This window comes from Janthinobacterium sp. GW821-FHT03A03 (genome assembly GCF_059421435.1).
In genome coordinates, this window is sequence record NZ_JBWKUZ010000014.1 from 1 (window position 1) to 56761 (window position 56761).

Below are 56761 nucleotides of genomic sequence, written 5' to 3' on the forward strand. Positions count from 1 at the left end.
ACTGCGTCGAAACCCTTGTTCCATCGGACACTCCTTCTCTGTAACGAAAAAGTGTCAACTTATTCCAGGACGGGTCAGTGCATAAAAAAAGGGCAGAACCAGCGGTTCTGCCCTTTGTATTTAAAAACAAAGTAGCCTGAAAAATGTTCAGGGCTAGGCGCCTTGCTGCAGGCAGTACGAATGTACGGCCAGGCAAGGCAACAACGCCATGGACTTTTTCTCAGGTTCCTTTAGACACTGAGCATCATTAAACTGGCGTTTCCGCCCGCTGCCGTCGTATTTACGCACAGCGCCCGTTCAGCGACCAGGCGCCACAGGGGGATGACATCGTCCTGCGTCGTGGCGATGGTGCTCACCAGGGCCCCTTCCCGGGCCGCCAGCAGCGGTTTGAGCTGGCCATCGAGACTCGGCTCGATCATGGCGATCTGGAAATCCTGCTTGACCGACTCCAGGCTGCTGACGACCTGGATGCGGTCCTTCAGCGCGGCCGGCAAGTCACCCGGGATCAGGTCCGGCGCTTGCGCCAGCACCAGGGCCTGGTTACCGGTGGCCAATACCGCCGCCAGCTGGTTCATCAAGGTGCCGGAGGTGGCTGCCGCGCACAAGATCGTGCCGCGGGCGGCAAAGCTCAGCGTATTGCGCTCGCCCGTCGGGCCTGGCAAGACGGTGGTGCTGCCCAACAAGGTAGTGCGCGCGTATTCCTGCGCCAGTTGCTGCACCTGGTCGTGGCCGTGCATCTTGGCCCATACGGTCAGCGCGTCGAGCGCCGGCGGCGCCTGGCGCTGGTGCTGCGCGCCGGCCGGCGCATTGCGCTGCAGGCGTTTCAGGTACAGGGGGCCGCCCGCCTTCGGACCGGTGCCCGACTTGCCTTCGCCGCCGAACGGCTGCACGCCGACGACGGCGCCGACGATGTTGCGGTTCACATAAATATTGCCCACGTGCGCGCGTTTGGTGATGAAGCCGATGGTTTCATCAATGCGCGTATGGATGCCCAGGGTCAAGCCGTAACCGCTGTCGTTGATCGATTGCACCAGTTGCGGCAGTTCGGACCGCTTGTAGCGGATCACGTGCAGTACGGGGCCGAAGACTTCCTGCGTCAATTGCGCCAGCGACTTGATTTCCAGCACGGTCGGGGCGACGAACGTGCCTTTCACGGTCGGTAAATCGAGCGAATAATGGTCGATGGCCATGGTTTTCATCTTGTTGATGTGCGCCAGCAGATTACTTTGCGCTTCCGCGTCGATGACGGGGCCGATATCGGTGGCCAGGCGGTCAGGATTGCCAACGCGCAATTCCTGCATGGCGCCTTTCAGCATGTGAATGGTCTTGTCGGCGATTTCCGTTTGCAGGAACAGCACGCGCAAGGCCGAGCAGCGCTGGCCGGCGCTGTCGAAGGCGGACGACATCACGTCCTGCACCACCTGTTCCGGCAGGGCCGACGAATCGACGATCAGGGCGTTCTGGCCGCCCGTTTCGGCGATTAGGGGAAGGTCGATGCCTTCGGCCACGGCGCGCGCGGTCAGGTTGCGGTTGATCAATTGCGCCACTTCCGTGGAACCCGTGAAAATCACGCCTTTCACGCGCGCATCATTGCACAGGCCGGCGCCGACGACTTCTCCGCTGCCGGGCAAGAACTGCAGCGCGCCGCGCGGCACGCCCGCCGCATGCAGCAGCTGCACGGCGCGGTGGGCGATCAGCGGCGTTTGCTCGGCCGGCTTGGCCAGCACCACGTTGCCGGCGGCCAGGGCGGCGGCCAGCTGGCCCGTAAAGATGGCCAGCGGGAAATTCCACGGGCTGATGCAGGTGACGGGACCGAGCGCCACGGTATTGGGCGCGTGTTCCACCTGCGCTGCGTAATAGCGCAGGAAGTCGACGGCTTCGCGGATTTCCGCGATCGCGTTCGGCAGCGACTTGCCCGCTTCGCGCACGGCCAGGGCCATCAGCTCGATGTGGTGTTCCTCGAACAGGTCGGCGGCGCGCAGCAAGGCTAGTGCGCGCAGCGACGGCTCCGTTGTCTGCCATTCCATGGCGTAGGCGCTGGCGCTGGCCAGGGCCGTTTCCACGTCGGCCGGCGCCGCTCCCATGACCTTGCCGACGACATCGTCGTGCTGGGCCGGATTGTGGATCACTTGCGTTGGCGTATTCAGGCTGACGGCGCCGTCGATCAGCGGTCCCGCCTGCCATTGCTGCTGCTGCGCCAGGCCGGCGGCCAGGGCGCGCAAGGTGTCTTCATTCGACAGGTCCAGGCCGGCCGAGTTCCTGCGCTCGCTGCCAAACATGTCCAGCGGCAGCGGGATCGACGGGTGCGGCAAGCCGCCCTGCAGGCGCGCCTGTTCCAGCGGATCGCGGATCAGGCTGTCGATGGCCACGCTTTCGTCGACGATCTGGTTGACGAAGGACGAGTTGGCGCCGTTTTCCAGCAGCCGGCGCACCAGGTAGGCCAGCAGGGTTTCATGCGAGCCGACGGGCGCGTAGATGCGGCAAGGCTTGTCCAGGTTGGCCGGGCCGACGACCTGGTCGTACAGGGTTTCGCCCATGCCGTGCAGGCACTGGAATTCGTAGTCGGTAACGCCGTCGCGTTTCGCCCAGGTAAAGATGGTCGACAGGGTTTGCGCATTGTGCGTGGCAAATTGCGGGTAGATCAGGCTGCTGGCGTCCAGCAGTTTTTGCGCGCAGACGAGGTAAGACACGTCCGTGTAGACCTTGCGCGTGTAGACGGGATAGCCTTCCTGGCCGTCGACCTGGGCGCGTTTGATTTCCGCATCCCAATATGCGCCCTTGACCAGGCGCACCATGAACTTGCGGCCGCTGCGGCGCGCCAGGTCGATCAGGAAATCGATGGCGAACGGGCAGCGCTTCTGATACGCCTGCACCACGTAGCCGATGCCGTCGAAGCCGGCCAGGTCCGGATCAAAAGCGAGGGCTTCCATCAGGTCCAGCGACAGTTCCAGGCGGTCCGTTTCTTCCGCATCAATGTTGAAGCCGATGTTGTACTGTTTTGCCAGCAACAGCAGCGCTTTGACTTTCGGCAACAGTTCTTCCATGACGCGGGCGCGCTGGGCGCGGCTGTAGCGCGCGTGCAGGGCCGACAGTTTTACGGAAATGCCGGGGCCGTTCTTGATGCCGCGCCCGTTCGACGCCTTGCCGATGGCGTGGATCGCCGTTTCGTACGAGGCGTAGTAGCTGGCCGCGTCGGCTTGCGTCAGGGCCGCCTCGCCCAGCATGTCGTACGAGTAGCGGTAGCCGCGCGTTTCATTCTCGCGGCTGTTTTTTAACGCTTCCTCGATGGTCTGGCCCGTGACGAACTGGTTGCCCAGCATGCGCATGGCCAGGTCGACGCCCTTGCGTATCAGCGGCTCGCCGCCTTTGGCGATGAGCTTGGTCATGGCCGAGCCGAGGCCCGATTCGCTGCTGGTACTGACCAGTTTGCCCGTGATCAGCAAGCCCCAGGTGGCGGCGTTGACGAACAGCGACGGCGATTCGCCCAGGTGCTTGCGCCAGTCGCCCTTGCTGATTTTGTCGGCGATCAGGCGATCGGCCGTTTGACTGTCGGGTATACGCAACAGCGCTTCGGCCAGGCACATCAGCGCAACACCCTCTTCCGATGATAGCGAGAACTCATGCATCAGCGCATCGACGCCGGAAGCGCGCGTGCGTTTCTGGCGCACGGCCGACACCAGCCGGTGCGCCAGGGCCTGGCCTGCGGCCGTCGTTTCGGTGCTGCTGGCGCGCACTTGTTGCAACAGCCACTGCACGGCGGAAACCTCATCGCGCCTATAGGCGGCGGTGATGGCGGCGCGTTGTGGCGTCGCTTCGGGCAGGATTTCCGCCTGGAGCGCGGCAAAGGGAATCGGGGTAAAAGCCGAGGGGCCTGCAGGGTGCATAAGTGCTCTTTACAAGGAAAAAGGGGACGAAAACGCCCGCCATGCCTGCTCTTTTTTGGTGCAAAAAAATACAGAAAGTCGGACGTTAAGATGATTCGATTGTAAAGGGGATTCTTATGGATTAATTCTGGTAATACAGGGGACTAGCAATAGATAGTTTTTGATGCGACAATTTAACCAAATAATATTAATTTGGGGGTGATGGAAATGCTGGACAAGATCAGTAAGAAAATCTTGATGGAATTGCAGAGCGATGGACGCATCAGCAATGTGGAGCTGGCCGCGCGCGTGAACCTGTCGCCGGCCGCCTGCCTGGAGCGCGTGCGCAAATTGCACGAATCCGGTTACATCATGGGCTATACGGCCCAGTTGAACCCGCAGCTGCTCGACGTGTCGCTGCTGGTGTTCATCGAAGTGGTGCTCGATCGCACGACACCGGAAGTGTTCGACGCCTTCAAGCATAGCGTACAAATCATTCCAGAGGTACTGGAATGTCATATGGTGGCCGGCGGTTTTGATTACCTGGTCAAGGCGCGCGTCAAGGACATGGCCGCTTACCGCGAATTCCTGGGCAAGACGCTGTTGCAAAAAGGTGTGCGGGAAACCCACACTTATGCCGTCATGGAAGAGGTCAAAAACACCACCAAGTTGCCGATTAAGTGACCGCGGTGTAGTGCTCCCGTTTTTCTGATTGAGCTATCGGAACAAATGTTGTAGGGTAGAACTACAATTCTGCCATCCGGTAGCCGCCTGAAACGACGCGCAGACGTCAGGTTCAGGGTGCAAAATGGGCAATCGTGCCCATGCGCATACGGTTATGGCCTCTCCCCTGGCGGGAGGGGCGACGGGTTCTCGCAGCGGGGGACAAATGAAGCAGTTGCAGCATCAGCTGGTGCGTTTCTTTGTATTCACTGTTCTGGCCATGGCCGTGGCTTGTTGCCTGGCCTATCTGCTGCTGGCGCTGGGCGGCGGCGAGCATCCGTATCTGATTGCCTGCGTGGCGGCCGTTACGGGCGCCGCGCTGCTGGCCTTTGCCGGACGCCCGCGCGGCGAAGGGGGGTTGCACGCGTTTTCCGGCACAGTCGGGCACGCCATTGACGCCATCATGATCGGCGCGGCGGAAACGTCGTATTTTGTCGATTCCGTCAAACAGAAGGTGGACCTGGACGTGCGCACGGCCAGCGAGATCGCCGACAGTTCCGGACAGAACGCCATGATGACGGAAAAGATCGCCGCCAATGCGGAACGGGCCGCCAAGGTGGCCGCCGGCGTGCGCGTGGAAAGCGTGGCGGCGCGCGCCGAAGTGGATCAGGGCTTGCGCCGCATCAATAAAGCACGCGAAGAAGCGCAAGGCGCCTCCAGCGCCATGCTGGGCCTGCAGGAAAAATCCAGACGCATCACGGGTTTTACGGAAGCCATTTCCGATATTTCCGCGCGCACCAACTTGCTGGCGCTGAACGCCGCCATCGAAGCGGCGCGCGCCGGCGAGCACGGCCGTGGTTTTGCCGTGGTGGCCGGCGAAGTGCGGCAACTGGCGCAGCGCACCAAGGAAGCGTCCGATGAAATCAGCGTGATGGTGCGCGAAATCAATGAACAGGCGGAAAAAGCCGCGCAAGGCATGACGGCGTTGGCCACCGGCGTGACGGAGGCGGCGCGCAATGTGGAAAGCGTGCATGGCTCGCTCAGCCATATCGAGGAATCCTCGGGCGTGTCCGAGGACGAGATCGGGCAAATCGCCCGCGCCTCGCGCGAACACGTCGACACGACGCAGCTGATCGCCGACGCCATCCTGAAAATCCGCGACAGCATGCTGTCGACGAATGCCGAATTGCCGCGCGCCACGCAGTCGGCCATGGCCCTGGCCGAGCGGGCTGAAGTGATCGCCGGCGCCCTCGGCGAAGCCGGCGTGGCCACGCCGCATGATGAGATCCGCGAGGCCGCCCAGCGCGCCGCGCGCGAGGTGGGCAAATTGTTCGAGCAGGCGATCGCCTCGGGCCGCATCACGCGCGAAGCCCTGTTCGACCGCCATTACCGCCCCATCCCGAACACCAATCCGCCCAAGCACAACACGAAATTCGACGCCTTTACGGACAAGGTGCTGCCGGACCTGCAGGAAGGCGTGCTGGCGGCATTGCCCCACCTGGCGTATGCGGGCGCCGTCGACAACAATGGATACTTTCCGACGCACAACAAGAAGTTTTCGCGGCCGCTGACGGGCGACTACGCCACCGATATCATTAACAACCGTACCAAGCGCATCTTCAGCGACCGCACGGGCAAGCGCTGCGGCAGCAACACGAAGCCGTTCCTGTTGCAAACCTATAAACGCGACACGGGCGAAGTCATGCACGACTTGTCCGTGCCGATCCACGTCGAGGGCAAGCACTGGGGCGGTTTCCGCATCGGCTACCGCTCCAGCAATCACGCATGAAAAAAGCCTGATGCATGTGCATCAGGCTTCCCTTTGACCCATCTCAGCCTTACTCAATATGCGGTTTCGGCGCCACGCCGCCGCCGGCCGCCGTGGCTGAGCGCAGGGTCGGCGTATTCATTTCTTCGAGGTGGTTGCGCAGCCATTTGTGGGCCGGGCTGCGGGCGTCGCGTTCATGCCACAGCATGTCCAGGTGGACGGCCGGCAAGGCAAACGGCAAATCCTTGTACAGCAAGGACTCCGTCATGCCCGTCGAGGCGATCAGGTGGCGCGGCAAAACCGTGATCAGGTCGGAATTGGCGACCACGCGCCCGGCCGTGAAGAACTGGTTCACCGTCAACAGGATGCGCCGTTCGCGGTGGATCTGCGCCAGCGCCTCGTCGACGAGGCCGTGGGCGCGGCCGGAAAAGCTCACCAGCAGGTGATTTGCCGCGCAGTAATTATCCAGATTGAGTTCCACTTTCGCCAGCGGGTGGCCGCGCCGCATCACGCAGACATATTTGCCGGAATATAAACGTTCATGGCGGATCGGCGAGCTGGTGTCGCTCGACAACTGCGCCGCCACGCCGGGAAAGAAGCCCACGGCCAGGTCGATGTCGCCGCGCAGCAGCATGGGACGCGGTTCGCGCGTGGTCAGCGGCATCATGCGCACGTTGACGCCCGGCGCTTCGCGTTCGATCGAGCGCATCAGCGAGGGCAGCCAGAACGCGGCCGTGGCGTCGGCCATGGCCATGCGGAAAGTGGCGTGGGTTTTCGACACGTCGAAGGTTTCCGGCGTGACGGCCGCTTCCAGGCTGGCCAGGGCCGAGCGCACGGACGGCCACAGGGCTTCGGCGCGCGGCGTGGGTTTCACGCCATACGCCGTGCGGATCAGCAATTCGTCACCGAGGCTTTCGCGCAGGCGTTTGATGGCGTTCGATACCGCCGGCTGCGTCATCGCCAGGTGGCCGGCCGCGCGCGTCAGGTTTTGTTCCGTCATGACGGCGTCGAAAACACGCAGCAAGTTCAGATCCAGCGTCAGAAAACTCATGGAAAGCCCAAGATAAAAGTTGAATTCAGATAATTAGTCAGGAGTGTAAACCGCGCCGGGCACGAATATTTTCACTCGTAAAAAAATATTACAGTTTTCCATTCACAATTCATATAATTGGTATCAAGAAATGGAATTAGATTTATATGTTGCACTGCACTATAGTACTGTCAAATTCTATAATGCACTGGAACAGTATGTCTACCTTCGCCTCCGCCCTGTACGCAGTATCCGCACCCGTGCTGGAGATTTCCCTGCTCAACACCCTGCAAATCGCCCTGGTGATCGTGGCCGTGGGCGCTTTCGCCCTGCTGTTCAAGCCTTTGCTGGTGGGCATCGCCCGCGCCATGGTGCTGGTGGTGCGTCCCAAGCTGAGCCGCGAAGAGCGTTTGGCGCGCCAGCAGATGCGCGAAGCGCAGGCGCTCAAGCGCACGCTGGGCAAGATGGATGGCGTCTCGCCGAGCAATGCCGCCGAATTGCGCGCCCTGTCGACGCGCGCATAAGCGTTAAACTGTTGCAGAAAGACAAGCCGGTGCATGCACCGGCTTTTTTTACGCCCGCGTCTTGCTTCAGGCCACCTCGCCCAGCAAATGCGCGCGCAGAGCGGTGTCGGCCGGATGGGCGCCCAGCCAGATTTTCAGCAGCGCATTGTAGAAGGCCAGATCCGGCACCTTGTCGCCCACCTGCTTGCCGTTGAGTTTGCACAACGTGCCCTCGTCCGGCAGCCAGTCCACGGTGAGAATGTCGCCCTTTTTCAGGCCCGGCACCATTTCGAACATGGCGCCGAACTGCATCGTCTGGCTCAGCAAACGCGTGCGGTCGGCCTGGTCGGAACTGCGCTTCAAGCCTTGCATGAAGGCCTGGCCCAGCTCGTCGGACGTGATATTGCGCAACATGACGATTTCGAGACGGCGCGGGCCGGGCAGCGCCAGGATGTCGTCGAGCTGGGTTTTTTTTTCCGGCAGGTACAGCGCGATCGTGTAGACCTTGAAGATGATCTTGTAGCGCACGCCGGCGCCGTTGAGCTTGAGTTCACGGCTGGCCAGTTGCACCGTCTCGTCGAGCTTGACGCCGCCCACGTCGACGGCCAGCGCCGGCTGCGCCAGGCCGGCGCACAGGCAGGCGGCAGCCAGGGAGAGGCCAAAACGGGATGTGCTGATATGCATCTTCTACCTCCGTGAAACCATGGGCTGTGGATAAGTCAGCACATAGTGTAGAACAGTTGGCAGAAGCTGGCGCCACGCAGAAGGGGCGCGGAGGGCAAGCTCAGGGCTTGGCGGCAGGCAGTTCCGCCTGCAGGCGCTCGTACTTGGCCATCAATTGCTCCGGGCTTTCGCGCCAGGCGGGATTGAATGGAATGCAGCTGACGGGGCATACTTGCTGGCATTGCGGCTCGTCAAAGTGGCCCACGCATTCGGTGCACTTGTTGGGATCGATTTCGTAGATTTCCGCACCCATGTAGATCGCATCATTCGGGCACTCGGGCTCGCAAATGTCGCAATTGATGCATTCGTCGGTGATCAGTAATGCCATGATTTCACTCTTACTTATTGCGATGATGCAGCGTTGGCGGCAATCTTGTTTTGCAGCCAGCGGTTCACCGAGGGGAAGACAAACTTGGAGACGTCGCCGCCCAGCGCCGCGATTTCGCGCACGATGGTGCCCGAAATGAACTGGTACTGGTCGGACGGCGTCAGGAACATGGTTTCGACATCGGGCAGCAGGTAGCGGTTCATGCCCGCCATCTGGAATTCGTATTCAAAGTCGGAGACGGCGCGCAAGCCGCGCACGATGACGCGCGCCTCGTGCTTGCGCACGAAATCCTTGAGCAGGCCGGAAAAGCTTTCCACCTGCACGTTCGGATAGTGACCGAGCACTTCATTGGCGATTTCCAGGCGTTCGTCGAGCGAGAAAAACGGTTGCTTGTTCTTGCTGTCGGCCACACCGACGATCAGCTTGTCAAATAGACCCGATGCGCGGCGCACCAAATCTTCATGACCGCGCGTGAGCGGATCGAATGTTCCTGGATAAACGGCTACAACCATTGCGGCTCCCTGATGATGCACCAATATAGACGCGCATTATGCCTGAAATTGGTGACCACCTTGCTGCCGCGCCTCGGGCCAGGGAGCTTTTTTGCCTCATTTATAGGCAGATTCAGGCAGTTGCCGGCACTTTGTTGTAAGTTAGCAAATGATAATAAACGGTGCCCGCCTTGTCGGCGCGGATGACTTCCCATGGCGCCATCCACTCGGGTTTTTCCAGTGCGCTGTGCTCGTCGAAGACCAGCGGCAAGCCCGATTCCGCGTAGACCATGCCGCCTTCCTTGAGCAGATTGGCGCACAGGGGCAAGACCTTGGCCAGGAAATCCTGCTGGTAAGGCGGGTCGAGGAAGATCAGGTCGTAACGCTGGCCGCGCGAGGCCAGGCCTTGCGCCGTCAGCAGGGCGTCGCCGCGCAGCAGGTGCACGTTGTCGGCGCGCAATTTCACCTTGTTCTCTTCCAGCTGGCGGATCACCGGCGTGTGCGTGTCGACCATGGTGACGGACGCGGCGCCGCGGCTGGCCGCTTCAAAACCCAGCGCGCCGCTGCCGGCGAACAGGTCCAGCACCTGGGCGTTGGACCAGTCGCCGTCGCGCAGATGATTGATCCAGTTAAAGACGGTCTCGCGCACGCGGTCCGGCGTCGGGCGCAAGCCCAGCGCCTGCAAGACAGGCAGCACGGAGCGTTTCCATTGGCCGCCGATGATGCGCACCTGGTTCGGTGGCGGTGCGTGGTGGACGGGGACTTTGGCGGGTTTTTTAATTTTCTTTTGCATGGGCATTTCTTCAATTCGGTGGCGGCCACTATAGCATATGGCCCCCTCCCCCCTGCTGGCGCTGCCTGGCTATTTGGCTTGCGTGGCCAGCGAGTTGAAATCGTCGATCCAGCCCTGCATGCGCTTGACGGCGTGGGCTTTTTGCGCCGGCGTGGCGATCTTGATCACCGTCAAAACCATCTGCGCCGTGCTGTCCTGGTAGGCGTCAAAGAAGGCTTTGCGCTCGGAGTGCTCGAGGCGCTCGAAACTGTCCCTGATCAGCGTATTGATCAGGGACACGGTGGCGTCCTTGCCGAGCTTTTCCTGCTGCACTTTCTTGACCAGGTTCAAGACATTCTGCTGGCGCCGCATGCGTTCGTCGAGCCAGATCTCATTGTCCAGCGGACGCGCGTCGGACGCCTTGCGGATGATGGCTTCCTGCTCACTGCTGAAACCGCCGAACCACAGCTCGAATTGCTCCATGGCCTTCTTGTAGCGCAGCTTCTGGCGCTTGTCCTTGTCGCCGCTCAGGTATTTCTTGCGGTAGTCGTCATTGTTCGACTTGAACTTCTTTTCCATCTGCGCAAGTTGCTCGGGCTTGAGCGAGCGGGCCAGGTCGGCCAGGTCCGGCGCCGCCTTCAGCAGCAGCGTCTGCGTGCGGTGCTTGATCTCGCCGTAGTCGGCCATCAGGTCCGCCTGCGTGATGTTGCCCTGCAACTGCTTCTGGCCCGTATGCAGGATGTCGACGTAATCCTTCAATTGCGTCTTGCGGTGCCAGTCGAACAGCTTGCCGATATCGTCGCGCACCCAGCCCTTCTGGTCGCGGTCCAGGTCGACATACGCGTTCAGCCACCAGTACAGCACGGTGTCGCCGTTGTTGTAGGCCAGGCGCAAGCCGCTGCAGCCGGCTATGACGACCAGCAAGACGGCCAGCACGGCAGTGCGAAAGCGACTGGCGAGAGGGGCTTGCGTGTTAAACTTTTTCATATTCTTAACTTAATAAATAAATACGGTCTATGAACGTTGTCATTCTCGCCGCCGGTATGGGGAAACGCATGCAGTCGGCGCTGCCAAAAGTACTGCACCCGCTGGCTGGCAAGCCGCTGCTGTCGCATGTGATCGATACGGCGCGCAGTCTGGCGCCGTCCCGATTATGCGTGATTTACGGGCATGGGGGCGCTGCGGTGCTCAAGTTGCTTGACGGCTACAAGGCGAACCATGGCCTGGCGGTCGACGCCGCCGAGCAAACGCAGCAGCTGGGTACGGGCCATGCGGTGCAGCAAGCCGTGTCCCTGCTCGACGAATCGGTGCCGACCCTGATCCTGTACGGCGACGTGCCGCTGACCAGTGCTGTTTCCCTGCAGAAATTGGTGGACGCCGCCGGCAGCGACAAGCTGGCCATCCTGACCGTGGAACAGGACGATCCTTTCGGCCTGGGCCGCATCGTGCGCGACCAGGGCGCCATCGTGCGCATCGTCGAGGAAAAGGATGCCTCACCAGGCGAGCGCGCGATTCGCGAAATCAACAGCGGCATCATGGTCGCGCCCACCGTGCCCCTGAAGAAATGGCTGTCGTCCTTGTCGAACAACAATGCCCAAGGGGAATATTATCTGACCGATATCGTCGCCCAGGCCGTCGCCGATGGCGTGCCCGTCACCTCGGCCCAGCCGGGCGCCGTGTGGGAAGTGGCGGGCGTCAACAGCAAGGTGCAGCTGGCCCAGCTCGAACGCATCCACCAGAACAATATCGCGCAAGCCTTGCTCGAGCGGGGCGTGACCTTGCTGGACCCGGCCCGCATCGACGTGCGCGGCGAACTCATTTGCGGCCGCGATGTCACCATCGACGTCGGCTGCGTGTTCGAAGGCCGCGTGGAACTCGGTGACGGCGTGCGCGTGGGCGCCAACAACGTGATCATCAACGCCACGGTGGCCGCCGGCGCGCACATCAAGCCGTTCTGCCATCTGGAGGACGCCGTCGTCGGCGCCGCATCCATCATCGGCCCGTATGCGCGCCTGCGCCCCGGCGCCGTGCTGGCGGAAGACGTGCACATCGGTAACTTCGTGGAAGTGAAAAACAGCCAGATCGCCGCGCACAGCAAGGCCAACCACCTGGCCTACATCGGCGACGCCAGCATCGGTTCCAGGGTCAATATCGGCGCCGGCACCATCACCTGCAATTACGATGGCGTCAATAAATTCCGCACGGTGATCGAAGACGACGCGTTTATCGGCAGCGACAGCCAGCTGATCGCCCCCGTCACCGTCGGCAAGGGCGCCACGCTGGGCGCCGGCACGACCTTGTCGAAGGATGCGCCGGCAGGCAAGCTGACTGTCTCGCGCGCGCGCCAGGTGACCATCGACGGCTGGACGCGTCCCGTGAAGATCAAGAAGTAAGCGGCGCAGTCCGTCCTTGCACAGGCAGGCCTTGCGGCCTGCCTTTTTTTTGTGGATAACTATGTGGGTAAGCCCATCAGTAAGTACTGCATAAGCATGTGGACAAGCCCATGCATAAGCTGTGTGTAAAGTTGCCGGCTTCGCCTGCCATGCGCCTGTCGTGGTTCTCCCCTGCACTTTCCGCCATTCTGCAGCCCGGCAAGCCGGTTTACCCATCGAATGTGGATAAGTCTGTGCGTAAGCCTGCGGATAAGCACTGTATAGCCTTTGCATAAGTGGGGATAAGTGTGCTTTCCCGCCTTGTGCTCGAGTGTGCTCTGTGGGTAAGCCTGTGGAAAAGAGGGTTGAAAACATGTGGACAAGTATTGTTCCATATCAAGTCATGCTTTCAGCAAACTCAAGTGCCTGAACGGGGCGTTCTGCGCCATGTCGCTGCGCGCACGGAAGCGGCCGCGGCTTGCCTGGGGGCGCAGGTCCCGGATGGCGCGGGCGGACGATGTGGATAAGTGTGTCGATAAGTGGTGCAACAACCTGTTGGCAAGCTGTGTGAAAGCGGTGCAAAAGTCGCTGTGCCTGTTGGTGAAAATATCGGTGGCAGGGAATCAGGCTACGTTGCCGGGCACGCTGGCGGCAGACCGGGCTTTTCATGGAAGAAAAGCGTTACGCCATCAGCCCTGCGCCGGATTCAGGGCTGTGCATAAGCCTGTGCAAAAGCGCCGGATAAGCGGTGGGCAAGCCGCGTATAAGATGTGTGCAAGCGGTGGATAATTTACAGTCGAAGATCAGACGGCGATACGCGTCTCGAATTTGCTGCGAAACGTGGAAAAATAGCTTTTCACGTTGCGCACGTTGGCGTGCGCGGCAAACAAGCGGTGCGCCAGCGCGTGGTAGGCGGGCATGTCGGCCACCTGCACCATCAGCACGAAGTCGGGGCCGGGCGAGACGCGGTAGCATTGCAGCACGGCCGGCTCGTGCGCCACGAGCTGCTCGAATTCCGCCATGCGCTCAAACGCCTGCACGTCGAGCGTGATTTCCACGATGGCCGTCAGGCGCGCACCCACCCGCTGCGGCGCGACGATGGCCACTTGCCGCTCGATGACGCCGCTTTCCCGCAAATGCTTGACCCGCCGCAAACAGGTGGGCGCCGAGACGTGTACGGCCTGGGCCAGCTCGCTGTTGGTTTGCGATGCGTCAACTTGCAAAGCGTTCAGGATGCGACGATCGATTTCATCGAGGGTAATGTTGTTCTCGTTCATGGTTTTGATGAATTTGGAAATAAATCAAGTATAGATGAAAGAATATTTCATCGTGAAATAGTCGTGAAATATTCAGTCAAAAATACACATATTTAGAAAGCTTATTTCATGCTCTCTGCTTTAGCATGCGTGCATTGATGAATTTTTAGACAGAGGTTTCCATGTGCGGCATCGTCGGCGCGGTAGCGCAGCGTAATATCACTCCCATCCTGCTCGAAGGCTTGAAGCGCCTGGAATACCGCGGCTACGATTCCTGCGGCATCGCCCTGCACGCCGATGGCCGGCTGCAGCGTTCGCGCTCCACCTCGCGCGTGGCCGAGCTGGAAAAGCAGATCGGCGAAGAAGGCCTGGGCGGTTTTACGGGCATCGCCCACACGCGCTGGGCCACGCATGGCGCCCCTGTCTCGTTCAATGCCCACCCGCACTTTTCCCCGACGGAAGAAAACGCCCGCGTGGCGCTGGTGCACAACGGCATCATCGAAAACCACGACGAACTGCGCGCCGAACTGACGGCCTTGGGTTACGTCTTCCAGAGCCAGACGGACACGGAAGTGATCGCCCACCTGGTCGAGCACATGTATAACGGCGACCTGTTCGAGACCGTGCAGCAGGCCGTGAAACGCCTCGACGGCGCGTACGCGATCGCCGTCTTCTGCCGCGACGAACCGCACCGCGTGGTGGCCGCGCGCCAGGGCTCGCCGCTGATCGTCGGCCTGGGCAACGGTGAAAACTTCGTTGCGTCGGACGCCATGGCGCTGGCCGGCACGACGGACCAGATCATCTACCTGGAAGAAGGCGACGTGGTCGACCTGCAGCTGTCGCGCTGCTGGATCGTCGACGTGGACGGCAAGCCGGTCGAGCGCGAAGTCAAAACCGTGCATGCGCACACGGGCGCGGCCGAGCTGGGCCCGTACCGCCACTACATGCAGAAGGAAATTTTTGAACAGCCGCGCGCCATCGGCGACACGCTCGAAGGCGTGACGGCCATCATGCCGGAACTGTTCGGCGACGGCGCCTATAAAATCTTCAAGCAGATCGACCGCGTGCTGATCCTCGCCTGCGGCACCAGCTCGTATGCGGGTATGACGGCCAAATACTGGATCGAAGCGATTGCGAAAGTGCCCGTCAGCGTGGAAGTGGCCAGCGAATACCGCTACCGCGACAGCGTGCCGCACCCGAACACGCTGGTGGTGACGATTTCGCAAAGCGGCGAAACGGCCGACACCCTGGCCGCGCTGAAACATGCGCGCAGCCTGGGCATGCAGCACACTTTGACCATCTGCAACGTGGCCACCAGCGCCATGGTGCGCGAATGCGCGCTGGCCTACATCACGCGCGCCGGCGTGGAAGTGGGCGTGGCGTCGACCAAGGCGTTCACGACGCAGCTGGCGGGCCTGTTCCTGCTGACCCTGTGCCTGGCGCAAGTCAATGGCCACCTGTCCGAAGAGCAGGAAGCGGCGCACCTGAAAGCCATGCGCCACCTGCCCGTCGCCATCGCTTCCGTGCTGGCGCTGGAGCCGCAGATCATCGCCTGGTCCGAGGAGTTCGCGCGCAAGGAAAACGCCCTCTTCCTGGGCCGCGGCATGCACTACCCGATCGCCCTGGAAGGCGCATTAAAACTGAAGGAAATCTCGTACATCCACGCCGAAGCGTATCCGGCCGGCGAACTGAAACACGGCCCGCTGGCCCTGGTGACGAATGAAATGCCGGTCGTTACCATCGCGCCGAACGACGCCCTGATCGAAAAACTCAAATCGAACATGCAGGAAGTGCGCGCCCGCGGCGGCCAATTGTACGTCTTTGCCGACGTCGATTCGCGCATCAGCTCCGGCGAAGGCCTGCACGTCATCCGCCTGCCCGAGCACTACGGCGATCTGTCGCCTATCCTGCACGTGTGCGCCTTGCAACTGCTGGCGTACCACACGGCGCTGGCGCGCGGCACGGACGTGGACAAGCCAAGGAATCTGGCCAAGTCGGTGACGGTGGAATAAGCCGGCCGGGCGCCGCCCAGGCCATCAGGAAGAGAAAGAAAACGCCACCGCCAGGTGGCGTTTTCTTTCTACCTGGAAAATTCATACGCATGACTTTTTTCTGCCGCCGCAGAACCCGTTGTGCGAGAATGCCCCTCCCCCTTCGATGGTGCGCATGATGAACAAACTCGCCGCAATCATGACTGGAATGACACTCGTGCTGGCAGCTTGCAAGCCCGCAGCCACGGCACCTGCGCACGACATTCCTGCGGCCATGCGCCAGACCGCGACCACTTTGCTGCAGTCGCCATTGCTGCACGCGACTTCGATTGCCGTCGTGTATCGCGGCAAGCAATTCATGCTGCATCAAGGCGAGCTGGAGACCGGCAAAGCCAATCCGCCGGACGATACGACGCTGTATGAAATCGGCTCGGTCAGCAAGACTTTTGCCGGCCTGCTGCTGGCGAAGGCCGTGCTCGATGGGAAGGCGGCGCTCGACGATCCCATACAAATGTATCTGCCGGCCGCCTACCCGAACCTGCAGTCGCAGGGGGAGCCCATACGCCTGCGCCACTTGATCACGCACACGAGCAATATGCCGGGCATGCTGCCATTGCAGGTAAACACCGTCTTGAAGGATTTCACGGCACACGCCACGCCGGCAAAGCTCAATGCCGCCTACGCCGGCTACGGGCAACGGCAATTCTGGCAGGACTTGCACACGGTCAGCATCAAAGGCCCGCTCGGCAAGGATTACGCCTATTCCAGCGCCGCGACCGAACTCATTGCGCACACGCTCGAAACAATCTACGGCATGCCTTATGACGTCCTGCTCACGCAATGGCTCGCGCGCGCAGCGGGCATGCACGATACCAGGCTGAGCATCACCGCCCAGGATGCCGGCCGGCTGGCGCCCGGCTACCACAGCGACAATCCCGTCGTCACCACGCCGATGCCGCAGCTGCCCTGGGGGGCGGCCGGTAACCTGAAGTCGACGATGCCGGACATGGCGAAATACCTGCGCCTGCAGTTGAGCGCCCATCCCGCCGTCGTCGAATCGCACCAGCCGCTGGTCCGCTTTCAGGACGACTTCAGCATCGGCTATTTCTGGAACATCGGCAGCAATCGCCAGCTGGGCACGCATTATGTCCACCATGGCGGCGTGCCGCGTGCGCAAAGCTACGCCTACATCGTTCCCAAATATCAGCTTGGCGTCTTCATCATCACCAACCAGAGCGGCGACGCTACGGCCGGCGCCATGGAAAGCGCGCTGGCGCGTCTTTTCGACACCGTGGAAGCCATGGAAGGCGCGCGGTAGCCGGCCCCGGCGAACCGGCGTGCGTGCTTAGTTTCCCTGCGCAACGACAGGCTGGCGCGCCAGTGCGATGAAGGCGCGCACATAGTCGATGGCGGTGTCCGTCTCGCGTGCGCCCAGGAAGATCTGCTTGGCGATGCCGCGCGCGCCCAGCCGCACCGGCACCACGTCCATCTTGGCCGCATATTCCTCGACCAGCCAGCGCGGCAGGGCGGCCACGCCGCGGCCGCTGGCCACCATTTGCAGCATGATATCGGTCGTTTCGATGGCCTTGTGGCGCTTGGGCGTGACGCCGGCCGGCAAGAGGAATTGATTGTAAATATCCAGGCGCTCGATGTCCACAGGGTAGCTGATGAGCACTTCCCGGGTCAGTTGCTGCGGCTGCACATACGCCGCCCCAGCTAGCGCATGGCCCTTGGCCACGACGAGCACCTGCTCGTAGTCGAACACGGGTTCGAAGGTCAGCCCCGGCTTGTACAGCGGGTCGGGCGTGACCAGCAGGTCGATCTCGTAGCCGAACAGCGCGCCGATCCCGCCGAACTGGAACTTCTGCTTGACGTCCACATCCACGTCGGGCCATGCGGCCAGATACGGGGACACGATTTTGAGCAGCCACTGGTAGCAGGGGTGGCATTCCATGCCGATGCGCAGCGCGCCGCGCTCGCCCTGCGCAAACTGGCCCAGGCGCTCTTCGGCCAGGTCCAGCTGCGGCAGCACCCGGTTCGCCACCGCCAGCAAGTACTGGCCAGCCTGCGTCAGGCGCAAATTTCTTCCTTCGCGCAGCCAGACGTCGGTGCCCAGCTGCTGCTCCAGCTTCTTCATGCTGTGGCTCAGGGCCGACTGGGTCAGGTGCAGCACGCCTGCGGCGGCCGTCAACGACCCTTGTTTTTCGACCTGCTGGACGATGCTGAGGTGGATGCGTTCAAGCATTGGAATGAGCCATATTCATGGATGTATGAAATATGACCATTATACTTCATCGATTCCCGCCGCTATCATCCACTTCCCTGTTGCCGGCGTTCTTCGCCCTCGCGCATCCATCCCTATGAAAGCAAACATGACACGTCCACTGCGTCTAGTCGCCGTCTCCGGCGGGCTGCAACGCCCGTCCAAGGCGGCAGCCCTGGCCGAACACCTGATGGACCTGATCGCCGACGAAGTGCTGTGCGAGCAACGCCTGGTCGAACTGGGCCAGTTGGCGCCGCAGCTGGCCGGCGCCGTCTGGCGCTCGCAGCTGCCCGAGACGGTGGAGCGCGAACTTGCTGCCGTCGAGCAAGCTGACATCGTGGTGGTGGCGACACCGGTCTATCGCGGCTCGTACACGGGACTGTTCAAGCACTTCTTCGACTTTATTGATCAGGATGCCTTGATCGACAAGCCCGTCCTGCTGGCCGCCACCGGCGGCAGCGAGCGCCATGCCCTGATGATCGACCACCAGTTGCGCCCGCTGTTCAGCTTCTTCCAGGCACGCACCTTGCCGCTGGGCGTCTACGCGACCGACAAGGATTTCCTCGACTACCGCCTGCAGGACGAGGCGCTGATCCAGCGGGCGACACTGGCGGTGCAACGGGCCTTGCCCTTGATCGCATTGACGCGCCATGCGAGACCGGCCACGACGCAAGAGCTGGCCGCCGCCTGATAAGCCTCACCGCAGGCACCAAGCAAGCAACCCATTCACCTTTTCGCAGAAATCAGGACAGCAGATCACCATGAGCAACGATTTTGTATTCAGCATCAAGAGCATTGTTTTCGATGAAAACTATCATCCATCGGACAACACGCGCCTGACGACCAACTTTGCCAATCTGGCCAGGGGAAAGAGCCGCCAGGAGAATTTGCGCAATACGCTGAAAATGATAGCCAGCCGCTTCAACAGCCTGGCGCATTGGGACAACCCGAACGCAGACCGCTACTCTGTCGAGCTCGAAATCATTTCCGTCGAGTTGAATATCGATGTCAAAGGCGGCAATATCCCGCTGATCGAGATATTGAAGCCGAATATTATCGACAAAAAAACCGGAAAACGCATCGATGGCATCGCCGGAAATAACTTTTCCTCTTACGTGCGCGATTACGACTTCAGCGTGCTGCTGCCAGAGCACAACAACAATCAATCCGCATTCAGCGCACCAGAGGATTTCGGCGATTTTCATGGCAAGTTGTTCAAGCACTTTGTCAGATCCGATGCTTATCAAGAGCGTTTCAGCAAGCCGCCTGTCATCTGCCTCAGCGCTTCGAGCAGCAAGACCTATCGGCGCACGGAAAACCAGCACCCCATCCTGGGCGTCGAGTATCAGCAAAATGAGTTCTCATCGACGGATGCCTATTTCGAGAAAATGGGCATGCAAGTGCGCTATTTCATGCCGCCGAACAGCGCCGCACCGCTGGCGTTTTACTTTATCGGCGACCTGCTGGCGGACTACAGCAATCTTGAGCTGATCGGCACCATCAGCACGATGGAAACATTCCAGAAGATTTATCGGCCCGAGATTTACAACGCCAATGCCGCGGCGGGGAAATGCTATCAGCCCAGCCTGAAGAACCAGGATTATTCATTGACGCAAATTGTCTATGACCGCGAAGAGCGCAGCGAGCTGGCTGTCAAGCAGGGCAAATATACGGAAGAGCACTTCATCAAGCCATACAAGCATCTTCTTGAACAATGGGCTGCCGCCACGCTCGTTGATTAATCACAATACACGAAATCACCATCATGAAAAAATTGTTACCTACTTCCACTGCCGGCAGCCTGCCCAAACCTTCCTGGCTGGCGCAGCCTGAAAAACTCTGGTCGCCGTGGAAATTACAGGACGAGGAATTGATTGAGGGCAAACAGGATGCCTTGCGCTTGTCGCTGCAGGAACAGCAGCAGGCCGGCATCGATATCGTCAGCGATGGCGAGCAGACCCGCCAGCATTTTGTCACCACGTTCATCGAGCATCTGAGCGGCGTCGATTTCGACAAACGCGAGACCGTCCGCATTCGTGACCGCTACGATGCGAGCGTGCCGACCGTGGTGGGCGCCGTGAGCCGCACCAGGCCGGTTTTTGTCGACGACGCCAGATTTTTACGCCAGCAAACCACGCAGCCGATCAAATGGGCGCTGCCAGGTCCGATGACGATGATCGATACGCTGTACGACAGCCACTATAAAAGCCGCGAAAAGCTGGCCTGGGAATTCGCCAGGATCCTCAATCAGGAAGCGCGGGAACTGGAGGCGGCCGGCGTCGATATCATCCAGTTTGACGAACCCGCGTTCAATGTGTTCTTCGATGAAGTGAACGATTGGGGCATCGCCACCCTGGAGCGGGCAATTGAAGGGCTCAAATGCGAAACGGCCGTGCATATTTGCTATGGTTACGGCATCAAGGCCAATACGGACTGGAAAAATACGCTGGGATCCGAATGGCGCCAATATGAGGAATCGTTCCCCAAGCTGCAGCAGTCGAATATCGACATCATCTCGCTGGAATGCCACAACTCGCGCGTGCCCATCGACCTGATCGAACTCATACGCGGCAAAAAAGTGATGGTCGGGGCCATCGACGTGGCAAGCAATGCCATTGAAACGCCGGAGGAAGTGGCCAACACCCTGCGCAAGGCGCTGCGCTTTGTCGATGCCGACAAGCTCTACCCGAGCACCAACTGCGGCATGGCGCCCCTGGCGCGTCGCGTGGCAAGAGGCAAACTCAATGCGCTCAGCGCCGGTGCGGCAATCATCCGCGGAGAACTCGCCTAGCAGGAGGTGACGTACGGTTCCGGTGCGTCGCCCGGGGCGACGCGCCTCCCCAATATGTTCGGGCATCCGATTGACCCGGCACGCGTCTACGCCAGCGTCAAGGTGTGGACCTGGCTGTTTTCGCAGTCGATATCGATCAGCCGGCCCGCGTCGTCGCACAGCAGGATGTGGCCGTCATTGACATGCACGCGTGCCGCATCGCAGTCGTCCAGCCGCAATTGGGCCAGGACGGTTCCCGTTCCGCCATCGGCCACCAGGCATTCCATGGGGCTGTCGTCGTCGAGGTGGCTGCGCACCATCAGCAAGCCTGCCGCCTGGGTCACCTCGGGAACCGAGGCAATCGCCTGCAACGGCAGCGTCAAGGGCGCAGTGGCGCCGCCGTGATGCACTTGCAGGTAGCGAGGCCCGTCATCGCCCATGATGCAGACCAGGGTGGGCGCATCGCGCGCGCTATGCGGCAGCAGCGCCAGCACTGGATCGCGTGGATGCGGGAAGCTGTCGCGCTGCAGCAGGCGGCGCGCGGGCAATTGATAGCGCCATTGCTGGATGCCTTCTGCCGTCGCCAGCAGCAAGGTCTGTACGCCAGGCTCTTCCTGGAAGGCGACCACCCGCCCTGGCAAGTCGGCCACTTGCCAGCTCACCGACAACTGATCCTTGCTGCTGTCGATGGCGACGAGGCGGTTGTCGATCACCGCGTTCCAGATCAGGCCGTCATAGTTGTCGGCCCAGAAGCGCAGTGGCTGGATGATCCAGTCCGACACTTTGCGCGCGATCAAGTCGATGCGGCTGACGCGCCACATGCTGTCGCGCTGCACCAGCGCCAGCGCACGCTGGCCGCCGGCCGCCATCACCAGCCGCGTCGCCGGTACTGGGAACTGCGCCAGTTGCCGGCCATGCCGGTCGATGCGCACCACGCCGCCCTCGCCCAGCGCCAGCAGGTAATGGCCGTCCGGCAGGCGCCGGGCATCATGGATCGTCAACAGGCCGCGTTCGGCCAGATGCACCCGCAGCGGCTTGCGGCGCTTGCGCAGCTCCTGGGGCGGCACCATGGCAGGCAGGGTCAATGCCGACAGATCGGCCCGCAGGACGGCGCCGTCGGACAGTGACAGCAGCTTGGCCATTGCCTTCTTGTCGAATGCGATACGTTCGCCCATGCGGTCAGCCAGCAAGGGGCGCATGAGTTCCGCCGCCACGCGTCGGGTGGCGGGCGAATGCAGCGACAGCGCCAGCAATTCCGTGCCCAGGCGCATGCGCTGCTGCGCGCCTTCGTCGCTGTCGTCGTCGAGCAGCTGCAGCACGGCCGCTTCGCTGTCGGCCAGGCTGGCTGGCAGCAAGGCCAGCTTTTTGAGGAGGGCACGCATGCCCAGCACGCCCCCCGTGCGCTCGCCTTCCAGCAGCCATGCCAGCGCCTTGTCCTGCTGCTCCGGCAATGGCCAGATGGCTTCCGCCGCTTCGCTCAGCTGGCCGCGCATGGCCAGATCCTCGGCCCATAGCAAGCGCATCTCCGGTGCTTGCGGACTCTTGCGCCGTTCCAGCAACTGGACCGCCGCGGCAAACGCCTGGCCGAGCCGGGCCAGCTTCACCGCCCGTTCGACGTCGCCTGCCATGCACCACAGGCGCACGGCGACTTCCGGCGCCAGCTCCATGGTTTCCGCCAGCTGCGCGGCTTGCTTGATGCGGCCCTTTTTCTCCAGATAGTCGACTGCCTCGCTACCGCACTTGAGCAGTTCCGCCAGCACGTAGGTGGCTTCGTCGATCTTGCCTTCACGATCGAGCCGCTCGAAGGTGGCGCGGTAGGTCGCGCGCAAGTATTGCTCCAGCTCGCCGCCGAGGCTGATCGAGCTGCTCGCCTGGCCGGGGCCGGAAATTTCCAGGCTGGTGCGCGGGCGCGGCGTGCCGAAGGCGGGACGGCGCGCTGGCGACAGGGTGTCGAGCGGGATCGCATGGCGCAGGGCTTCTTTCACGTCGCCCTGTTCCAGCAGCAGCATCATCTTGCGCAGATAAGCGGCCTGGCGCCAGCCGATCACCGTGGAGGCGCGCGTCATGATCGCCAGCCGGGTCGCCAGCGCGGCCAGGCGCTGCTGCAGCGCCGATGGCGGTCGCTGTTGCCGGCCGCTGTCCGCCTGCGCGGATGCGGCCTGCTGGCCGCCGCCGAACAGCTTGATCAAGCCCAGCGGTATGGCGCCCAGCAGGACGGCCGCCACGCCCGTCACCGCCAGCGCGATGCCGGCGCCGCGCCGCATGGCCTTGGCGCCGTGCTGCGCCTTGTCCATCTGGCGTAGAAACGCTTCGCGTTTGTCGCTGGGCGGTGCCAGCGCGCCCGCGAAGATGTCGCGCACGGGCAGCGTTTCCAGCAAGGCCGCAGTGGCCGCAGCCGCAGCGGCTAGCGGCGGGCGCAATGGCGCATGCAGGGGAATCGCGCGCAGATCGAGCCAGGCGGCCGGGTCGATACGCGGCGCCGCCGCAAGGCTGATCAGCTGCGCCTGCGCCGCGCGCACCAGCCAGATGCCGGACGGAGGCGTGACCGCCCGTTCGTCCGCCGCCAGTGGCGCGCTGCTGAGGATGCCCGCCTGTTCGCACAGCGGCAAGCCGTCCAGCGCGGCGCACTGGCCGTAGCGCGGCGTCGCCAGCAACAGCAGGAAACCATCGTGCACCCGGTGCAGTCGCGCGCCCGGCGCCCAGTGCCGCAGCACGCGGCGGCGCACCTCGGCCTCGCCCAGCAGGGCCAGGTCGAACCACAGCGCATGCACCAGCTGCATGCCGTCATGCAGGGGGCGGCGTATCTTATGACTCATCAATGTCTCGATCGCAGGAAATTTGCAACAGCGGCTGCTCGTCATCGATATGGCGCACGACGAGGGTGCTGCTCTTGGCCGTGATCCAGGCGATGCGCGCGCTGGCAGGATCCATGCTGGCTTGCTGTATCGCTTCGGGTGACGTGGCCAGCGTGTAGCGCAGATGGCCGACCCGCAATTCGATGCGGTAGCGGCCCGGATGCAGCACCACCAGGCCGGGCTTGGGGTGTTTTTCGCTGATGGCCACGCCCAGCACGGCGGCGTTGTCGTCGATGTCCATCGCTTCGCCCATGGCGTGGCTGCCGACCCACCAGCGGCTCGGGCCGGTTTTGAGCGCCAGCAGGTTGCCGCTGTGCCCGGCGTGCTCGCCTTTCAAGGCGCCATGCAGCAGCCTGCTGCCTTGTTGCGCGATCCGTTGCATCTTGTACGGGGTCGCATTCTGGCGATGCCAGTGATACAGCTGCACGCCGTCGCCATCGGCGCAGCCGATATACAGCGAGTCGCCCAGCTGGTCAGCGCCGATCACATTGTCGAGCACAGCCCGGAAGGAAACCGTGGACGCCACCTTGTGCGATGCCGCCGGAGCCGCCTGCCAGCAAACCAGCCGTCTTTTGGTATCGAGTACAACGACATGTTCGTAGCAATTGACGTTGTGGTTGGCCAGCAGATAGAACGTCTGCAACCATCGTCCCATGCCGGGCGGCGCATGGAATTGTTCCAGCGGCGGCCGGTCGCACATGATCGGTTTGCTGGAAAACAGGGGACCGGGAAAGTTGTGAAAACCCAGCGTGCCGCCGGCCGAGGTAATACAGGACAGCGCCGGCTTGAACACGCCGGCTGCCAGGATGGCGCCATGCTTCGGCGCGGAGATGATGCGCGGCTTGCCGGGTTTGACGGACGCCGACTGGGGCACGTGATAGACGATGGCGCCGCCATTGAGTTGCGGCGCGCACACGAGATTGCCGCCGCTGGCGAAGCGCGGCGCCTGTGCGCGTGACGGCTGGTGGCCGTGGTGATGGATCACGCCCGCTGGCGCGCGCGGCGCAAACGGTTTTCGCAGCAGGCGCACGCCTGTCGGCGCGTCGGGCAATTCCAGTTGCACCGTGCGGTAGTCATGCCGCTGCCGCAGGCTGACACTCAGATGGTTGCCGCAGAGGGCGCGGCGAATCGCCACCCGCTCACGCGCCTGCCTGGGCGCCTCGCCGGCAACGCCGATCAGCCAGCAGTCGGCCAGGTCGCCGCCAAGCCTGGTTTGCCACTGCTCGCGCGCGTTGGCGGGCGCTGCGTGCAGGGTGCGCGACTGGATCAGCTTGCGCAAGCCTTCCTTTTCCGTGTCTTCGGACAGGATACCGGGCAGCTGCCAGATGCCCCAGCTGAACCGGGCGCCAGCCTGCTGCGCGCGGCGCGCCAGCAGGATGAACAGCGCCAAATGTGCGAGACGCGGCTCGCCCAGCTGGGATGGCCCCGCGTCGAACAGCGCCACGCTGTGCAGCGAGCGCTGGTGTACCGCCGGCTCGGGGCCGTTGAACAGCAGCTCGCCACTGGCGGCGCGGCGCAGGAATTCATCCGGCTCGGCATCGGCATACACCCATTGCGTCATCAGCAGGCGCTCGTACTGGCCGCGCCGCACGATGTTGCCGATGCCGGCGGGGTCGGCGCCGCGCTCCAGGGTGGCGGTACTGAGTTTGCCGACCAGCGGATGCAGGCGCAGCAGCAGTGCGCCGACGGCGGGCGCCAGATCGGGCGGAAACAGCGTCAGCCATGGCGCCCACGGCTCGAGTGCGGCCGGCAGCGAGGTCATGCCAACTCCTGGGCCAGCCAGTCCAGCAAGGATGGTGTCAGTGCCTGGGCCGCGGCCAGCGGCAGCAGCAGCTCCGGCGCGGGCCACAGCAGTACCGGGCTGCTGCCGGCCCGTTCGATCAGATTGGTTTGCACCAGGTCTGCCGGCAGCGCCGGCTCCAGATGCGTGGGCGTCCACAGATTCGGGGCTTGCGGATGCGGGGCGCAGTAGCGCGCGCCGTCGACCCATGGCAACGCATCGTTCGCGCCGAGCAGCACCATCAGGTCGCGCGTCGCCACCACCGACAAGGCCAGCAACTGGCTGGCACTGCAGGTGCGCAGGCGCGCCAGCAGCACGGGGGCCAGCGCAGCGGGCGCCACCATGCCGGCCGGCGCCAGCGCGGTGGCGCGCGTTTGCCATGCCATCACCGGCATCAGACTGTGCCCGCCGCGGCGATCAACTGCTGGCGGCGCTGCGCCAGTTGCTCGGGTAGTTGCGCGGCATCAAAGTTGGCGTCGATTTCGCGCAGCAGCGCTTCGATGCGCGGGCGGGTATCACCAGCGCCGCTGTTCGCCAATAGCAGGTCGGCGCTTTCGGCCAGGCGCGCCAGCCGCGCCATCGGCTGCTGGGCGGCCTGCTCGACCACCGCGTGCAGCAGTGGATGGCTGGCTTCCGCCAGCAGTTCGCGCAGGATTTCGCGCGCGCTGAGCTGGCCTGCCGCCGTCGGTATCACGTACAGCAGCGGCCACAGGTCGGCGCGGCTGGCCGCCTTGCGGCCGGCCAGCACGGCCGCCGCCGCGATCAGCTGCTGGGCCTTGACGATGCGGCGGTCCGACAGTTGTACCTGGGCCTGGCGCAGCAGGCGGATCGCCTGTGCCAGCGCCAGCCGCACGCCCTCCATGTCGACCTGCGGCACGGCCTGGTTCAGCAGGTCGAGGCTGGACAGGTCGAGCATGGCCGTCACCTGGTGCTGGCCGGCAGCCCAACCGCCAGCCAGCAGATCCTCCAGACGGTTGTCGGGCACCGGCTCGACAAACACGTGTAGCAGGAAGCGGTCGGCGAACGCTGCCAGGCCCTCATCCTCGGGTAGCGCGTTGGCGGCGCCGACACAGACCCGCAGCGGGCACTCAATGCGCGTATGGCCGCGCCGGAACTGGCGTTCGTTCAGCAGTCCCAGCAAGGTATTGAGGATGGCGGTCGAGCCAAGGAAAACTTCGTCGAGGAAGGCGATTTCCGCTTCAGGCAGCATGCCGGCGATATCGGTTTCCACCTGGCCCACGCGCAGTTTGCTCAGGTTGACGGGGCCGAACAGCTCGGATGGCTCCGTGAAACGGCCCAGCAGATATTCGAAATACTGTCCGCCAAGGCTCTGCGCCACGCGCCGTACCACAGCGCTCTTCGCCGTGCCGGGGGGACCAATCACCAGCAAATGTTCCCTTGCCACGGCCGCCAGGATCATCAGTTCGGCCAGTTGTTCGCGATCGACCAGGCCTGCCGTGGCCTCGCGAATGGCGGCTCGTAAATGCTGCGCGGCTTGATTCACAGGCAATGTCATGGGTGCTCGCGTTGAAATAGAGAATAATTTAATATTTTAACAAGAAGCTGATATGTTGTCTTGTGGAAATTTTTTTGTAAACATCAAGACCATTGCGGTCCCCTGGCCGCCGCCTTTGCGGGCCGCCGGACGGGCATGATACGGGATGGAAATGGCGCCCTGCGGCCGCTGGCTGGCACGGGCTTGCTCTTGCCGCACGAAAATATCCGTCAGCGATCGCAGGAGTGCGCTAGTCTCTCGATGTTTGCCGTACAGTTCAGCAACTCCCGTACTACCCGTCGTTTCCGGCCCCCTGCAGAGGCATTTCACAGCCGCGCACGCCGGTGCGATGCCGTCTTGATACCACTTGTCTCACCTGGCCCATAGGACCGCATGATTTCATTCCGTACCCCCCACTGTTTGTCCGCGCGCCCGCGTCGGCGCGGCTGGCTGCTGCCGCTGCTATTGAGCCTGCTGCTGGCTTGTTCCTTATCAACACCTGCCGCCTGGTCGCAGCCCGTCGACGATGCCGCCACGGCCGACCAGCGTCTTGACGGCTTGCGCAAGCAGATCACGACCATCCAGAAGGCGCTCGATGGCGACGCCGACCTCGATGACGCGACCCTGTCGCAGATGCGCGCCGACGCGCTGGCAGCCAGCGCCGATGCGGACAAGGTGGCCGAGTCGCTGGCGCCGACGCTGTCGAGCGTGCAGGCGCGCCTCGCCGAGCTGGGCAAGCCGGCGGCGGGCACGAAAGAGGCGCCCGACGTGGCGGCGCAGCGCAACCAGCTGGACCGCACCAGCAGCGCCCTCGACGCACAGGTAAAACTGGCGCGCCTGCTGGCCGTGGAAGCGACGCAGGCGTCCGAGCAGGTGTCGATGGCGCGCCGCGCGCAGCTGCAGGCGCGCCTGGGCGAGCGCACGGCATCGATTCTGGCCGGCTCGTTCTGGAAACAGCTGCATGGCGAATTGCCGCAGAATCTGCAGCGTTTGCGGGCGCTGGAGCTGGAATTGGCGAATGCGGCACGCGCCACGCCGTGGTCGGCCTGGGGCGGCTTGCTGGCGGGGATCGTGGCCGTGATCGGCGCCAGCATCTGGGCTTCGCGCTACTTGCTGGTGGTGACGGCCACGCGCGTGCCGCACGGCCGCCTGCGCCGTTCGCTCCATGCGCTGGCCGTGCTGGTGCTGGCCGCCGCCACGCCGGGGCTGGTGGCCGAATTGCTGGCCATGGGCTTGCGCTGGGATGGCAGCCTGTCCGAAAAAACCTCGACTTTCCTCAGCAGCTTGATCGGCATCATCTGTTTTTCCGGTTTCACGGCGGGCCTCGGTCACGCGCTGCTGTCGCCGTGGCGCGTGTCCTGGCGTTTGCTGCCCCTGCCCGACGCGCTGGCGCACCGCATGCGCAACTTCCCGTCGATGTTTTCCTTCATCGTCGTGCTGGTGTGGGCGACGGAGCGGGTCACCATCGTCATCAACGCTGGCCTGTCCACGGCCGTGGCCGTCAATTGCATCGTCGCCCTGGTGATGAGCACGACCATCGCCTATGGCCTGATGCGCGCCGAGCGCTGCTGGCGGCAGCTGCGCGAGGCCGACCCCGCCACGCACGTCACGCCGCTGTGGCTGCGCTGCGTCACGGTGCTGCTGTGGCTGGCGCTGGCGTCCAGCGTCATCAGCCTGCTGATCGGTTACGTGGCGTTCGGCAGCTTTGTCGCCAAGCAAATCGCCTGGGTCATCGTGGTGCTGTGCAGCACCTACCTGCTGACGGTGCTGGTCGACGATATCTGCATGCTGCTGGCGTCCACGCCGCCGCCGCCGGACGCGGCCAACCCCGTGCTGGCCACGCCCAAGGCGCGCGACCAGGCGGCCGTGCTGCTGTCGGGCATAGGCCGCGCCATCGTCGTGCTGCTGGCGCTGATGTTGCTGCTGGCGCCGTTCGGCGAAGGTCCGGGCGAGCTGTTCCAGCGGGTCGGCAAGCTGCAGGATGGCCTGGCCATCGGCGAAGTGGCGATCCGCCCGTCCGCCCTGATCCAGGCCCTGCTGGTGCTGGTGGTGGGCTTCATTGCGCTGGGCCTGTTCAAGCGCTGGCTGCAGAACAGCTATTTGCCGACCACGAATCTCGATTCCGGCATGCAAGTGTCGTTCATCACCCTGTTCGGCTATATCGGCGGCGTGCTGGCCGTGGCGCTGGCCCTGTCGGCGGCCGGCATCGGCCTGGAACGCATCGCGTGGGTGGCGTCGGCCCTGTCGGTGGGGATCGGTTTCGGCTTGCAGGCCGTGGTGCAGAATTTCGTCTCCGGCCTGATCCTGCTGGCCGAGCGCCCCGTGAAAGTGGGCGACTGGGTGTCCCTCGGCGGCGTGGAGGGCGATATCCGCCGCATCAACGTGCGCGCCACGGAAATTCAGCTGGGCGACCGTTCCACGGTGATCGTGCCGAACTCGGAATTCATCACCAAGACGGTGCGCAACGTGACCCTGGCCAATCCCCTGGGCCTGGTGCAGGTCAAGCTGCCGCTGCCGCTGGGCACGGATGCGCAGGCGGCGCGCGCGCTGATCCTGTCCGCGTTTGTCGACAATCCCGACGTGCTCGACACGCCGGCGCCCAGCGTGCAGCTCGACGGCATCGACAACGGCCTGTTGCTGTTCAACGCCACCGGCTATGCATCGTCGCCGCGCCTGACGTCGGGCATCCGCAGCGCCCTGCTGTTCGAGCTGCTCAAGCGCCTGGACGCGGCGCATATCGCGATCGCCAAGCCCAGCACCATGGTGCTGAGCACCGTGCCGGCGCAGCCCGAGGCGCCGCTGGTCCCGGCGGTGGCGGTGCCGACGGCGGCGCCCGCCCCCGTGCCGCCGCTGACGAGCTAGCCGGACAAGTCAGCGCACGGTCGACCACAGCAGCGCCGCCAGGTACAGGCCGACGCCGAACGCCGTGTGCGCCATCAGGCTGCGCAGGCGGGCGGCGTTCGGATGCGGCGTCTTGCTGGCGGCCAGGCCGGCGCCCATGCCCGGTTGCAAGATGCAAAACGGCGCGGCCACGCTCACCAGGCCCGCCAGCAGGGCCGGCGCGAACGTCGGCCCTTGCACCCACTGCTGTCCCACCAGCGCCAGCAGCACGGCCGCAAACAGCACGCCGATCACGTAGTGGGCCGTCCAGCCCAGGATGGCTTCATCGCGCACGGGCGCCGCCTGGGCGATGTTGACGTGGCTCAAGGTGCCACGCGGCAGATGGCCGAGCCAGCGCCCCACCATGGCAAAGTTCAGCGAGGGTATGCACCAGAAGCGCTTTAATGCCATGGCCCATACGTCCATCACCGCCGTCGCGCCTACGCCGATCGCCAGCGCATCGAGCCAGATTGTTTGCATCGTCTCTCCCTTATAACATTCAATTGATTGCTTGAATGTTATAAGGGTGCTAGCATCGTGTCAATGAAAAATGCCGATATCGAATTGCTCACCGGTTCCGCCGGGTTTGCCCATGTTTTAGGCAGCGCGCCGCGTTTGCGCCTGCTCGAGCAGATCGCGCACGGCGAGTATGCGGTGGAGCAGCTGGTGGAGTTGACGGGCCTGTCCGTGGCGAACACCTCGCAGCATCTGCAGCAGTTGCGGCGCGCCGGTTTCGTGCAGGCGCGGCGCGACGGCAAGCGCGTGCTGTATCGCCTGGGCAGCGGCCCTGTGATGCAGTTGCTCGATGCGCTGGGCCTGTATGCGCAGCACCAGCGCAGCGAATTGCAGGCGCTGGGCCGCGGCGACCACGTGGAAGCCATCACGGGCGACGAGTTGCTGGAACGCATGCAGGAAGCCAGCATCACCGTGCTCGACGTGCGTCCCGCGCAGGAATTTGCCGCCGGCCACTTGCCCGGAGCGATCAATATTCCGTTTGACGACTTGCAGCGCCGCCTGGGCGAACTGCCCGCGAACGCAGAGATTGCCGCCTACTGCCGCGGCCCGTACTGCGTGTTGTCCGTGCAGGCCGTGGCGGCCCTGCGCCAGCATGGCTTGCATGCGCGCCGCCTCGGCAGCGGCTACGACGACTGGCAGGCGGCCGGCTTGCCGGTGATCCGGGCAGCGTGATGGCGATCCCCAACAGCAAGCAGGAACTGGTCGAGGCGATTACCACCACCTACGCCAGGCTGATGCAGGAACTGGCGCGCGTGCCGCCGGCGCTGGCGCGCGATCCCGTGCTGGAGGGGCAAGTGAAAGGCACGCGCATGAGCGTGTGCGATTTGCTGGCCTACCTGGTGGGCTGGAACGAGCTGGTCTTGCACTGGCATGCGCAGCTGCGCGACGGCAAACGCATCGAGGACATCGCCTTTCCCGCCGAAGGTTTCACGTGGAACGCTCTGGGAGAACTGGCGCAGCGCTTCTATGCCGACTATGCTGAACTGGGCATGGAGGACTTGCTGCCGCGCCTGGAACAGGCAAAAGACCAGCTGCTGGCGCTGATCGACGCGCATGACGATGTGCAACTGTATGGCCAGCCCTGGTACACGCATTACACGATGGGGCGCATGATCCAGTTCAATACGGCGTCGCCGTATGCGAATGCGCGCACGCGCTTGCGGGCCTGGCTCAAGACCTTGTAGGCGCTGGATCGGCAGGCTTGCACGATTGCATCAGTACGCTCAGAAAATTTTTCAGGCAGGATAGTGGTTTCAAGCGTAACCAATGAAGGATCACCATGCTGACCATCGCCCTCGCCCAGATGAATCCCACCGTGGGCGATTTCGACGCCAATGTCGCCGCCATCACCGCGCGCATGGCCTGCGCGAGCAGCGATGGCGCCGACCTGCTGGTATGCCCGGAACTGTCGCTGTGCGCGTATTACCCGGGCGACCTGTTCGAGGATGCCGCCTTCCTGCGCGGCCTGCGGCAGGCGCTCGATGAGCTGCTGCAGGCGTCCACGCGCTGGCCGGCGCTGGTCACCGTCATCGGCACGGCGCGCCCGAATCCCGGCGTCGGCAAGCCCTTATATAACGCCCTGCTGGCGATCCGCGACGGGCATATCGTCGCCGAATACTACAAGCAGCTGCTGCCGACCTACGGCATCTTCGACGAGGGCCGGCATTTTGAGCCGGGGCCGCCCGGCGCCTGCACCCTCGCCATCGCCGGCTGCAAGGTCGGTTTCATGATCTGCGAGGACGGCTGGAATGACGACGGCCGCGCCTACGCCGTCAATCCGTTTGAGGCCCTGCACGCGGCGCGGCCGGACCTCATCGTCAGCATCAACGCCAGCCCGTCCGACATCGGCAAGCGCGCGCAGCGCCATGCCGTGTTTGGCGCCGCCTGCCAGCGCGTGCACCTGCCCCTGCTGTTCGTCAACCAGGTGGGCGGCCAGGACCAGCTCGTGTTCGACGGCGCCTCGTTCGCCTTCTCGCCCGGCGACGGCCTGCAGTTCGAGGCGGCCCGCTTCGCCGAAGATTTTCCATTGCTGCGCTTTGCCGATGGGCGTTTTACGCGCACCGATGGCGCGGCGTTTCCCGTGCCGGATCCGGCAGGCATCCCCGCCGTCGAGTTTGCGCGGCGTCAAATCGTGCTCGGCTTGCGCGACTACGCGCGCCGCTGCGGCTTTACGCAAGTCGTCGTCGGCTGCTCGGGCGGCATCGATTCGGCGCTGACGCTGGCCCTGGCCGTCGAGGCGCTGGGGGCCGACAACGTGGCGGCCATTACCATGCCGTCCGTCTTTTCCAGCGCCGGCTCCGTCACCGATTCCGTGGCCCTGTGCGCCAACCTCGGCATCGCCCTGACCACGCATCCGATACGCGACATCGTGGCGCAGTACGAAGCCGGCTATGCCCAGGCCTTCGACGGCAGGCTGCAGGGGCTGCCGCTGGAAAACCTGCAGGCGCGCGTGCGCGGCACCATCTTGATGGAATACTCGAACGCCTTCGGCGCCCTGCTGCTCACCACCGGCAACAAGAGCGAAATCTCGGTTGGCTATTGCACCCTGTACGGCGACACGAACGGGGGCCTGGGGCTGATCGGCGACCTGTATAAAACGGAGGTCTTTGCCCTGTCGCGCCACATCAACGCCAGCGCCGGGCGCGAACTGATTCCTGTGGCCGTGCTCGATAAACCCCCGTCGGCGGAACTGGCGCCGGGCCAGCGCGACACGGACAGCCTGCCGCCGTACCCGGTGCTCGATGAAATCCTCAAATGGCATATCGAGGGACGGCGTTTGCCGGCGGCCGAAAGCGCGCAGGCGCTGACCCTGGTCGACCAGCTGCGCGAGACGCACGAGGGGCGGACCCTCGTGACGCGCATCCTCGGCATGGTCGCCCGCAACGAGTACAAACGGCGGCAGGCTGCGCCCATCATCCGCGTGCGTTCGCGCGCCTTTGGCAGCGGCCGCCAATTGCCGATCGCCGCCCGCTACCCCACCGGAGACGACGCATGACCCTCGCCTATCCAGCCGACGCGGCCATCCTGATCGGCCGCTTCCAGCCTTTTCATAACGGCCATGCGGGCCTGCTGCAGAAGGCGCTGGCGACGGCGTCGCAGGTGGTGGTGGTGCTCGGTTCCGCCTTCCATGCGCGCAGTCCCAAAAACCCGTTTACGTGGCAGGAGCGGGCCGCCATGATCGCCGCCACCCTGCCCGAGGCGCAGCGCGACCGCGTGCATTACGTGGCCGTGCGCGACTACTATGACGACGGCCTGTGGGCCGACGCCGTGCGCCACGCCGTGGCCGGCGCCGTGCCACGCGCGCAGCGCGTGACCCTGGTGGCCTGCTTCAAGGACGCCACCAGCTATTATCTGCACCATTTTCCGCACTGGCAGCTGCTGAACCTGGAGATCGACCCCGGCGCGCCCATCGGCGCGACGGCCATCCGCAACGTGCTGTTCGAAGCCGAGGACGTGGACGTGTCGCTGAGCGCCGTGGCGCAGCTGCTGCCGGCGGCGATCGGCCAGTACCTGAAGGCGTGGACCTTGCTGCCGTGGTACGCGCCGCTGGTGCAGGAATACCGCGCCATCGAAGCCTATAAAGCGCGCTGGAAGGTGGCGCCGTATCCGCCCATCTTCACCACCGTCGACGCACTGGTGCAGACGGGCGGCCACGTCCTGCTCGTGCGCCGCGGCGGCTACCCGGGCAAGGGCCTGTGGGCCTTGCCGGGCGGCTTCCTGGAGCCGCGCGAGCGCCTGTTGCAGGGCGCCCTGCGCGAACTGGCGGAAGAGACGCAGCTGGGCGTGCTGGCGCCCACCCTCGTCGAGGCGCTGGTCGGCGTGGCCGTGTTCGACCATCCGGACCGCAGCCAGCGCGGGCGCACCATCACGCATGCGCATTATTTTGACCTGAAGACGCGCCAGCTGCCAGCCGTGACGGCGGCCGACGACGCGGCGCTGGCGCAATGGGTGCCGGTGACGGTGCTGCCGGCCATGGAAGAGGAATTCTTCGAAGACCACTTCCATATCCTGAACCACTTCCTGCACCTCACGCACGAGGGGCGCTAGGGGCAGCCCGCAGCGCCCCTGGCGCGTCAGGACGTCACGCGCTCCCAGCCATGCCTGACGGCCGCCTTGAAGTCGTCCCAGGCCGACTGCGGATACGTGTGCTCCCAGTTGCTGCGCAGCTCGGGCTCGACCTGCTCCCAGTGCTGGCCGCGGTAGCTGTCGCTGCCCGCCATCGAGTGGCCATAGCGGTAGGCGGGATCGTAGTCCTCGAAGCGCGCGCCGCTGGCCGCATACACGCTGCTCCAGTGCGCCTGGTAGTACTGCTCGTCGTCGTCGCTGGTGCGCGGCAGGTTGTCGGCGCCCGGATAGTGGCGCACGGTGGCGCCGCCGCGCGTTCCCTCCTGCGGCATGCTGCCGGCAAATTGCTGCGACGACGAGGCATCCTGCCGGTTCACGTTGCCGGCCGGCATGCCCTGCTGGGACGGCGCGCCCGACTGCATGCTGGCGCCCTGGCGCATCGCGCTGTCGTTTTGCGGCATACCCTGCCAGCCGCTGGCGCGCCAGCTGTCCGCGTGCGCATCGATGTCGATGGGCGCATAGCGCTCGACGAGGTCGGTGGCGCGCTGGATGTCGGCGTCGCTGGCCCCTTCCAGGGTCAGCACGATGTGGCCGCGCCGCACGGCTTCCGCATAGATGTGGCGGTCGGCGTGGCTGCCGAACAGGTCTGTAAAGAAATGCTTGACGCTGTCGAGCAGCGTTTCGCCATCGTCGCGGCGGGCGTCTGCCGGGGCGGACGCCGCGTCGCTGCCCGCCTCGTGCAGGCGGATGTTGGCGCTGGGAAAGCCAGCGGTGATGAGGTCTTGCCGCGCATGTTCGGCCATGTCGCGCTGCGCGAAAACTGCTGCCAATGTATGTGCCATGATGGTCTCCAATCGGTGAACAACGTCCCTTCAGTGTAGGCCGTGAAAAACGAAATGGGCGCTCGTTTGCCTCTTGGAAATCGTTGTATGCAACAAGTATTGACGACGTGACACTGACGCCGTGGCGCCACGTGAAACTTATGCGGGCGTGCCCACGAACGCGTGCAAGAAGTCGATAAAGGCGCGCACCTTTTCCGCAATATGCTGGGTGTTCGGATACACGGCATACACGCCCTGCTCCGGGAAGGCGACGTCGGGCAGCAGGCGGCGCAGGCGTCCCGCGCGCACCTCTCCTTCCACCTGCCACTGCGGCAGCAGGGCCACGCCGCAGCCGCCCAGGGCAAAGCCCAGCAGGGCCGAGGCGGAGTCGGACTGGATGACGGCGGCGTCCTGCACGGCAAACGCAGCCGGGCCATCGGGCGTCTGCACCTCCCAGCGCAGCGGCGAGGCCAGGCGGCTGTGCGCCAGCCAGCGCGCGCGCTGCAAGTCGGGCAAGGTGGCGATGCCCTGGCCCGGCAGGCTGGCCAGGTAGGCGGGCGAGGCGACGGGCCAGATCGCATACGGCTCGATCAGCGCGGCGCGGTAGCTCGAATCGTTGAGCGAACCCATGCGGATGGCCACGTCGTAGCGGCCCGAGATCAGGTCTTCATGCGAGGATGACGAGGAATGCTGGATCTGCAGCTGCGGATGGGCGGCGGCAAAGGCGATCAGCGCGGGGACCACCGTGCGGCTGCCGTATTCGACGGTGGTGGTCAGGCGCAGGGTGCCGCGCAAGCCCAGGTGGCCCTGGCGCGCCGTCTCGATGGCGCCGTGCGCTTCGCTCAGCACGCGCTGGCAATCCTCGTAAAAGCGCCGTCCCACGTCGGTCAGCGCCAGGCTGCGCGTGCTGCGCGTGAGCAGCGACACGCCCAGCTCCGCCTCCAGCTGTTTCAAATTAAAACTGACGACGGCCTTGCTCTGGCCCAGCACGGCGGCGGCGGCCGTCAGCGAACCGGCGTCGACGATGGCGATGAAAATACCCAAACGGTCAAGACTGATCATAGATGGAAGGAGATGGAAGCTTGCAGGGATTTGTCAAAACAGATTTGACAGTGTAATCGGGGCTGGCCCGTTACGCAAATGGCGATGGGCGCTTAAGCTGGCCGTTTGCCATTCGGAGCACCATGGACTATCGCAAAAAAGTGGCGGCCATCTATCTGCTGGGATTTTTCGTCGACCTGATCAACATGTTCATCACCAGCGTCGCCTACCCCGACATCGGCCATGCCCTGCACGCCTCGGTGGCGCAGCTGGCCTGGATCAGCACCGCCTACATCCTCGGCTTGACCATCGTCATCCCCGCCAGCGCCTGGCTGGCTGCCAATTATGGCAGCAAAACCGTGTTCATGGCATCGTTGCTCACCTTTCTATGCGCCAGCGTGGGCGCGGGCCTGGCGCCATCGATCGAGGCGCTGATCGCCTGGCGCTGCGTGCAGGGCCTGGGCGGCGGCCTGCTCATTCCGCTGGGGCAAAGCATGACCTACCAGCTGTATCAACCTGCCGAGCGCCCCGGCCTGTCCGCCGTCATCATGCTGGTGGGCTTGCTGGCGCCGGCCCTGTCGCCCGCCTTGGGCGGCGTGATCGTCGACAGCCTGTCGTGGCGCTGGATTTTTTATTTGAACGTGCCGTTCGCGGCGCTGGCGCTGCTGCTGGCCGCCTGCTGGCTGCGCCCCGATCCGCCGCGCGTGGCCGGCTCGGTGCCCCGTCTCGACGCGGGCGGCCTGCTGGCCGGCAGCACGGCGATCCTGTTGCTGCTGCTGGGCCTGACCATGCTGGGTACGCCCGGCGATGGCCTGGCCGGTGCCGGCGTGCTGGCGCTGGGCGCCGCCTGCGCGTGGGGTTATGTGCGCGGCGCGCTGCGCAAGTCGACGCCGCTGCTCAACCTGCGCCTGGCCGCCGAGCCGCTGCTGCGCATGGCCATGCTGATGTACCTGCTGGTGCCGGGCGTGTTCATGGGCGTGAGCCTGCTGGCCATGCTGTATCTGCAGGGCGTGCTGGGCATGCCGGCATCGACGGCGGGCGCCCTGATGCTGCCGTGGGCGCTGGCCTCGTTTGGCGCCATTGCGCTGACGGGAAAAAGCTACCGCCGCGTGGGGCCGCAACCGCTGTTCATCGCCGGCGCCCTGCTGCAGGCGGCCGGCATGCTGATGCTGCTGCGGGTGGATTCGGCGGACCAGTTATTCTGGCTGGCCGGCGCGTATGCCGTGATGGGTTTTGGCGGCGGCTTGTGCAGCAGCACGGCGCAAAGCACGGCCTTCTTGCGTACGCCCGACGGGCAACTGAGCCAGGCCAGCGCCTTGTGGAATATCAACCGCCAGCTGGGATTTTGCCTGGGCGTGGCGCTGCTCAGCGTACTGCTCAATGGCTTGCTGGCGGCGCAAGGCATCGCCACCCTGGACGACCCCGCCCTGCATGCGCGCGCGGCGCAGGTGTTTCACTGGTGTTTTGCCCTGGCCGCCAGCGCGTGCGTGCTGCCGCTGGCGCTGTGCCTGCGCATCGACAACCGCGCCGTTCTCGACCTTTTACATCACCATGGAGCAAGCAAAAAATGAATGCTACAAATCTTTATTTTGACGACGTTTTAACCACGCATGTGCTGATCCGCGACTGGCTCTCCGGCGACGTCACGGCGCCCGAACATTGCACTGACTTGCTCGCGCGTTTCTCGCCCGCCTTCACGATGGTGGCGCCCGTTGGCAAGCAGCTCGATGGCGCCGGCCTGGCGGCGTTTTTCCGCGCCGCCGGCGGCAGCCGTCCGGGCTTGCAGATGCACATTTCGGATCTCGTTCTGATCCAGGAAAGCGCGGCCGGCGCCACCGTGTCTTATCGCGAGTTCCAAGCCATGCCCGGCGCAGAAAACACGGAGCGCCTGTCGACCGTCGTGTATGACAAAACCCCGTCTGGAGCCTTGTTGTGGCGCCATTTGCACGAGACGTGGGTGGCTTGATCTAGCTTAAATCATGCAAGTCTTTTTGCTGCGCCGGAGCGATGGAAAACTGCGAAAACACCACCTCCAGCCCACCGCGTTCCGGCGTGCAGCACATGGGCCCGACGCGGTAGCTGCCGGCCTCGGGAAACGGCGCCAGGCGCAGCAGCGGCCAGCGCCGGCCATCGGTCGAATACTGCACCCGGATCACGCCTTTTTCCACCGTGACGCGCAGCCAGAAACCATCGGGCATCGCGGGCGCGAGGCTGACGGCCCAGTCGGATTTGTCCTGCGTCAATACGGAGCTCAACAGCAGCTGGCCGTCGGAAAATTCGACGCCGCATTTGATCCAGTGTTGCTCGTCGATGCGCACCATCATGCCGGCCTGGTCGTACAGCGCAGAGTACTGCGCCGCCACGTGCAGCTGCGCCGTAAAATCGCCGCTGATGTCAGTGCCGAAAAAATGGCCGCTGTCGCGGATAAAGCCATACGAGGTCTTGCGCCAGAAATCCGTCTGCGCATCCGTCGTCACGCGCAGCTGCGCGCCGTCGGCGGACCAGTTTTCCGGTGGATTGAGCCAGCTGCCTTGCGTGAACATTGCGCCCCTTTCCGAGCTAAAAAGATCACATAGTGTGCCCCCAACCCAGCGCCTTGTACAGCGCGATCGCGTCGATATAGGACGCCGTTTCCGCCTGCAGCGCTTCGCGCCGGATATCGAACAAGGCACGCTGGTTTTCCAGCACGGCCTGGTAGCTGCCGGAGCCGCCCTGGTAGCGCGTGCTGGCGATGCCGAGGGCCGCGTTGCCGTGGCGCGCCGATTCCAGCAGTGACGCGAGACGCGTCTGGTTTTCCGCCAGCTGCGTGACGGCGTTTTCCACGTCTTCCTGCGCCAATAACATCGTTTGTGCATAGCGCGCCAGGGCGCCCTGCGCCTCGGCCCGCGCGCCGCGCAGGCGCGCCTTGACGCTGCCCAGGCGGAAGGCCGGATAGCTGACGGAGGGCGCCACCTCGAAGGCGCGCGCGCCGCCGTCAAACACGCCGCTGCCGCGCAGGGCGAAGAAGCCCAGGAAACCGCCGAGACTGAGGCGCGGATACAGGTCGGCCGTGGCCGCCCCAACGTTTTCGCTGGAGGCGGCCAGCAGGCGCTCGGCGCGCACCACGTCGGGCCGCTGCTTGATCAGCCGGTTCACGTCGCCGAGCGGCAGCCGGCCCGCCAGCGGCGCCTGCTGTTGGGGCGTGGTGGCCAGCGCGATGGCGCCCGCAGTGTCTGTGCCAGGTCGTTGACCGCTCAGCACGTCGAGCCGGTACTGCGCCTGGCGCAAGAGCGCCTGCAACGGCGGCAGGGCCGCCTCGCTGCGCGCCAGGTTGGCCAGCGCGTTATGGCGCTCTTCCGGCAAGCCGCTGCCGGCGCGGATGCGCGCATCGGTCAATGCCACCGTGTCGCGCCAGCTTTGTGCCTGCGCCTGCGTCAGCGCCAGGTTTTGCTGGTAGCCCAGCGCCTCGTAATAATTGCGCGCCACCTCGGCGGCGATCGTCAGCTGCACTTGCCGCACGTCCGCCTGCGCCGCGTTCGCGCTTGCCTGCGCCGAGCGGCGCATGTGCGCCAGGCGGCCGAACAGGTCGATTTCCCATTGCGCGTCGAATCCCACGCGCGTATTCACCGTGGCGGCGCGCCTGTCTGGCGTATTTTGCTGCACCGTGCGCTGCCATCCTGCCTGGCCCGTGACAGCGGGCAGTTCATCGAGCCTGCGCTCGTCGAAGACGGCGCGCGCTGCCAGCAGGTTCGCTTGCGCTTGCGCGATATCAAGGTTATGTTCGAGCGCGCTGGCGATCAGCTGCGACAGCCGTGCATCGTCAAAAAACGTCCACCAGGCGGCGCTGCTGGCAGCCGTTTGAGCTGGCGCAAACTGCGCCTGCTGCGGGCTGGCCAGGGCGATGTCTGGCGTGCCCGGCGTCACATAGGCGGGACTGACGACGCAGCCGGCCAGCAAGGGGAAAAGGGCGGCAAAAAGGGAAGCTAGATAGCGGTCATTTTTCATGGGGATTCCTTCAGCGCCTGCGACAAATCGCGGGCACGCGGCGTGGCATGGTCGGCCGTGTGGCGGCGGGCCAGAAAGGTGTACACGGTGGGCAGCACGAACAGGGTAAAGAAGGTGCCGATCAACATGCCCGAGACGATCACCACGCCCAGGCCGAAGCGGCTGTTGGCGCCCGCGCCGGACGCGAACAGCAGCGGCACCAGGCCCACCACCATGGCGGCCGTCGTCATCAAGATCGGGCGCAGGCGGATCTGCGCCGCCTTGCGGATGGCCGTGATGCGGTCGAGCTGTTCATGCACCTGCAATTCGTTGGCAAATTCCACCATCAGGATGCCGTGCTTGCTGATCAAGCCGATCAGGGTCACCAGGCCGATCTGCGTGTAGATGTTCACGGTGGCGTAGCCGAGGGCCAGCGGAATCAGCGCGCCGCAGATCGACAGCGGCACGGTGATCAGGATGATCAACGGGTCCGTCAGGCTTTCATATTGCGCCGCCAGCACCAGGTAGATGACGACGACGGCCGCCAGGAAGGCCAGCAGCAGGGCATTGCCTTCCGTGGCGAACTGGCGCGCGTCCGATTGCCAGTCGTAGCTGAAGCCCGGCGGCAGGGTTTTCGCCACGCCGTCGAGGAAGGCGACGGCGTCGCCCAGGGTCACGCCCGGCGCCGGCACGCCCTGGAAGGTGGCCGCATTTTGCTGGTTGAACTGCGTCAGCATGTTCGGCTCGATCTGTTCCGTTACCGAGACGACGGCGGACAGGGGCAGCAGGCTGCCGTCGTCGGCGCGCACGTACTGCTGCGTCAGGGCTTGCGCCGTCAAGCGCTGCTCGCGCGGGCTTTGCGCGATGACGTCGTAGGCGCGGCCATCCATGCCGAAGCGGTTCAGGTAATTCTCGCCCACCAGCACGGCCAGCGATTCGCCGATGTCCTGCATGCGGATGCCCAGGCTGTTCGCTTTCGAGCGGTCCACGCGCACCTTGACGACGGGATTGTTGTAATCGAGGTCGCTGTCGACGACGGCAAACAGGCCGCTGTCGCGCGCGCGCTGCTTGACGTCTTCCATGGTGCGGAACAGGGTGGCGTAATCCTGCGCGCTGCGCAAGACCATCTGCACGGGCAGGCCGCCGCTCGACCCGGGCAGAGGCGCCAGCTGGAAGGCGAAGATGCTCGTGCCCTCCACGTCGCCCGCGGCGTGCTGGAGTTCGGCCTGGATGACGGCCGCATTGCGCGCGCGTTCGGCCCATGGCGTGAGGTTGATGCCGCCGATGCTCGACGCCGGGCCTTCGCCGCCGTTGATGATCCAGCGCGAGTGCGTTTCGGGGATGTTTTTGTAGATATCATCGAGCTTGTACGAAAAGCGCTCGACGTAATCGAGGTTGGCGTGCTGCGGCGCCTTGATCGCCGTCAAGACGCTGGCCTGGTCTTCCGCGGGCGCCAGTTCGCGCTGCGGCAGCAGGTACAAAAACGGCAGACTCACCATCACCAGCGCGGCGAAACCGGCGCTGAGCCAGCGGTGGTGCAGCGAGCGGTCCAGCAGGCGCGCATAACGGCTGGTCAAGCCTTCGAAGAAATGCTCGGCGGCGCGCGCCATGCGCCCTTCCGATTGTTTCGGCTGCAGCAGCAAAGAGCTCATCACGGGAGACAAGGTCAATGCCACCACGCCCGACACCACCACGGCGCCGGCCAAAGTGAGTGCGAATTCCTTGAACAGCGCGCCAGTCAATCCCCCCATCATGCCGATCGGCGCATACACGGCCGCCAGCGTGATCGTCATGGCGATCACGGGGCCGGCCACTTCGCGCGCGCCCACCAGCGCGGCGGCCACGGGCGTCTTGCCTTCCTCGATATGCCGGTGCACGTTTTCCACCACGACGATGGCGTCGTCGACCACCAGGCCCACGGCCAGCACCATCGCCAGCAGGGTGAGCAGATTGATGCTGAAGCCGAAGGCCAGCATCAGCGCCGCCGCGCCCAGCATCGACAGCGGTATCGTCACGACGGGTATCAGCACGGAGCGCAGGGAACCCATGCACAAATAGATGACGATGACGACGATCAAGAGCGCTTCGAGCAGGGTGTGCGCCACCTCGTCGATGGACGACTGGATGAAGCGCGCCGTCTCGAACGCCAGCTCGACTTTCACGCCGGGCGGCAGGGTTTTCTGGATCTCGGGCAGCAGCTTCTTGATGCCGTCGACGATCACCAGCGGGTTGCCGCCGGGCGTGGGCGACAGGCCCAGGTACACGGCCGGCACGCCGTCCATGATGCCGCTCGTCTCCGTGGCGGCCGCGCCCAGTTCCACCGTGCCCACGTCCTTCAGACGCACGAGCGATGCGCTGTCTTTTTCATCGCCGCCCTTGGTGATGACCATGTCGCGGAATTGTTCCACGCTGGTGAGATCCGTGTTGACGCTGATGTTAGCGACGACGAACTGCCCCTTCACCTTGCCGGGCGCCGCCTGGTAGTTATTGCGCCGCACGGCATCGGCCACGTCGGCCGCCGTCAGGCCGCGCGCCGCCAGTTTTTCCGGGTCGATCCACAGGCGCATGGCCAGCTGCTGGCCGCCATACACGTCGACCTTGGCCACGCCGTCGATGGTGGCGAACATCGGCTGCACCACGCGCGCCAGATAATCGGTCAGCGCGGGCGCGGACACGCTCTCGCTGGCAAAGCCGACGTAGGCGACGGCCGAGGAATCGCCGGCCGAACGCTCGATGACGGGGTCAAAAGCACCTTCAGGCAATTTATAGCGCACCTGATTGACCTTGGCCATGACCTCCGTCAATGCCTGCGTGGAATCGCGGTTCAGTTCCATGCGCACGGTGACCGTGCTGCTGCCCTGCACCGACGACGAGGTCAGGTAATCGATGCCTTCCACCGACGACACGGCTTGCGCGATCGGCTGCGTGACAAAACCCTGCATCAGTTCCGCCGAGGCGCCCGGATACGTGGTTTTCACGGTGATGGTGGACGATTCGAGCATCGGGTACTGGCGGATCGGCAGCTGCAGGATGGCGATCACGCCCAGCATCAGGATCAAGGTGCTGATCACCAGCGCCAGCACGGGGCGGCGTACGAATAGATCGGTAAATTTCATGGCGGCCTTCCCTCAAGAACCGGCCCTGGGCGCGGCGCGCTTGGCCTCGTCCAGGGTGTTGGCGACTGCCTGCACGGCCATGCCGTCGGCCAGTTTCAGCTGGCCCGAGGCGACCACGCGCTGCCCCTCGCGCAAGCCGTCGAGGATGGCCACGCGGCCCCCTGCCCGCTCGCCCAGTTTCACGCCCACGCGCTTGACGGTGAGCGGCTGCTTGCCCTCCTGCTGCGCCACAAACACCGTGTCGCCATAGGCGCTGTAGGTCACGGCCGTTTCCGGCACCGTCAGCTGCTGGCCGGCTTCGCGCGCCACGCGCACGTTCGCGTACATGCCCGCTTTCAGGGCGCCACGGGGATTTGTCAGCGTCGCCTGCACCTGCACCATGCGCGAGCGGGCGACCAGCGGGTCGATGGCGTTGATCCTGGCCGTAAAAACGTCGCCCGGATACGCGTCCACCAGCACTTGCACGGCCTGGCCCGGCGCCAGCTTGGCGCTGCTCTGTTCATCGAGGGCGAAGTTCACCAGCAGCGACTTGGTGTCGATCAGGCTGGCCACCGTGTCGGCCGCGTTCAGGTACTGGCCCGCGTGCACCTTGCGGATGCCCAGCTGGCCGGCGAACGGCGCGCGGATGGTCTTTTGCGCGATCAGCGCCTCCGTCTGCCGCACGTCGCCCAGGGCCGCGTCGCGCGCGGCCAGGGCGCTGTCGAGCTGCTCCTGCGTGGCCGCCTTGTCCCTGACCATCTGCGCCGTGCGCGCATGGCTGCTTTCCGCGTTTTTCAGCTGCGCGCGCTGGCGCAGCAGCATTGCCTGTTCTTGGGCGTCATTGAGCTGTACCAGCACGGCGCCGGCGGCCACCTGCTGCCCCGATTCGAAGCGGATCTGCGTGATCCGGCCGCCCGTTTCGGCCGCCACCTGCACCTGGCGCGCCGCTTCCAGCTCGCCCACGCCGGCAAAAAAGCGCTCCTGCGTGCCCAGCACGACAGGGACCAGCGCCACCTTGGTGGCTGGGTAAGCGGCGGCATCGGCCGCATGGGAGTCTGCGCGCGGATACAGCGCGCCGCCCGCGACGGCCAGGGCGATGGCCAGCGCGGAGGCGCCGACGATTTTCGTATTCATGATGAAGTCCTTTACAGCAGTAAAAGGGAAAAAGCAGAGGCGCAGCGGAGGCTGATCAGGTCTGCTGCGCGTTGAAGAGTAAAAACAGGCCGATGGTCCACAGCAGCAGCACCAGGTGCGTCGTCTGCAAGCCTTCCTGCGCGATCCAGTAGCCGAACCACAGGCCGCCCAGGTGCATCAGCAGCAAGAAGGCGGCCATGGCGCACAGGGCCAGGTTCAGCCAGGGCAAGCCGGCCGCCAGGCCGCCGCCGAGCAACAGCGCCACGCCCGTCCAGGCGGCGATGGCGGCCAGCAGTTGCAGCGCCAGCACCACGCCCAGCGACAAGCGGTGCAAGGTCAATGAGGTGAGCGCGCGGCGCAGCAGCGGCGTCTGGATGGTGGGGTCCTGGCGCAGCGGGTCCATGCGCATGGTGTTGCCGATGGCCCAGACGGAGCCGTGGAAGGCGTGCAGGTTGTTGATGGCGGCCAGGGTGAGCCAGGAGGCCAGGCCGGCGGCGAGGATGGCGTGAAACAGCCAGATGGAGTGAGACAGTTGCATGGGAAAATCCTGTCAAAAGAGTACCTTGCCGGCATGCAGGCGTGGAAATTCCTCGACAGCGGGGAGCTACCGGCCTATTATGCAAGCAATTAGTTGGTTAACTGGCCCCATGATAGTTGAGCGAAATGAATTACACAAGTAAACGTTTGGATAATAGCGAGGCGCCGCAAACGACGGAGCGCATCCTGTATTTCATCAAGACCAAGGGACCCGTCTCTACGGCGACCCTGGCCAGGACCCTGGACATGACGGGCGAGGCGGCGCGCCAGCAGGTGCAAAAGCTGGTGGCGGCGGGCCTGATCGAGGGGCGCCAGGAAGCGCAGGCGGGTGCGGGACGGCCGCGCCAGAACTGGGTCTTGACGGAGGCGGGCAATGCGCGCTTTCCCGACACGCATGCGCAGCTGACGATCAAGCTGATCGGCTCGGTGCGCCAGCTGTTCGGCGAGGCGGGGCTGGACAAATTGATCACGCAGCGCGAAGAGGAAAGCCGCAGCGCGTATGCGCTCGCGTGCTCGGCGCCGGACTTGCCCACGCGGCTGCGGCAGCTGGCCGCCGTGCGCGATGAAGAGGGGTATATGGCGCGCGTGGAAGCGGACGGCGGCGACTGGCTGCTGATCGAGGACCACTGCCCCATCTGCGCAGCCGCCCGCACCTGCCAGGGCTTTTGCCGCTCGGAACTGCAGCTGTTCCAGGAAGTGGTGGGGCCAAGCGCCAGCATCGTGCGCGAGCAGCACGTGCTGGCCAATGCGATGCGCTGCGTCTATCGCATTTCGCCGCTGCCTTAAGGCTTGGGAAACAGGGGCCGGGCGGCCAGCGCCACCAGCCCCGCCGTCCACCATACGACGGCCCAGCTGCTGGCCGCCAGCAGGTGCGGCAGCGTGACGGGCGTGAGGAACAGCCCCACGTAGACGGCCGTGTTCGCCATGCCCAGGGCCGTGCCCGCGCTGGCGCCGCCCGCTTCCGTGGCCAGCTCCGTGTAGGCCACGCCATGCCAGGCGGACACGGCGATGCCGGCGAGCACCACGGCGGCCATCAGCAGCCAGCCCGGCGCCTCCAGCCAGGCGATGCATCCCAGCAAGATGAACGCGGCCAGCGCCACCAGGGCCGAGCCGCGCAGATAAGCGGGCCGGTTGGCGCGGCGGTCCGTATGGCGCCCGCTCCAGATGCGCATCACCATGGCGCCCATTTGCAGGGCCACCATCACGGCCGTGATGGCCGCCAGGCCCAGGCGGCCATGGTCGTGCAGGAAGACGGTGGCATAGCTGAGTACGGCAAACTGCGGCACGCACAGCAAGCCGATGGCGGCCACCATGCGCCAGACCTGTCGATTGCGCAGCGGCGGCGGCTTGACACCAGACAGGCCTTGCGACGCGTTGTGCGGCCCCGTGGCGGCCTCGGCAGCGGAATCGGGCTCATGCATCCAGCGCCACGTCAAAAACGCCGACAGCGCGCATACGAGGGCCAGGGCGCCGAAGACGGGCATGAAGCCATGGCGCGACGCCAGGCTGGGCAGGATGAGCGCGCCGAGGCCGCCGCCGAGCGGCACGGCCGTCTGGCGGATGCTCATGGCGAAACCCCGTTCGCCGGCGCCGAACCAGCGCATCACGGCGCGGCCGCTGGCGCCGTTCACGCTGCCGCCCAGCACGCCGACTGCCGCCAGCCCGGCCGCCAGCGCCCACAACGGCGGCACGGACCCGTCAGCGGGCGTGATCCACAACAGCAGGGCCAGCAAGGCCAGCATGGTGCCCAGCAAGCCCGTCAGCAGCACGGGGCGGTCGCCCCAGCGGTCGGTCGCCATGCCCCATGGCAATTCAGTCAGCGCCACGCCCAGGCCCATGGCGCCCAGCGCCACCCCCAGTTCCGTATTGCTCAGGTGATAGCCGCTGCGCAGCCAGACGGCCGTCGTGGGCATGCCGTTGGCGGCGGCGGAAAAGCTGGCGTTGGCCGCCACGCCGACGGCCAGTACTTTCCAGCGGTGCGAGGCGCTCAACGAGGGCGCGGTGATGGGGACAGGGACGGCAGGGCAGCTGGTGCGCATGGCAGGGACAGGAAAGTGGTTGACCCAGGCAGTGTGGCGCGCTACGATCATTCTGAATATCAGATAATTTACGCTATACCATCCCATAAAACAGGACGATTGCCATCACGCCATGCATCAGCTCAATTTCGACATCGCCTTCCTGCGCAGCTATGTGGCCGGCATCGAGCTGGGCAGCTTTGCCCGCGCGGCCGACAAGGTGGGCCGCTCCACCTCGGCCGTCAGCGCGCAGCTGAAAAAACTCGAGGAGCAGGCGGGCCTGCCCCTGTTCCGCAAGGATGGCCGGGGCCTGGCGCTGACGCCGGCCGGCGAGGTCTTGCTCGGCTATGCGCGCCGCCTGCTGGAACTGAACGACGAGGCGGCCGTCGCCTTGCGCGGCGTGGAACTGGACGGCTGGATCAAGCTCGGCCTGCAGGAGGATTTCGGCGAAGCCTTGCTGCCCGAGGTGCTGGGGCGCTTTGCGCGCGCGCATCCGAAAGTGCGCATCGAGGCGCATGTGGCGCGCAACACGGAACTGATGGACCGGCTCACCATGGGCCAGCTGGACCTGGCCCTGCTGTGGGGCGGCGCGTGCATCGCCGACGTGGCGGCCTATCCGCCGCAGCAGCGTCAGCGCATCGCCGAACCGGCCATGCGCTGGATCGCCTCGTCCAGCCTGGCGTGGCAGCCCGAGTCGGGCGAAGCCTTGCCCCTGATCATGTTCGACCGCGAATGCCTGTTCCAGCGCTGCGCCACGCAGGCGCTGGACCAGGCCGGCATCGCCTGGCGCATCGCGTTTACCAGTCCCAGCCTGGCGGGACTGTGGGCCGCGGCCGCCGCAGGGCTCGGGGTGACGGTGCGCACCAGCCTGGGCTTGCCGCCGTCCGTGCGCGTGCTCGACCACGTGGCGGCGGGCTTGCCCGCCCTGCCCGCGCTGTCGCTGGAATTGCTGCAGGCCTCCAGCGTGCCCGGGCCGCCAGTCGAGCGCCTGGCGGCCCTGCTCATCGCGGCACTGCAGGCTGGGCCTTAAAACGCCTGCGCCGTGGGGCGCAGCACGATTTCATTGATATCCACGTCGGCCGGCTGCTCGATCGCATACGCGATGGCGCGCGCCACCGAGCCGGCGGAAATGGCGATCTGGTAGAACTCCTTGACGGCCTTGGCGCTCTCGGCGTGGCTGCTGCCCTGGCTCAATTCCGTGTCCACGGCGCCCGGCGCAATGACGGTGGTGCGGATGGTGCCGCCGCTGGCCGCCAGCTCGTGGCGCAAGCCTTCCGAAATGGCGCTGACGGCAAACTTGGTGCCGCTGTAGACGGTGCCGCCGGGGCTGAAGACTTTGAGCCCCGCCACCGACGAAATATTGATGAAGTGGCCGCTGTTTTGCGCCTGGAAATGCGGCAGGACGGCGGCGATGCCGTTCAGCACGCCTTTGATGTTGATATCGATCATGTTGTTCCACTCGTCGACTTGCAAGGCGCTCATCGGTGCGATGGCCATCAGCCCCGCATTGTTGATCATCACGTCGACCTTGCCGAACACGGCCAGGGCCGTATCGATCAGATTCTTGACGTCGGCAGGCACCGTGACGTCGGTCAGGGCAACGGCGGCCAGGCCGCCGGCGGCCGTGATTTCTTCAGCGATGGCGGTGAGCAAGTCCATGCGGCGCGCGCCGAGCACGACGGAAGCGCCCAGTGAGGCCAGGTGGCGCGCGGTGGCTTCGCCCAGGCCGCTGCTGGCACCGGTGATGACGACGACTTTCCCTGCGATATTTTGACTCATGATGAATTCCTCGTGGAGGCAGCGGCTGCTGCGGTTGACATCAGTATCGGGCCCGCCATGCTCCCATGGAAATGATGTTGTTTACCATTCCCAAAATGGGCAGCATTGCGAGGCCGCCATATGGTGAATCGACTGGACATGCTGGTATTTTTTGCTGCGCTGCCGAACTGGGTTGTTTCACTGCAATACGCGGCAGCTACAGCTTAGCGCATTTGCTGCATAATTGACAATTATTAGGTGGCAAGCCGTGCAACAGCTCGCGCCGCTGTCGAGCATGAGGCGCGCGACGGCGGCGCCTCGCCGCTTGCTTGTCGATAGTGACCTGGCTGGCGGCCGTTGCCCTGGATAAAGCTCAAGCGTCCCGCCGGGCGACCAGCACTTGCACGGGCGCCATGGGGAAGTCGCTGGCGCCATATTGTTCCACCTGCCGCCATCCGGCCGCGCGCAGCAGCAGCGCCAGTTCTCCCTGGCGCGTGACGGCGCGGCCCAGCATGCGCATCGGCAAGTAATACGGCAGCACGCGCGCCGCCTCGCCCGCTGTCGCGGCGATTTCCGCCTGCACGCAGACGAACACGCCGCCGGGCTTCAAGGCCGCATGGATCTTGCGCAAGGCGCCCGCCATGTCGGGCACGAAATGCAGCACGGACGAGCACCAGACGAGGTCGTAATCGCCGCCGATATCGTCGCTGTCCAGGTCGCCGCCCAACGTTTCCAGGCGCTCGGATAATTGCGCATGGGCAATGTTCGCGGCCGCCACGGCCACCGTTTCCGGCCAGTCGAAAACGCAGCCGTGCAAGCCCGCGTGGGCTTGCGCCAGCGCAATGGCAACCCAGCCGGGGCCGCCGCCGAGGTCCAGCAAGTTCAAGGGCGTAGCGCGTGCCGCGAACGGCGCGACGCGCTCCATCACGGACAGCGCGGCGCGCATGGTGACGGCGCGCTGCTCCTGGCCGATCTGCTGCTGCGCGGCGGCGGCCCAGTTGACGCCATTGGCCGTGCTGTACGGCGCCGCTTTGCCGCCGTCGCGCACGAGCGAGTTCAATTGCGTGGCGAAATGGCGCAGCGCGTGCAGCCGGTACAGCCAGGCGTCGCCGCAAAAGGCCACGGAGTCGCGGCAGAAATACTGCACGGTGGCGGCCGTGCAGCGGTAGCGCTGTGCATCCGCATCGGCCGCATCGCGTTCCAGCACCTGCATGCTCCAAAGCAATTCGAGCAGCAGGGCCGTGTGCGGCGCATGCAGCGACAGGGCCTCGGCCAGTTGCGCCGGCGTGTGCGGCACGGTCAGTACATCGAGTATGCCCAGTTCCAGGGCGGCGGCCAGCCCGTCCGCCTGCACGGGGGCGACGGCCAGGTCCCAGTACGGCTGCAGGGCGTGTTGCGGATTGCATGACATGATCTTCCTTTCGGCGAGGTGAGCATCAGCGTCATTTTATGCAACAATGAGAATAATTATCATTTGCATTTGTATGCGCGGCGGCGTTTTTCGTATGCGGGACGGCGCGCGGGAAAACGGGAGGAGCGATGATGGAACAGGACAGGGCAGCGGCAGGCTGGGTGCGGCGCCAGCTGGACCCGGGGTTGAAAGAGTGCCGCGCCGACCAGCGCCAGGTCGACCAGGGCGTGCTGCTCGTGCATTCCGATTACCGCCCGCGCCTGGCGCTCGTCGAGCCATCGCAGCATGACGACGGGGGCGGCATGGTGATCACCATCGGCCTGGAAGGCGCATCCGCCTACGCCACGCGCGATGGCGAACAACTGCGTTTCCAGGGCGGCCACACGACCATGACGGTGTTCCAGCACGTCAGCGGCGAGCGCCGCTTCGAGGCGAACCAGCGGGCGGCGCAATTGCGCGTGCTGGTCGACGAGCACGCGCTGGCGCGCTACTGGCCGCAGGGCCTGGCATCGCTGCTGCCCCATGGCGGCGCGCGCCAGCTGGCGCATGCGGCCACCACGGCAGCTGTCGCCCAGCACGCGCGCGCCCTGCTGCGCGCGGCGGACCCGCTGGCCGTGCATATCGGCGTGCTCAGTATCCTGGCGGAACAGCTGCGGGGCTTGCAGCCGCCGCCGCTTGCCGTGCCGCGCTGGTCCGAGGCCGACATCGTCAAATTGGAACGTGTCCACGCGCTGATGCAGGAGCAGATGGCGCAGGCACTCACGCTCGATTACCTGTGCGCGCAAGCGGGGCTGAGCTTGTTCAAGCTCAAGCAGGGGTGGCGCTACCGCTATGGGGACAGCCCCCAGCGCACCCTGCTGGCGTTGCGCATGCGGCGGGCAAAGTTACTGCTGGAAAATGGTTGCCAGGTGGCGCAGGCAGCTTGGCAGACCGGTTATCGGCATCCGGCCAATTTCAGCGCCGCCTTCAGCCGCTATTTCGGCTATGCGCCGAAGACCGTGGGGCGCGCGGGCGGGTAAAAAGCCGGTGTAGAATCGGCGGGCAGCAAATACTCATACGACCCACAAGGAGACATGATGGCCCGCAAAATCTTTGTCAATCTGCCCGTCCAGTCGCTCGAGCGTTCCGTCGCGTTCTTCACGGCGCTGGGCTTCAGTTTCAATGCCCATTTCACCGATGAAACAGCGACCTGCATGATCGTCACCGACGATATCTTCGTCATGTTATTGACGCACGACAAATTCAAGCAGTTCACTCCCAAGCAGCTGTGCGACACCAAGGTGGCGACGGAAGTGCTCGTGTGCTTGTCGGCCGAGAGCCGCGGCGAGGTCGATGAGCTGGTGGCCAAAGCCGTCCAGGCGGGCGGCAGCATCTACAAGGAGCCCATCGATTTCGGCTTCATGTATGGCCACAGTTTCCAGGACCCCGATGGACATCAATGGGAATTGATGTACATGGAGCCGGGCGCCGTACCTGGCTGATCGGTGGTGGTGGCGGATTAGCGCGGCAAAGCCGCGCGTAATCCGGCGTCTCCGGCCAGCTTAGGACGCCAGCGCCAGCAGATCGACCACCTCCAGCCCGGCCAGGTCCTGCGTCGTGTTGCCCGCAAACGCGGCGCGGCTTTGCTGGCCGTTTTTCAGCCAGGTGCGCGTCACGTCCTTGATCTGCGCCAGGGTGCAATTGAGCACGCCGGTACGGAACTGCTGGCGCACGGCTTCCGTCGTGCCCCGCTGCTGCATGTTCCACGCCGTCAGCGCTTCCGCGTACGGCGAATGCGGCTTGTCGAGGCCCTTGATGACGCAGATGATGGCTTCTTCCACCTGCTCTTGCGAGAAATCGCCGGCGAGGATCTGGTCCAGCGTCGTGCCGAAGTCGGCGAACGTGCCGGCCAGGCGCGGATCGCGGTAGGAACTGAGCGTGAACGTGCCGGCGCCGGCCGCGTAGCTGGCGCTGCCGCCATACGCGCCGCCTTTTTCGCGCAGGGCCGTATGCAGCACCTGGTTGGTCATCAGTTCGGCGGCCACGGCCAGGGCGGAGGCGTCCGGATTGTGCACGCCTGGCACGGCCCAGGAAACGAAGCAATGGTTGATCTGGCTCGTTGCATGCAGGGCTGAATTGGCCAGCGGCAATGCTGCCGGCGTTGCCACTTCAACAGGCGCGGCCGCGCCAGCGGTGGCGGCAGGCAAGTCCAGCAGACGGGCCAGGGTGATGCCATCCTGCTCCAGGCCCGCGCACAGCACGGTCGGCGGCTGGGCGATGATGTGCGCGTGCAGGGTGTCGAGCTCGCGCGCGATTTCCTGCAAGCCTGCCGAGGTCTTGCTCAGCTGCTGCAAGCGGCGGTAGAACGGCAAGGCGGCCGGGCCGCCGACGATGTCGTCGAAGCGGCGCGTCGGCGACAGCGGCGCTGCCGACGCCAGCATGGCGTAGCGGTTGCCCGATTCGGCCAGGCTGCTTAATTTGTCCTGCACCAGGCTTTCGATCAGGAAGGCCAGGCGCTCTTCTTCATCGAAGCGGGGCTTGGCGATCCAGGCCGACAGCACGGCGGCAATGGCCGCATGTTCTTCGCGCAAGCCGCTGGCCGAGAACGACAGTTCCACGCGCATTGCCTGTTGCGGGCGGGGAATGGCTTCCAGGCCGATGTGGAACGAAGGCACCATGCTCTGGCGCCAGGCGCTGGCGTCGTCGAACGACATGTCGCCCACACCCAGTTCCGGCGCCAGGTCCGTGTACAGGCGCAGCCAGGGCCACGACGCTTCCGGCAAGGCCGACACGTCGTACAGCACGTTGGCGTAGCTGATGCCGTTCGAGGCGATGGAAAACGCCACGGCACCGTCGACGGCGGGCGGAATCGGCAGCGCCGGACGCGGCGAGGCGCTGACGTCGCCCGGGCGGATGCGCGGCAGCACTTCCGAATTCGACGGCAATTGCTGGTGCGCTTCCAGCGCGGCGGACTCGGCGACGATGTGCTCGCGCTCGGCATCCGTCAGCTGCGCCTGCAGGGCGGCCAGTTTGGCGTCTTCCTGCGCGGCGCGGTCCGTGAAGAAGGCGGCATCGGGCACCACGCGCGTGGTCAAACGGGTCGGGTTGGCGATCAGATCGCGCACCAGCTGCTTGAAGAATGCCGGGTCCTCGATCTGTTGTTCCAGCGTTTCCAAAATCGCCGCATTGTCGAAGGCATCCATGACGTTGCCGTCGTACATGGCCAGCGGCAAGGCGTGCAGCAAACGGCCCAGGCCGTAAGGCATGCGGCCGCTGCTGATTTCGCGCTGGCTGTATTTGATATCGCGCAAGGCCGCGTGCAGCACGGCGGCCGGGATGCCCTCTTGCGCCGTTTCTTCCAGCGCCGTCCAGATGCGCTGGTGCGCGTCGGCGATCTGTTCTTTGGTTAAACCTTCCATGCCGATGTGGAACACCATCTGGCGGATGCCCGCGTCGCGGCCATTCATGTCCGATGGACGGCCATAGCCGGCCGATTCCATGGCGCGCATGACGGGCGCCGACGATTCGCCGAGCAAGCCGTGCGACAGCAGATGCGCGTGATAGTAGGCGACGGGATCGCTCGACTCGCCCATCAGCCAGGCGAATTGCAGGCCGAATTCATCGTCGCGCGCTTCCTGCGACGGAATTTTCACCACATTTTCCTGCGGCGCCGTCCACGCGGGCGCCAGCTGCGGCAGGCGGCGCGGACTGAAACCGCTGAGCTTGGACAGCACGCGCTCGGCGACCTGTTCCTGCACGGCCGACGCCTCGATATTGCCGGAAGTCATGATCACGGCTTGCGAAGGGTGGTAGTGGCTGGCGTGGAATTCTTTCAGCATGGCATGCGTCAGCGCGGGGATGTCGAGCGGGTCGCCGCCCGATTCCACTTCATACGTCGTGCCCTTGAGCAAGGCGCTGGCGATGCCGCTGTCCAATGCGCGCATGGGGCTGTTGAAGGCGCCCTTCATTTCATTGAAGACGATGCCCTGGTACACGAGCTTGTCGCCTTCGAAGGCGTGGCGCCAGCCTTCCTGGCGGAAATTCAGGTAATCGAGATTCGGGAAGAAGGCGGCGTCCAGGTACACGTCGAGCAGGTTGAAGAAATCCTTGCGGTCCGTGCTGGCGAACGGGTACACGGTGCGGTCCGGATAGGTCATTGCATTCATGAAGGTGGCCGTCGAGCGGCGCAGCATCGAGAAGAACGGGTCGCGCACCGGGTAGCGGGCCGAGCCGCACAAGGCCAGGTGCTCGAGGATGTGGGCGCGTCCGTCGCTCACTTCGGGCACAGTGGGAAACGCCACCAGGAACACCATTTCAGCCTGCTCGGTATGCATGTGGATATGGCGCATGCCCGTTGCTGGCTCGACATATTGCTCGATGGTCGCCTGCAAGACTGGAATGAAGTTGCTGCTGACTTTTTCAAATGTGCTCATGCGGTATGGGATCTCTGCGGTAGGTGATTCGGATGGTCGGTGGGGCTGCATCACATGTGGGGGCAAAGTGGCGCAATGCGAGGGCCGTGGGCCACTTTGATGCCTGCGTGAAGTTTTTCCCTATTGTACTAGGAGTACTCGCGCGCCGCCGCCGGGCCTTGCTTGTTCGCCGTAAAAGCAACAATATTGCAAAATAGACTATTTTCTGACAGGCGGCGCCCCAGGATGGAGGCTTAGCGTACCATGCGCCTTTTGCACTCCAGACTGAACCGAAGGCGCCTACCTTGTCCCGACTTTCTTTTCGCCAATTATTGTTCGCCGCCTTCATTTTGACGGCGGGTATTTTGACGGCCACATCCGTGCAAGCGCTGCTGACCCTGGAACACCTGGCGCGGCTGGGGCGCGAGACGGCGGCGCAGGCGATTACCCTGACGGAACAGTCGCAGCGCCTGTCCGAGCGCACCCTGGCCATGGAGCGCAGCGCGCGCCAGTTCCTCGTGCTGGACGATCCCGTCTTCCGCGAGCGTTTTGCGGCCGCCCGCGACGAAGCGACGGCGGCGCTGCAAGTGCTGAACCGCGCCACGCCCCATTTCGCGCCGCAGCTGGCCGACGAGTGGACGGCGCAGGCGCAATCGGCATGGGAAGTATTGCAGGCCGGAAAGCGCCGCAAGCGCGACGGCCACGCCCTTGTCTACCGCGCGTTTGCCCGCATGACGCAGATCAATGACAGCCTGGCGCGCGAGAGCAAGACGGCCATCGGCAGCCGCAACGATGCGTTGCTGGCCGAGCTGGAACGCCAGCGCCGCCTGCTCGGCGCGCTGGTCATCGGCGCCGTGCTGCTGGCGGCCGTGCTGGCCACCTGCTTCGGTTTTTTATTGTCGCGTCCCTTGCGCCGCATCAAGACGGCCATCGAGCGCCTCGGCGAGAAGCGCTATGACCAGCCCATCGTCGTCGGCGGCCCGGCCGACACGCGCCGCCTGGGCCAGCAGCTGGACTGGCTGCGCCAGCGCCTGGCGGACCTCGACGCCGACAAGGAACGCTTTTTGCGCCATATCTCGCATGAGCTGAAAACCCCGCTGGCGGCCCTGCGCGAAGGCGTGGCCCTGCTGGAAGACGAGGTGGCCGGCAAGCTCAGCGAGGGCCAGCGCGAAATCGCCGGCATCCTGCGGCAAAACACGGCATCGCTGCAAACCCAGATCGAGGACTTGCTGCGCTACAATACCGCCGCCTTCGACGCCCAGCATCTGGCGCACAGCAAGGTGGACTTGCTGGTTCTGCTGCACGATGTGGTGGCGGGCCAGCGCCTGCAATGGCAGGCGCGCCGTTTGACGGTCGAGCTGCATGGCGCGTCCCTGATCGTGCAGGCCGACCGCGACAAGCTGGCCACCGCCCTGGCGAACCTGCTGTCGAATGCCGTGCGCTTCAGCCCGGAAGGCGGCAGCGTGCGCTTCAGCCTGTCCGCCGAGGGCGGCCGCGCGCGCATCGACTGCATCGACGAAGGCAGCGGCGTGGCGCCCGAGGACGCCGCGCGTATTTTTGAACCGTTTTACCAGGGCGTGCGCCAGGCGGCCGGCGCGCGCAACGGCAATGGCATCGGCCTGTCCATCGTGCGCGAATATGTCGCCGCCCACGATGGCAGCGTCACTCTTTTACCGCGCCAGGCCGGCGCGCATTTTCGGATAGAACTGCCCTTATGATGACGAGAACTTCCGTGGCCACCGTGGCCGCCTGTGCGCTGCTGTTGGGCGCTTGCGCTGCCAAGCCCGCCAAACAGACGCCCGTGCTGGTGCAGACGCCGCCCCGCGTGGTGGTCGTGGCCGATCCCAAGCTGACTGAACTGCTGGCATACCAGAACGCCTTGCGCCTGATGACGCCGTCGGAACTGGCAAAAGCCCAGCTCGACCTGGCCAAGGCCGATACGGCGCCGCAGAACGTCATCCGCCGCGCCATGCTGCACTCGACCTTGCGCGGCGCCGGCGATCTGGCCCGCGCGCAGGCCCTGCTCGAACCGCTGGCCACGGCCACGGGCAAGGATGAGCAGCTGCTGGCGCCGCTGGCGCAATTGCTGGGCAGCCAGTACGCGGAACTGCGCCGCCAGGAAGAGAGCATCGACAAGCTCAATGCCCAGCTGCGCGACGCCCAGCGCCGCAACGACTTGCTCAATGAAAAACTGGAAGCGCTGAAAAA

Annotated in this window: 47 protein-coding genes (1 of these 47 cut by a window edge); 22 read left to right on the forward strand and 25 right to left on the reverse strand. The window is 64.6% G+C overall.

Translation table 11 applies throughout. The features are described 5' to 3' along the window. Positions 1–230 precede the first annotated feature (230 nt). The gene (gene putA / locus AC07VI_RS21080; protein ID WP_492992016.1) at positions 231–3884 is read right to left on the reverse strand and encodes a trifunctional transcriptional regulator/proline dehydrogenase/L-glutamate gamma-semialdehyde dehydrogenase; all 3654 of its coding nucleotides are present in this window, start codon (positions 3882–3884) and stop codon (positions 231–233) included. A 207-nt stretch (positions 3885–4091) separates the two neighbouring features. Between putA and AC07VI_RS21085 the strand changes: the two genes are divergently transcribed. Together AC07VI_RS21085 and AC07VI_RS21090 are read left to right on the forward strand one after the other, a co-directional pair. Next, the gene (locus AC07VI_RS21085) at positions 4092–4547 is read left to right on the forward strand and encodes an Lrp/AsnC ligand binding domain-containing protein (RefSeq protein ID WP_010393827.1); all 456 of its coding nucleotides are present in this window, start codon (positions 4092–4094) and stop codon (positions 4545–4547) included. Positions 4548–4752: 205 nt separating this feature from the next. Then, a complete protein-coding gene (locus tag AC07VI_RS21090; RefSeq protein ID WP_492992014.1) occupies positions 4753–6315 on the forward strand; it encodes a methyl-accepting chemotaxis protein in 1563 nt (520 codons plus the stop codon). 49 nt (positions 6316–6364) lie between these two features. Here the strand turns inward: AC07VI_RS21090 and AC07VI_RS21095 are convergent, their stop codons facing one another. Then, positions 6365–7345, reverse strand: coding sequence for a LysR family transcriptional regulator (locus tag AC07VI_RS21095; protein ID WP_086144301.1), 981 nt, complete (start codon positions 7343–7345; stop codon positions 6365–6367). Between the two features lie 197 nt (positions 7346–7542). Between AC07VI_RS21095 and AC07VI_RS21100 the strand changes: the two genes are divergently transcribed. After that, the gene (locus AC07VI_RS21100; RefSeq protein ID WP_076564739.1) at positions 7543–7848 is read left to right on the forward strand and encodes a hypothetical protein; all 306 of its coding nucleotides are present in this window, start codon (positions 7543–7545) and stop codon (positions 7846–7848) included. A gap of 66 nt (positions 7849–7914) precedes the next feature. Here AC07VI_RS21100 and AC07VI_RS21105 read toward each other — a convergent pair whose 3' ends face one another. From AC07VI_RS21105 to AC07VI_RS21125, 5 genes are all read right to left on the reverse strand, one after another. Continuing rightward, a complete protein-coding gene (locus AC07VI_RS21105) occupies positions 7915–8511 on the reverse strand; it encodes a chalcone isomerase family protein (RefSeq protein ID WP_086144300.1) in 597 nt (198 codons plus the stop codon). A 100-nt stretch (positions 8512–8611) separates the two neighbouring features. Beyond that, entirely contained in the window at positions 8612–8878 is a 267-nt protein-coding gene (locus tag AC07VI_RS21110) for a YfhL family 4Fe-4S dicluster ferredoxin (protein WP_070218911.1), read from the reverse strand. A 14-nt stretch (positions 8879–8892) separates the two neighbouring features. Beyond that, complete coding sequence (coaD, locus tag AC07VI_RS21115) at positions 8893–9390, reverse strand: pantetheine-phosphate adenylyltransferase (RefSeq protein ID WP_034752633.1); 498 nt, start codon at positions 9388–9390, stop codon at positions 8893–8895. Between the two features lie 112 nt (positions 9391–9502). Beyond that, a complete protein-coding gene (gene rsmD / locus AC07VI_RS21120; RefSeq protein WP_172404667.1) occupies positions 9503–10162 on the reverse strand; it encodes a 16S rRNA (guanine(966)-N(2))-methyltransferase RsmD in 660 nt (219 codons plus the stop codon). A gap of 69 nt (positions 10163–10231) precedes the next feature. Next, positions 10232–11128: a DUF6279 family lipoprotein gene (locus AC07VI_RS21125; protein WP_086144298.1), complete on the reverse strand. Its 897-nt coding sequence runs from the start codon at positions 11126–11128 to the stop codon at positions 10232–10234. A 29-nt stretch (positions 11129–11157) separates the two neighbouring features. On the opposite strand from AC07VI_RS21125, the gene glmU reads away from it, so the two are divergent. After that, positions 11158–12534, forward strand: coding sequence for a bifunctional UDP-N-acetylglucosamine diphosphorylase/glucosamine-1-phosphate N-acetyltransferase GlmU (gene glmU / locus AC07VI_RS21130; RefSeq protein ID WP_086144297.1), 1377 nt, complete (start codon positions 11158–11160; stop codon positions 12532–12534). Positions 12535–13316: 782 nt separating this feature from the next. Here glmU and AC07VI_RS21135 read toward each other — a convergent pair. Next, positions 13317–13790, reverse strand: a complete 474-nt coding sequence (locus tag AC07VI_RS21135; protein WP_086144296.1) for an Lrp/AsnC family transcriptional regulator — start codon at positions 13788–13790, stop codon at positions 13317–13319. A 161-nt stretch (positions 13791–13951) separates the two neighbouring features. Here AC07VI_RS21135 and glmS point away from each other — a divergent pair, with 161 nt between their 5' ends. Together glmS and AC07VI_RS21145 are read left to right on the forward strand one after the other, a co-directional pair. Next, positions 13952–15781 carry a glutamine--fructose-6-phosphate transaminase (isomerizing) gene (glmS, locus tag AC07VI_RS21140; RefSeq protein ID WP_086144295.1) on the forward strand — a complete coding sequence of 610 codons (1830 nt, stop codon included), beginning with the start codon at positions 13952–13954 and terminating at the stop codon, positions 15779–15781. 178 nt (positions 15782–15959) lie between these two features. After that, positions 15960–17078, forward strand: coding sequence for a serine hydrolase domain-containing protein (locus AC07VI_RS21145; protein WP_216356309.1), 1119 nt, complete (start codon positions 15960–15962; stop codon positions 17076–17078). Between the two features lie 27 nt (positions 17079–17105). Here AC07VI_RS21145 and AC07VI_RS21150 read toward each other — a convergent pair whose 3' ends face one another. Continuing rightward, complete coding sequence (locus AC07VI_RS21150) at positions 17106–18005, reverse strand: LysR family transcriptional regulator (RefSeq protein WP_086144294.1); 900 nt, start codon at positions 18003–18005, stop codon at positions 17106–17108. Between the two features lie 127 nt (positions 18006–18132). Between AC07VI_RS21150 and msuE the strand changes: the two genes are divergently transcribed. The 3 genes from msuE to AC07VI_RS21165 all read left to right on the forward strand — a co-directional run bounded on the left by msuE (position 18133) and on the right by AC07VI_RS21165 (position 20814). Next, positions 18133–18714: an FMN reductase gene (msuE, locus tag AC07VI_RS21155; RefSeq protein ID WP_086144293.1), complete on the forward strand. Its 582-nt coding sequence runs from the start codon at positions 18133–18135 to the stop codon at positions 18712–18714. Between the two features lie 70 nt (positions 18715–18784). Then, positions 18785–19765, forward strand: coding sequence for a DUF1852 domain-containing protein (locus AC07VI_RS21160; protein ID WP_086144292.1), 981 nt, complete (start codon positions 18785–18787; stop codon positions 19763–19765). Positions 19766–19788: 23 nt separating this feature from the next. Then, positions 19789–20814, forward strand: a complete 1026-nt coding sequence (locus tag AC07VI_RS21165) for a methionine synthase (protein ID WP_086144291.1) — start codon at positions 19789–19791, stop codon at positions 20812–20814. An 86-nt stretch (positions 20815–20900) separates the two neighbouring features. Here the strand turns inward: AC07VI_RS21165 and AC07VI_RS21170 are convergent, their stop codons facing one another. From AC07VI_RS21170 to AC07VI_RS21185, 4 genes are read right to left on the reverse strand one after another with little or no spacing between them, the layout of a single operon-like run. After that, positions 20901–23609 (reverse strand): bpX6 domain-containing protein, encoded by a 2709-nt coding sequence (locus AC07VI_RS21170; protein ID WP_492992005.1) that lies wholly within the window; start codon positions 23607–23609, stop codon positions 20901–20903. Beyond that, positions 23599–25410, reverse strand: a complete 1812-nt coding sequence (locus tag AC07VI_RS21175) for a hypothetical protein (RefSeq protein WP_099419514.1) — start codon at positions 25408–25410, stop codon at positions 23599–23601. The genes AC07VI_RS21170 and AC07VI_RS21175 overlap by 11 nt, the downstream gene beginning before the upstream one ends. Further along, a complete protein-coding gene (locus AC07VI_RS21180) occupies positions 25407–25814 on the reverse strand; it encodes a bpX5 domain-containing protein (RefSeq protein WP_139842391.1) in 408 nt (135 codons plus the stop codon). The genes AC07VI_RS21175 and AC07VI_RS21180 overlap by 4 nt, the downstream gene beginning before the upstream one ends. An 8-nt stretch (positions 25815–25822) precedes the next feature. Continuing rightward, a complete protein-coding gene (locus AC07VI_RS21185) occupies positions 25823–26944 on the reverse strand; it encodes an AAA family ATPase (RefSeq protein ID WP_492992002.1) in 1122 nt (373 codons plus the stop codon). A 372-nt stretch (positions 26945–27316) separates the two neighbouring features. Here AC07VI_RS21185 and AC07VI_RS21190 point away from each other — a divergent pair, with 372 nt between their 5' ends. Beyond that, positions 27317–29785 (forward strand): DUF3772 domain-containing protein, encoded by a 2469-nt coding sequence (locus AC07VI_RS21190; protein WP_492992001.1) that lies wholly within the window; start codon positions 27317–27319, stop codon positions 29783–29785. 9 nt (positions 29786–29794) lie between these two features. On the opposite strand, the gene AC07VI_RS21195 is transcribed toward AC07VI_RS21190, so the two are convergent. Further along, the gene (locus AC07VI_RS21195; protein WP_086144286.1) at positions 29795–30283 is read right to left on the reverse strand and encodes a DUF2938 domain-containing protein; all 489 of its coding nucleotides are present in this window, start codon (positions 30281–30283) and stop codon (positions 29795–29797) included. Between the two features lie 63 nt (positions 30284–30346). On the opposite strand from AC07VI_RS21195, the gene AC07VI_RS21200 reads away from it, so the two are divergent. The 4 genes from AC07VI_RS21200 to AC07VI_RS21215 all read left to right on the forward strand — a co-directional run bounded on the left by AC07VI_RS21200 (position 30347) and on the right by AC07VI_RS21215 (position 34366). Next, on the forward strand, positions 30347–30991 hold the full coding sequence (locus AC07VI_RS21200) for an ArsR/SmtB family transcription factor (protein ID WP_086144285.1): 645 nt from the start codon (positions 30347–30349) through the stop codon (positions 30989–30991). Continuing rightward, positions 30991–31503 carry a ClbS/DfsB family four-helix bundle protein gene (locus AC07VI_RS21205; protein WP_086144284.1) on the forward strand — a complete coding sequence of 171 codons (513 nt, stop codon included), beginning with the start codon at positions 30991–30993 and terminating at the stop codon, positions 31501–31503. Before AC07VI_RS21200 ends, AC07VI_RS21205 begins: the two co-directional genes overlap by 1 nt. Positions 31504–31598: 95 nt before the next feature. After that, positions 31599–33314, forward strand: coding sequence for an NAD+ synthase (locus AC07VI_RS21210; RefSeq protein WP_492991996.1), 1716 nt, complete (start codon positions 31599–31601; stop codon positions 33312–33314). Beyond that, a complete protein-coding gene (locus AC07VI_RS21215) occupies positions 33311–34366 on the forward strand; it encodes a bifunctional nicotinamide-nucleotide adenylyltransferase/Nudix hydroxylase (protein WP_086144282.1) in 1056 nt (351 codons plus the stop codon). The genes AC07VI_RS21210 and AC07VI_RS21215 overlap by 4 nt, the downstream gene beginning before the upstream one ends. 26 nt (positions 34367–34392) lie before the next feature. Here AC07VI_RS21215 and AC07VI_RS21220 read toward each other — a convergent pair whose 3' ends face one another. Both AC07VI_RS21220 and AC07VI_RS21225 read right to left on the reverse strand, forming a co-directional pair. Beyond that, the gene (locus AC07VI_RS21220) at positions 34393–35226 is read right to left on the reverse strand and encodes a hypothetical protein (RefSeq protein ID WP_099419518.1); all 834 of its coding nucleotides are present in this window, start codon (positions 35224–35226) and stop codon (positions 34393–34395) included. A gap of 138 nt (positions 35227–35364) precedes the next feature. Continuing rightward, positions 35365–36267 (reverse strand): LysR family transcriptional regulator, encoded by a 903-nt coding sequence (locus AC07VI_RS21225; RefSeq protein ID WP_099419519.1) that lies wholly within the window; start codon positions 36265–36267, stop codon positions 35365–35367. Between the two features lie 122 nt (positions 36268–36389). Between AC07VI_RS21225 and AC07VI_RS21230 the strand changes: the two genes are divergently transcribed. Beyond that, positions 36390–37817, forward strand: coding sequence for an MFS transporter (locus tag AC07VI_RS21230; protein WP_099374812.1), 1428 nt, complete (start codon positions 36390–36392; stop codon positions 37815–37817). Beyond that, positions 37814–38212 carry a hypothetical protein gene (locus AC07VI_RS21235; protein ID WP_086144278.1) on the forward strand — a complete coding sequence of 133 codons (399 nt, stop codon included), beginning with the start codon at positions 37814–37816 and terminating at the stop codon, positions 38210–38212. The genes AC07VI_RS21230 and AC07VI_RS21235 overlap by 4 nt, the downstream gene beginning before the upstream one ends. 1 nt (position 38213) lies before the next feature. On the opposite strand, the gene AC07VI_RS21240 is transcribed toward AC07VI_RS21235, so the two are convergent. Genes AC07VI_RS21240 through AC07VI_RS21260 form a run of 5 tightly spaced genes read right to left on the reverse strand, consistent with a single transcriptional unit; the run spans position 38214 to position 44976 of the window. Further along, the gene (locus AC07VI_RS21240; protein ID WP_086144277.1) at positions 38214–38789 is read right to left on the reverse strand and encodes a DUF1349 domain-containing protein; all 576 of its coding nucleotides are present in this window, start codon (positions 38787–38789) and stop codon (positions 38214–38216) included. A 25-nt stretch (positions 38790–38814) separates the two neighbouring features. Further along, a complete protein-coding gene (locus tag AC07VI_RS21245; protein WP_492991987.1) occupies positions 38815–40230 on the reverse strand; it encodes an efflux transporter outer membrane subunit in 1416 nt (471 codons plus the stop codon). Further along, positions 40227–43325, reverse strand: coding sequence for a MexW/MexI family multidrug efflux RND transporter permease subunit (locus AC07VI_RS21250; protein WP_492991983.1), 3099 nt, complete (start codon positions 43323–43325; stop codon positions 40227–40229). The genes AC07VI_RS21245 and AC07VI_RS21250 overlap by 4 nt, the downstream gene beginning before the upstream one ends. A 12-nt stretch (positions 43326–43337) precedes the next feature. Then, positions 43338–44438 carry an efflux RND transporter periplasmic adaptor subunit gene (locus tag AC07VI_RS21255; RefSeq protein WP_492991980.1) on the reverse strand — a complete coding sequence of 367 codons (1101 nt, stop codon included), beginning with the start codon at positions 44436–44438 and terminating at the stop codon, positions 43338–43340. Positions 44439–44493: 55 nt separating this feature from the next. Beyond that, positions 44494–44976 (reverse strand): DUF2165 family protein, encoded by a 483-nt coding sequence (locus AC07VI_RS21260; RefSeq protein WP_492991978.1) that lies wholly within the window; start codon positions 44974–44976, stop codon positions 44494–44496. Between the two features lie 125 nt (positions 44977–45101). On the opposite strand from AC07VI_RS21260, the gene AC07VI_RS21265 reads away from it, so the two are divergent. Further along, on the forward strand, positions 45102–45761 hold the full coding sequence (locus AC07VI_RS21265) for a helix-turn-helix transcriptional regulator (RefSeq protein ID WP_086144433.1): 660 nt from the start codon (positions 45102–45104) through the stop codon (positions 45759–45761). Here the strand turns inward: AC07VI_RS21265 and AC07VI_RS21270 are convergent. After that, positions 45758–47014: an MFS transporter gene (locus AC07VI_RS21270; RefSeq protein WP_086144432.1), complete on the reverse strand. Its 1257-nt coding sequence runs from the start codon at positions 47012–47014 to the stop codon at positions 45758–45760. The genes AC07VI_RS21265 and AC07VI_RS21270 overlap by 4 nt on opposite strands. A 112-nt stretch (positions 47015–47126) precedes the next feature. Between AC07VI_RS21270 and AC07VI_RS21275 the strand changes: the two genes are divergently transcribed. Beyond that, positions 47127–48023, forward strand: a complete 897-nt coding sequence (locus AC07VI_RS21275) for a LysR substrate-binding domain-containing protein (RefSeq protein WP_086144272.1) — start codon at positions 47127–47129, stop codon at positions 48021–48023. Here the strand turns inward: AC07VI_RS21275 and AC07VI_RS21280 are convergent. Beyond that, positions 48020–48772 (reverse strand): SDR family oxidoreductase, encoded by a 753-nt coding sequence (locus tag AC07VI_RS21280; RefSeq protein WP_086144271.1) that lies wholly within the window; start codon positions 48770–48772, stop codon positions 48020–48022. The two genes, AC07VI_RS21275 and AC07VI_RS21280, sit on opposite strands and share 4 nt — an antisense overlap. 352 nt (positions 48773–49124) lie before the next feature. Further along, complete coding sequence (locus tag AC07VI_RS21285) at positions 49125–50162, reverse strand: class I SAM-dependent methyltransferase (RefSeq protein WP_086144270.1); 1038 nt, start codon at positions 50160–50162, stop codon at positions 49125–49127. Positions 50163–50290: 128 nt separating this feature from the next. Between AC07VI_RS21285 and AC07VI_RS21290 the strand changes: the two genes are divergently transcribed. Both AC07VI_RS21290 and AC07VI_RS21295 read left to right on the forward strand, forming a co-directional pair. Further along, a complete protein-coding gene (locus tag AC07VI_RS21290; RefSeq protein ID WP_492991975.1) occupies positions 50291–51181 on the forward strand; it encodes a helix-turn-helix domain-containing protein in 891 nt (296 codons plus the stop codon). A 57-nt stretch (positions 51182–51238) separates the two neighbouring features. Beyond that, positions 51239–51643 carry a VOC family protein gene (locus AC07VI_RS21295; RefSeq protein WP_086144269.1) on the forward strand — a complete coding sequence of 135 codons (405 nt, stop codon included), beginning with the start codon at positions 51239–51241 and terminating at the stop codon, positions 51641–51643. Between the two features lie 60 nt (positions 51644–51703). On the opposite strand, the gene AC07VI_RS21300 is transcribed toward AC07VI_RS21295, so the two are convergent. After that, the gene (locus tag AC07VI_RS21300; RefSeq protein WP_492991973.1) at positions 51704–54574 is read right to left on the reverse strand and encodes an insulinase family protein; all 2871 of its coding nucleotides are present in this window, start codon (positions 54572–54574) and stop codon (positions 51704–51706) included. 284 nt (positions 54575–54858) lie between these two features. On the opposite strand from AC07VI_RS21300, the gene AC07VI_RS21305 reads away from it, so the two are divergent. Next, positions 54859–56271: a HAMP domain-containing sensor histidine kinase gene (locus AC07VI_RS21305; protein WP_099374808.1), complete on the forward strand. Its 1413-nt coding sequence runs from the start codon at positions 54859–54861 to the stop codon at positions 56269–56271. Continuing rightward, on the forward strand, positions 56268–56761 hold the 5' portion of the coding sequence (locus AC07VI_RS21310) for a hypothetical protein (RefSeq protein ID WP_226936154.1). Its footprint extends 49 nt past the window's final position; 494 of the gene's 543 nt are visible here — the first part of the coding sequence; it begins with the start codon at positions 56268–56270; the stop codon falls past the right edge of the window. Before AC07VI_RS21305 ends, AC07VI_RS21310 begins: the two co-directional genes overlap by 4 nt.

What these genes read in the sequence shown, in the direction of transcription:
- AC07VI_RS21260 (WP_492991978.1), bottom strand. Translation starts at nt 44,976, where the DNA reads ATGCAACTGTCTCACTCCATCTGGCTGTTTCACGCCATCCTCGCCGCC.
- AC07VI_RS21185 (WP_492992002.1), bottom strand. Translation starts at nt 26,944, where the DNA reads ATGACATTGCCTGTGAATCAAGCCGCGCAGCATTTACGAGCCGCCATT.
- AC07VI_RS21200 (WP_086144285.1), top strand. Translation starts at nt 30,347, where the DNA reads ATGAAAAATGCCGATATCGAATTGCTCACCGGTTCCGCCGGGTTTGCC.
- AC07VI_RS21180 (WP_139842391.1), bottom strand. Translation starts at nt 25,814, where the DNA reads ATGGCATGGCAAACGCGCGCCACCGCGCTGGCGCCGGCCGGCATGGTG.
- AC07VI_RS21300 (WP_492991973.1), bottom strand. Translation starts at nt 54,574, where the DNA reads ATGAGCACATTTGAAAAAGTCAGCAGCAACTTCATTCCAGTCTTGCAG.
- AC07VI_RS21225 (WP_099419519.1), bottom strand. Translation starts at nt 36,267, where the DNA reads ATGATCAGTCTTGACCGTTTGGGTATTTTCATCGCCATCGTCGACGCC.
- AC07VI_RS21125 (WP_086144298.1), bottom strand. Translation starts at nt 11,128, where the DNA reads ATGAAAAAGTTTAACACGCAAGCCCCTCTCGCCAGTCGCTTTCGCACT.
- AC07VI_RS21250 (WP_492991983.1), bottom strand. Translation starts at nt 43,325, where the DNA reads ATGAAATTTACCGATCTATTCGTACGCCGCCCCGTGCTGGCGCTGGTG.
- AC07VI_RS21230 (WP_099374812.1), top strand. Translation starts at nt 36,390, where the DNA reads ATGGACTATCGCAAAAAAGTGGCGGCCATCTATCTGCTGGGATTTTTC.
- AC07VI_RS21265 (WP_086144433.1), top strand. Translation starts at nt 45,102, where the DNA reads ATGAATTACACAAGTAAACGTTTGGATAATAGCGAGGCGCCGCAAACG.
- AC07VI_RS21190 (WP_492992001.1), top strand. Translation starts at nt 27,317, where the DNA reads ATGATTTCATTCCGTACCCCCCACTGTTTGTCCGCGCGCCCGCGTCGG.
- AC07VI_RS21135 (WP_086144296.1), bottom strand. Translation starts at nt 13,790, where the DNA reads ATGAACGAGAACAACATTACCCTCGATGAAATCGATCGTCGCATCCTG.
- AC07VI_RS21255 (WP_492991980.1), bottom strand. Translation starts at nt 44,438, where the DNA reads ATGAATACGAAAATCGTCGGCGCCTCCGCGCTGGCCATCGCCCTGGCC.
- AC07VI_RS21240 (WP_086144277.1), bottom strand. Translation starts at nt 38,789, where the DNA reads ATGTTCACGCAAGGCAGCTGGCTCAATCCACCGGAAAACTGGTCCGCC.
- glmS (WP_086144295.1), top strand. Translation starts at nt 13,952, where the DNA reads ATGTGCGGCATCGTCGGCGCGGTAGCGCAGCGTAATATCACTCCCATC.
- AC07VI_RS21165 (WP_086144291.1), top strand. Translation starts at nt 19,789, where the DNA reads ATGAAAAAATTGTTACCTACTTCCACTGCCGGCAGCCTGCCCAAACCT.
- AC07VI_RS21280 (WP_086144271.1), bottom strand. Translation starts at nt 48,772, where the DNA reads ATGAGTCAAAATATCGCAGGGAAAGTCGTCGTCATCACCGGTGCCAGC.
- AC07VI_RS21215 (WP_086144282.1), top strand. Translation starts at nt 33,311, where the DNA reads ATGACCCTCGCCTATCCAGCCGACGCGGCCATCCTGATCGGCCGCTTC.
- AC07VI_RS21195 (WP_086144286.1), bottom strand. Translation starts at nt 30,283, where the DNA reads ATGCAAACAATCTGGCTCGATGCGCTGGCGATCGGCGTAGGCGCGACG.
- AC07VI_RS21270 (WP_086144432.1), bottom strand. Translation starts at nt 47,014, where the DNA reads ATGCGCACCAGCTGCCCTGCCGTCCCTGTCCCCATCACCGCGCCCTCG.
- AC07VI_RS21150 (WP_086144294.1), bottom strand. Translation starts at nt 18,005, where the DNA reads ATGCTTGAACGCATCCACCTCAGCATCGTCCAGCAGGTCGAAAAACAA.
- putA (WP_492992016.1), bottom strand. Translation starts at nt 3,884, where the DNA reads ATGCACCCTGCAGGCCCCTCGGCTTTTACCCCGATTCCCTTTGCCGCG.
- msuE (WP_086144293.1), top strand. Translation starts at nt 18,133, where the DNA reads ATGACACGTCCACTGCGTCTAGTCGCCGTCTCCGGCGGGCTGCAACGC.
- AC07VI_RS21245 (WP_492991987.1), bottom strand. Translation starts at nt 40,230, where the DNA reads ATGAAAAATGACCGCTATCTAGCTTCCCTTTTTGCCGCCCTTTTCCCC.
- AC07VI_RS21095 (WP_086144301.1), bottom strand. Translation starts at nt 7,345, where the DNA reads ATGAGTTTTCTGACGCTGGATCTGAACTTGCTGCGTGTTTTCGACGCC.
- AC07VI_RS21110 (WP_070218911.1), bottom strand. Translation starts at nt 8,878, where the DNA reads ATGGCATTACTGATCACCGACGAATGCATCAATTGCGACATTTGCGAG.
- coaD (WP_034752633.1), bottom strand. Translation starts at nt 9,390, where the DNA reads ATGGTTGTAGCCGTTTATCCAGGAACATTCGATCCGCTCACGCGCGGT.
- AC07VI_RS21220 (WP_099419518.1), bottom strand. Translation starts at nt 35,226, where the DNA reads ATGGCACATACATTGGCAGCAGTTTTCGCGCAGCGCGACATGGCCGAA.
- AC07VI_RS21285 (WP_086144270.1), bottom strand. Translation starts at nt 50,162, where the DNA reads ATGTCATGCAATCCGCAACACGCCCTGCAGCCGTACTGGGACCTGGCC.
- AC07VI_RS21170 (WP_492992005.1), bottom strand. Translation starts at nt 23,609, where the DNA reads ATGAGTCATAAGATACGCCGCCCCCTGCATGACGGCATGCAGCTGGTG.
- AC07VI_RS21145 (WP_216356309.1), top strand. Translation starts at nt 15,960, where the DNA reads ATGACTGGAATGACACTCGTGCTGGCAGCTTGCAAGCCCGCAGCCACG.
- AC07VI_RS21090 (WP_492992014.1), top strand. Translation starts at nt 4,753, where the DNA reads ATGAAGCAGTTGCAGCATCAGCTGGTGCGTTTCTTTGTATTCACTGTT.
- AC07VI_RS21100 (WP_076564739.1), top strand. Translation starts at nt 7,543, where the DNA reads ATGTCTACCTTCGCCTCCGCCCTGTACGCAGTATCCGCACCCGTGCTG.
- AC07VI_RS21235 (WP_086144278.1), top strand. Translation starts at nt 37,814, where the DNA reads ATGAATGCTACAAATCTTTATTTTGACGACGTTTTAACCACGCATGTG.
- AC07VI_RS21105 (WP_086144300.1), bottom strand. Translation starts at nt 8,511, where the DNA reads ATGCATATCAGCACATCCCGTTTTGGCCTCTCCCTGGCTGCCGCCTGC.
- AC07VI_RS21160 (WP_086144292.1), top strand. Translation starts at nt 18,785, where the DNA reads ATGAGCAACGATTTTGTATTCAGCATCAAGAGCATTGTTTTCGATGAA.
- AC07VI_RS21295 (WP_086144269.1), top strand. Translation starts at nt 51,239, where the DNA reads ATGGCCCGCAAAATCTTTGTCAATCTGCCCGTCCAGTCGCTCGAGCGT.
- AC07VI_RS21210 (WP_492991996.1), top strand. Translation starts at nt 31,599, where the DNA reads ATGCTGACCATCGCCCTCGCCCAGATGAATCCCACCGTGGGCGATTTC.
- AC07VI_RS21275 (WP_086144272.1), top strand. Translation starts at nt 47,127, where the DNA reads ATGCATCAGCTCAATTTCGACATCGCCTTCCTGCGCAGCTATGTGGCC.
- AC07VI_RS21290 (WP_492991975.1), top strand. Translation starts at nt 50,291, where the DNA reads ATGATGGAACAGGACAGGGCAGCGGCAGGCTGGGTGCGGCGCCAGCTG.
- rsmD (WP_172404667.1), bottom strand. Translation starts at nt 10,162, where the DNA reads ATGCAAAAGAAAATTAAAAAACCCGCCAAAGTCCCCGTCCACCACGCA.
- AC07VI_RS21205 (WP_086144284.1), top strand. Translation starts at nt 30,991, where the DNA reads ATGGCGATCCCCAACAGCAAGCAGGAACTGGTCGAGGCGATTACCACC.
- glmU (WP_086144297.1), top strand. Translation starts at nt 11,158, where the DNA reads ATGAACGTTGTCATTCTCGCCGCCGGTATGGGGAAACGCATGCAGTCG.
- AC07VI_RS21175 (WP_099419514.1), bottom strand. Translation starts at nt 25,410, where the DNA reads ATGACCTCGCTGCCGGCCGCACTCGAGCCGTGGGCGCCATGGCTGACG.
- AC07VI_RS21085 (WP_010393827.1), top strand. Translation starts at nt 4,092, where the DNA reads ATGCTGGACAAGATCAGTAAGAAAATCTTGATGGAATTGCAGAGCGAT.